46 protein-coding genes, 3 tRNA genes and 1 other RNA gene (1 of these 50 cut by a window edge) are annotated in these 57,671 nt (G+C 52.8%); 33 read left to right on the top strand and 17 right to left on the bottom strand.

Annotation, left to right across the window (positions count from 1 at the left end; all coding sequences use genetic code 11):
- On the top strand, positions 1–1,412 hold the 3' portion of the coding sequence (locus Q399_RS0111040) for a GGDEF domain-containing response regulator (RefSeq protein ID WP_031568437.1). Its footprint begins 259 nt before the window's first position; the window shows 1,412 of its 1,671 coding nt (coding positions 260–1,671); the start codon falls outside the window, past its left edge; its stop codon occupies positions 1,410–1,412.
- Positions 1,413–1,437: 25 nt separating this feature from the next.
- Here Q399_RS0111040 and Q399_RS0111035 read toward each other — a convergent pair whose 3' ends face one another.
- From Q399_RS0111035 to smpB, 10 genes are all read right to left on the bottom strand, one after another.
- Complete coding sequence (locus tag Q399_RS0111035; RefSeq protein WP_051685918.1) at positions 1,438–4,206, bottom strand: PAS domain S-box protein; 2,769 nt, start codon at positions 4,204–4,206, stop codon at positions 1,438–1,440.
- Positions 4,207–4,302: 96 nt separating this feature from the next.
- Positions 4,303–4,776, bottom strand: a complete 474-nt coding sequence (locus Q399_RS0111030) for a hypothetical protein (RefSeq protein WP_031568434.1) — start codon at positions 4,774–4,776, stop codon at positions 4,303–4,305.
- Positions 4,777–4,952: 176 nt separating this feature from the next.
- Positions 4,953–5,447, bottom strand: a complete 495-nt coding sequence (locus tag Q399_RS0111025) for a Dps family protein (protein ID WP_031568432.1) — start codon at positions 5,445–5,447, stop codon at positions 4,953–4,955.
- A 60-nt stretch (positions 5,448–5,507) separates the two neighbouring features.
- Complete coding sequence (locus Q399_RS0111020; protein ID WP_051685917.1) at positions 5,508–6,887, bottom strand: APC family permease; 1,380 nt, start codon at positions 6,885–6,887, stop codon at positions 5,508–5,510.
- A gap of 139 nt (positions 6,888–7,026) precedes the next feature.
- Positions 7,027–7,248 (bottom strand): hypothetical protein, encoded by a 222-nt coding sequence (locus Q399_RS0111015; protein ID WP_031568427.1) that lies wholly within the window; start codon positions 7,246–7,248, stop codon positions 7,027–7,029.
- 104 nt (positions 7,249–7,352) lie between these two features.
- Positions 7,353–8,165, bottom strand: a complete 813-nt coding sequence (locus tag Q399_RS21550; RefSeq protein ID WP_051685916.1) for a transglutaminase domain-containing protein — start codon at positions 8,163–8,165, stop codon at positions 7,353–7,355.
- A 1-nt stretch (position 8,166) separates the two neighbouring features.
- Positions 8,167–8,397 (bottom strand): DUF350 domain-containing protein, encoded by a 231-nt coding sequence (locus Q399_RS0111005; protein WP_031568424.1) that lies wholly within the window; start codon positions 8,395–8,397, stop codon positions 8,167–8,169.
- Between the two features lie 68 nt (positions 8,398–8,465).
- Positions 8,466–9,089: a DUF1294 domain-containing protein gene (locus Q399_RS0111000; RefSeq protein WP_051685915.1), complete on the bottom strand. Its 624-nt coding sequence runs from the start codon at positions 9,087–9,089 to the stop codon at positions 8,466–8,468.
- Positions 9,090–9,307: 218 nt separating this feature from the next.
- Positions 9,308–9,665, bottom strand: a transfer-messenger RNA (tmRNA) gene (gene ssrA / locus Q399_RS21915).
- Between the two features lie 154 nt (positions 9,666–9,819).
- A complete protein-coding gene (gene smpB / locus Q399_RS0110990; RefSeq protein ID WP_031568421.1) occupies positions 9,820–10,299 on the bottom strand; it encodes an SsrA-binding protein SmpB in 480 nt (159 codons plus the stop codon).
- Between the two features lie 114 nt (positions 10,300–10,413).
- Between smpB and Q399_RS0110985 the strand changes: the two genes are divergently transcribed.
- Together Q399_RS0110985 and Q399_RS0110980 are read left to right on the top strand one after the other, a co-directional pair.
- The gene (locus Q399_RS0110985) at positions 10,414–10,857 is read left to right on the top strand and encodes an SRPBCC family protein (protein ID WP_031568420.1); all 444 of its coding nucleotides are present in this window, start codon (positions 10,414–10,416) and stop codon (positions 10,855–10,857) included.
- Positions 10,850–11,224 (top strand): RnfH family protein, encoded by a 375-nt coding sequence (locus Q399_RS0110980; RefSeq protein ID WP_051685914.1) that lies wholly within the window; start codon positions 10,850–10,852, stop codon positions 11,222–11,224. Before Q399_RS0110985 ends, Q399_RS0110980 begins: the two co-directional genes overlap by 8 nt.
- Before the next feature lie 90 nt (positions 11,225–11,314).
- Here Q399_RS0110980 and Q399_RS0110975 read toward each other — a convergent pair whose 3' ends face one another.
- The 3 genes from Q399_RS0110975 to nadK form a co-directional block, all read right to left on the bottom strand.
- Positions 11,315–11,680 carry an outer membrane protein assembly factor BamE gene (locus tag Q399_RS0110975; RefSeq protein WP_051685913.1) on the bottom strand — a complete coding sequence of 122 codons (366 nt, stop codon included), beginning with the start codon at positions 11,678–11,680 and terminating at the stop codon, positions 11,315–11,317.
- A gap of 129 nt (positions 11,681–11,809) precedes the next feature.
- On the bottom strand, positions 11,810–13,477 hold the full coding sequence (recN, locus tag Q399_RS0110965; RefSeq protein WP_031568414.1) for a DNA repair protein RecN: 1,668 nt from the start codon (positions 13,475–13,477) through the stop codon (positions 11,810–11,812).
- A 93-nt stretch (positions 13,478–13,570) separates the two neighbouring features.
- Positions 13,571–14,452: an NAD(+) kinase gene (gene nadK, locus Q399_RS0110960; protein WP_031568412.1), complete on the bottom strand. Its 882-nt coding sequence runs from the start codon at positions 14,450–14,452 to the stop codon at positions 13,571–13,573.
- Between the two features lie 166 nt (positions 14,453–14,618).
- Here nadK and hrcA point away from each other — a divergent pair, with 166 nt between their 5' ends.
- From hrcA to Q399_RS0110935, 5 genes are all read left to right on the top strand, one after another.
- The gene (gene hrcA, locus Q399_RS0110955; RefSeq protein WP_031568411.1) at positions 14,619–15,626 is read left to right on the top strand and encodes a heat-inducible transcriptional repressor HrcA; all 1,008 of its coding nucleotides are present in this window, start codon (positions 14,619–14,621) and stop codon (positions 15,624–15,626) included.
- A gap of 42 nt (positions 15,627–15,668) precedes the next feature.
- Complete coding sequence (grpE, locus tag Q399_RS0110950; protein ID WP_031568410.1) at positions 15,669–16,229, top strand: nucleotide exchange factor GrpE; 561 nt, start codon at positions 15,669–15,671, stop codon at positions 16,227–16,229.
- A 192-nt stretch (positions 16,230–16,421) separates the two neighbouring features.
- Positions 16,422–17,879: an NAD-dependent succinate-semialdehyde dehydrogenase gene (locus tag Q399_RS0110945; RefSeq protein WP_051685912.1), complete on the top strand. Its 1,458-nt coding sequence runs from the start codon at positions 16,422–16,424 to the stop codon at positions 17,877–17,879.
- 18 nt (positions 17,880–17,897) lie between these two features.
- On the top strand, positions 17,898–20,849 hold the full coding sequence (locus Q399_RS0110940) for a ligand-binding sensor domain-containing diguanylate cyclase (protein WP_169739314.1): 2,952 nt from the start codon (positions 17,898–17,900) through the stop codon (positions 20,847–20,849).
- A gap of 47 nt (positions 20,850–20,896) precedes the next feature.
- A complete protein-coding gene (locus Q399_RS0110935; RefSeq protein WP_157836282.1) occupies positions 20,897–21,625 on the top strand; it encodes a substrate-binding periplasmic protein in 729 nt (242 codons plus the stop codon).
- Positions 21,626–21,655: 30 nt separating this feature from the next.
- On the opposite strand, the gene Q399_RS0110930 is transcribed toward Q399_RS0110935, so the two are convergent.
- Positions 21,656–25,270, bottom strand: a complete 3,615-nt coding sequence (locus Q399_RS0110930; RefSeq protein ID WP_031568403.1) for a hybrid sensor histidine kinase/response regulator — start codon at positions 25,268–25,270, stop codon at positions 21,656–21,658.
- An 81-nt stretch (positions 25,271–25,351) separates the two neighbouring features.
- Positions 25,352–25,846, bottom strand: a complete 495-nt coding sequence (locus Q399_RS0110925) for a TIGR00645 family protein (RefSeq protein ID WP_031568401.1) — start codon at positions 25,844–25,846, stop codon at positions 25,352–25,354.
- 195 nt (positions 25,847–26,041) lie between these two features.
- Between Q399_RS0110925 and Q399_RS0110920 the strand changes: the two genes are divergently transcribed.
- The 14 genes from Q399_RS0110920 to Q399_RS0110850 all read left to right on the top strand — a co-directional run bounded on the left by Q399_RS0110920 (position 26,042) and on the right by Q399_RS0110850 (position 41,119).
- Positions 26,042–28,204, top strand: coding sequence for a S46 family peptidase (locus Q399_RS0110920; protein ID WP_031568400.1), 2,163 nt, complete (start codon positions 26,042–26,044; stop codon positions 28,202–28,204).
- 128 nt (positions 28,205–28,332) lie between these two features.
- Positions 28,333–28,851: a WbuC family cupin fold metalloprotein gene (locus Q399_RS0110915; RefSeq protein ID WP_031568398.1), complete on the top strand. Its 519-nt coding sequence runs from the start codon at positions 28,333–28,335 to the stop codon at positions 28,849–28,851.
- Complete coding sequence (locus tag Q399_RS0110910; protein ID WP_051685911.1) at positions 28,848–29,558, top strand: hypothetical protein; 711 nt, start codon at positions 28,848–28,850, stop codon at positions 29,556–29,558. Before Q399_RS0110915 ends, Q399_RS0110910 begins: the two co-directional genes overlap by 4 nt.
- Positions 29,548–30,015: a regulatory protein RecX gene (locus Q399_RS0110905; RefSeq protein WP_051686107.1), complete on the top strand. Its 468-nt coding sequence runs from the start codon at positions 29,548–29,550 to the stop codon at positions 30,013–30,015. Before Q399_RS0110910 ends, Q399_RS0110905 begins: the two co-directional genes overlap by 11 nt.
- A gap of 16 nt (positions 30,016–30,031) precedes the next feature.
- The gene (alaS, locus tag Q399_RS0110900; RefSeq protein ID WP_422784851.1) at positions 30,032–32,650 is read left to right on the top strand and encodes an alanine--tRNA ligase; all 2,619 of its coding nucleotides are present in this window, start codon (positions 30,032–30,034) and stop codon (positions 32,648–32,650) included.
- Between the two features lie 3 nt (positions 32,651–32,653).
- Positions 32,654–33,856, top strand: a complete 1,203-nt coding sequence (locus Q399_RS0110895; RefSeq protein WP_031568393.1) for an aspartate kinase — start codon at positions 32,654–32,656, stop codon at positions 33,854–33,856.
- A 119-nt stretch (positions 33,857–33,975) separates the two neighbouring features.
- The gene (csrA, locus tag Q399_RS0110890; protein ID WP_031568392.1) at positions 33,976–34,179 is read left to right on the top strand and encodes a carbon storage regulator CsrA; all 204 of its coding nucleotides are present in this window, start codon (positions 33,976–33,978) and stop codon (positions 34,177–34,179) included.
- A gap of 167 nt (positions 34,180–34,346) precedes the next feature.
- Positions 34,347–34,436: transfer RNA gene (locus Q399_RS0110885), tRNA-Ser, on the top strand.
- Between the two features lie 18 nt (positions 34,437–34,454).
- Positions 34,455–34,531 (top strand) — tRNA-Arg (locus tag Q399_RS0110880).
- A gap of 64 nt (positions 34,532–34,595) precedes the next feature.
- Positions 34,596–34,672: transfer RNA gene (locus tag Q399_RS0110875), tRNA-Arg, on the top strand.
- Between the two features lie 375 nt (positions 34,673–35,047).
- The gene (locus Q399_RS0110870) at positions 35,048–37,084 is read left to right on the top strand and encodes a methyl-accepting chemotaxis protein (protein ID WP_031568391.1); all 2,037 of its coding nucleotides are present in this window, start codon (positions 35,048–35,050) and stop codon (positions 37,082–37,084) included.
- Between the two features lie 242 nt (positions 37,085–37,326).
- Complete coding sequence (locus Q399_RS0110860) at positions 37,327–38,469, top strand: hypothetical protein (RefSeq protein ID WP_031568390.1); 1,143 nt, start codon at positions 37,327–37,329, stop codon at positions 38,467–38,469.
- Entirely contained in the window at positions 38,463–38,999 is a 537-nt protein-coding gene (locus Q399_RS0110855) for a polysaccharide biosynthesis/export family protein (RefSeq protein WP_031568389.1), read from the top strand. Before Q399_RS0110860 ends, Q399_RS0110855 begins: the two co-directional genes overlap by 7 nt.
- Positions 38,999–41,119: a GumC family protein gene (locus tag Q399_RS0110850; protein ID WP_031568388.1), complete on the top strand. Its 2,121-nt coding sequence runs from the start codon at positions 38,999–39,001 to the stop codon at positions 41,117–41,119. Before Q399_RS0110855 ends, Q399_RS0110850 begins: the two co-directional genes overlap by 1 nt.
- Positions 41,120–41,169: 50 nt before the next feature.
- Here Q399_RS0110850 and luxS read toward each other — a convergent pair whose 3' ends face one another.
- Positions 41,170–41,676 (bottom strand): S-ribosylhomocysteine lyase, encoded by a 507-nt coding sequence (gene luxS / locus Q399_RS0110845; protein ID WP_031568387.1) that lies wholly within the window; start codon positions 41,674–41,676, stop codon positions 41,170–41,172.
- Between the two features lie 250 nt (positions 41,677–41,926).
- Here luxS and dnaK point away from each other — a divergent pair, with 250 nt between their 5' ends.
- From dnaK to Q399_RS0110830, 3 genes are all read left to right on the top strand, one after another.
- Entirely contained in the window at positions 41,927–43,828 is a 1,902-nt protein-coding gene (dnaK, locus tag Q399_RS0110840; RefSeq protein WP_031568386.1) for a molecular chaperone DnaK, read from the top strand.
- A 111-nt stretch (positions 43,829–43,939) separates the two neighbouring features.
- Positions 43,940–45,079, top strand: coding sequence for a molecular chaperone DnaJ (gene dnaJ, locus Q399_RS0110835; RefSeq protein WP_031568384.1), 1,140 nt, complete (start codon positions 43,940–43,942; stop codon positions 45,077–45,079).
- Between the two features lie 89 nt (positions 45,080–45,168).
- On the top strand, positions 45,169–45,975 hold the full coding sequence (locus tag Q399_RS0110830; protein WP_031568383.1) for a M48 family metallopeptidase: 807 nt from the start codon (positions 45,169–45,171) through the stop codon (positions 45,973–45,975).
- A gap of 66 nt (positions 45,976–46,041) precedes the next feature.
- On the opposite strand, the gene Q399_RS0110825 is transcribed toward Q399_RS0110830, so the two are convergent.
- A complete protein-coding gene (locus Q399_RS0110825; protein WP_031568382.1) occupies positions 46,042–47,352 on the bottom strand; it encodes a Na+/H+ antiporter NhaC family protein in 1,311 nt (436 codons plus the stop codon).
- Positions 47,353–47,608: 256 nt separating this feature from the next.
- On the opposite strand from Q399_RS0110825, the gene Q399_RS0110820 reads away from it, so the two are divergent.
- The 8 genes from Q399_RS0110820 (at position 47,609) to Q399_RS0110785 (ending at position 57,582) form a co-directional block, all read left to right on the top strand.
- Positions 47,609–48,763, top strand: coding sequence for an iron-containing alcohol dehydrogenase (locus tag Q399_RS0110820; protein ID WP_031568381.1), 1,155 nt, complete (start codon positions 47,609–47,611; stop codon positions 48,761–48,763).
- 143 nt (positions 48,764–48,906) lie between these two features.
- Positions 48,907–49,773: a nucleotidyltransferase family protein gene (locus Q399_RS0110815; protein WP_031568380.1), complete on the top strand. Its 867-nt coding sequence runs from the start codon at positions 48,907–48,909 to the stop codon at positions 49,771–49,773.
- 58 nt (positions 49,774–49,831) lie between these two features.
- Entirely contained in the window at positions 49,832–50,917 is a 1,086-nt protein-coding gene (locus Q399_RS0110810; RefSeq protein ID WP_031568379.1) for a phosphotransferase enzyme family protein, read from the top strand.
- A gap of 255 nt (positions 50,918–51,172) precedes the next feature.
- A complete protein-coding gene (dapB, locus tag Q399_RS0110805; protein WP_031568378.1) occupies positions 51,173–51,982 on the top strand; it encodes a 4-hydroxy-tetrahydrodipicolinate reductase in 810 nt (269 codons plus the stop codon).
- A gap of 197 nt (positions 51,983–52,179) precedes the next feature.
- On the top strand, positions 52,180–53,310 hold the full coding sequence (carA, locus tag Q399_RS0110800) for a glutamine-hydrolyzing carbamoyl-phosphate synthase small subunit (protein ID WP_031568377.1): 1,131 nt from the start codon (positions 52,180–52,182) through the stop codon (positions 53,308–53,310).
- Between the two features lie 18 nt (positions 53,311–53,328).
- The gene (carB, locus tag Q399_RS0110795) at positions 53,329–56,550 is read left to right on the top strand and encodes a carbamoyl-phosphate synthase large subunit (RefSeq protein WP_031568376.1); all 3,222 of its coding nucleotides are present in this window, start codon (positions 53,329–53,331) and stop codon (positions 56,548–56,550) included.
- Complete coding sequence (greA, locus tag Q399_RS0110790) at positions 56,547–57,023, top strand: transcription elongation factor GreA (RefSeq protein WP_031568375.1); 477 nt, start codon at positions 56,547–56,549, stop codon at positions 57,021–57,023. Before carB ends, greA begins: the two co-directional genes overlap by 4 nt.
- A 130-nt stretch (positions 57,024–57,153) precedes the next feature.
- Positions 57,154–57,582, top strand: coding sequence for a hypothetical protein (locus Q399_RS0110785; protein WP_031568374.1), 429 nt, complete (start codon positions 57,154–57,156; stop codon positions 57,580–57,582).
- Positions 57,583–57,671: the final 89 nt, after the last annotated feature.

The following is a 57,671-nucleotide window of genomic DNA, read 5'->3' as shown; positions in this document are numbered from 1 at the left end:
GCCAACAACAACTGCCCAGCCGCGAAGAACATGCCCTGTTGCAACAGCAGTTTGTTGAGATGCAACACGCTGCCGGACAGCCGACCGAACAGCAGCTCAGCAAAACTACACTGAAAAAGTCCGACAAACACGAAGCGCGGATTTTGTTGCTGTGTGACGACCCATTGATTTCAATGCCAATTGGGCAAACCCTGAAAACTTTTGGTCATCAGGTGGAACGTTTCAGTGATTTCAGCCAGTTACTGAGTTCAGCCACGCTGGATGCCCCGGATGTCATTATTGTTGATCTCGACGCGCTGGACGACAGGGCGCAAGGGCTTCTTGCATTGGGCAAGCTGCAATGTCCACAGGCCCAGCCAATTCCTATTTTTGTGCTGTCGTCGGATGAAGAGTTTGAGCATTATCTGCAAGCGGTGCGGGCCGGCGTACTGGGTTATTTTGTTAAACCTCTGAACCCGGCCATACTGGAAGCCCGTTTACAGCGCCTGTTGTCGGTGCGTGAGCGCGACGCCTTTCGCGTGTTGATTGTTGATGACGATATGTTACTGGCGCAGCATTATGCGCTGGTGTTACAAAATGCCGGCCTGCGCGCCGAGATCCTGACCAATCCGGCAGAAGTGTTTCAGGGCCTGCGCCGGTTTCATCCGGATGTGATTTTGCTCGACGTCAATATGCCGGAATGTTCTGGCCCCGAGCTGGCGCAGACCATCCGGCTGCAGGATGAATGGCTGGGTGTACCTATCATTTATCTATCTTCAGAAACCGACAGCGAACGGCAAATGGCGTCGCTGATCAAAGCCGGTGATGATTTTCTGACAAAACCAATCAGTGATAACGCTTTAGTAGTGGCGATTTTTGCCCGCGCCCAGCGCGCCCGCCAGCTGGCTGAAGTGATGACCAAAGACAGTCTGACCGGCCTGTTGCAGCATGCGCATATCAAAGAGCGGCTCGGCGCTGAACTGGAGCGGGCAGCACGCTTGCAACAAAATGTCAGTGTGGCGATGCTGGATATCGATCACTTCAAAAAAGTAAATGATTTATATGGCCATTTAACCGGCGACCAGGTGATCAGCAGCCTGGCGAATTTATTACGCCAGCAATTGCGCAAAACCGACCTGATTGGGCGCTACGGCGGCGAAGAATTTTTATTAGTGCTGCCGGAATGTCAGCTCGATAAAGCCTGTCAGGTGGTGAATCAATTGCGTGAAGCTTTCGCCCGTATTCCTTTTGTCAGTAACGGCCAGACCTTTCACTGCAGCTTCAGTGCCGGTATCACCAGCGGCAGCGATAGCCAGCAGGTTGATGTCGTGGTGGACCACGCTGATCAGGCGTTATATAAGGCCAAAGGTGCTGGCCGTAATCAGGTGATTTTGTATCAGGCGCCGCGGGAAGATATCCCGTCTCACTCCTGAACGCCGTTTTCGCAGGCGGCGGTCGCTACTCCATTAAAAAATCTAAATAAAAACAACTGCCTTTACCGGTTTCACTGTCAAAGCCAATCTGACCGCCCATCCGGTTGGTCAATTCTTTCACTATCGCCAAGCCGAGGCCAGTGCCGCCACGCTGGCGTGCATCCACCGCATCCGCCTGTGAGAATTTCTCGAAGATACGGTCACGGAAGTTATCCGGAATACCTGGGCCTTGATCGACGACACTGATGCGGAAAAGGTTGTTTTGTATCGCGGTACGCACAGACACGACAGAGCCGCTCGGTGAGAATTTGGCCGCGTTCGACAATAAGTTCGCCATGATTTGGTGAAAACGCATCGGGTCCAGCGCCAACACCGCATCCGGCCCTGCTGTCAGTTCTATCCGCGCGCCAAATTTATCAGCATACGGCTGATTGTGGCGAACACATTGCTCCAGCAGCTCACGCACTGCGTAGTCCTGCAGTTCAAACTGCATTTTGCCGGCAACCAGTTTGTCGATATCCAATAAATCATTGATGAGCTGTGTCAGCTTTTCGCTGTTGTCGCCGGCGATCTGTAACATCGGTTGCATCGGTTCGGGCAATGCGCCCAAGGCGCCACCGCTCAGTAAGCCTAAGGCACCGGAAATCGCCGTCAGCGGTGTGCGCAGTTCGTGGCTGACCATCGACACAAACTGGTTTTTCATCTGTTCAACCCGGCGCCGTTCAGTGATGTCCTGAATAATGGACCAGACCTGGGCGGTGCCACTGGCGTTTTGGATCAACACTTCACTGAGCACAACCGGAATTTGCTGGCCATCGGCATGCTGTAATTCCAGCTCAACCGGGCCAAAACTGGCATGTTCTGCCAGTGCTTGTTGGCGTTGCTCAAGCTGCTCGCTGCTGAACGATAACAATGCCGGCAACGGCAGGGCAGGTTCACCATGCAGGCCGGATAGTTCACACCATTGCGGATTGACACTCAGAATGTCGCCGCTGTCGAACTGACTTAATAAAATGGCCAGCGGTGCCAGCTGGTACAACGATGATAACTTCTGCTCACCGGCCCGTAGCGCGAGCTGGACTTCTTTTTGCGCCGTGACATCCCAGATAAAACCATCGATATATAACAGTTCACCGGTGGCGTCGTAGATCCCACGGCCCAGTTCCTGCACCCAGCGCACCGAGCCATTGGCGCGGCGAATGCGATATTCCACACTGAATCTGGCGTGATTATTCAGCTCACGGTCGACCACTTCACGCACTTGCGGCAAGTCTTCGGCCAGTTGCAGTTCAGCAAAGTTAATTTTCTGATTGCGGATAAAACTGCGAGCAGGATAACCGGTCAACTTTTCCACTTCGTCGCTGATAAACAACATTGTCCACTGCGCATCGTTGATACAGCGATAGACCACACCTGGCAGGTTTTCCAGCATGGAGCGGTGGCGCTGCTCGCTGAGTAACAGCGCATGGTGCAGCTGTTCTAATTGCGTAATATCGATAGCGACGCCGAGATAACCGCGGATCTCGCCTTGTTCGGTGCGGATCGCCGACACACTGAGCCGGACTTGTTTGCGTTCACCCTGTTTCCCGATATAAGTCCATTGCCGCGTCTCGCTGGCTCCATGGCGGGCTTTGTAAACAAACACATCAAAACCATCGATGGGCTGTTGGTACTCGTCACTGAGCTGCGCGGCCCGGGCGCGAATTTCTTCAGGGTCATGTAACAGGGCCGGCGTGGCGGTACCAACGAGTTCCTCCGCTCTGTAGCCGAGTAAACGTTCGGCTCCGGGATTAAACAACTGGATCACACCCTGCACATCGGTTGAAATGAGAGCAGCTTCAGTGGAAGAGTCGATAATGGCCTGCAGATGGGAACGGGTGCGTTGCATTTCCTGTTGCTGGGCGCGCTCCTGCGTGATGTCACGGTGGGTACCAAACATCAGCAATGGTTTGTGCTCATCGGTCCAGGCCATCACGCGGCCGACCGCATGGATCCAAACCCAGTGTCCTTGCTGGTGGCGCATGCGAAAGCGCGCATCAAAAAATGCCCGGGTGCCGGCAAAATGTTGTTCAAGAATTTCGCCGGTTACGGCTACATCTTCCGGATGTACCCGGCTTTGCCAGATACTGATATCGGAATGTTCGACCGGTGTCATGCCCAGCATGCTGTACCAATAGGTGTTGTAGACGGTCGTGCCGGTTTGCACATTCCATTCCCAGGTGCCCATATTGGTGCCGTCGATAATGGCGCCTATCCGGTCTTTTTCCTGTTGCAGGTGCAAATTCTGCTCAGCACTTTGTTGCTGCAGCAGGCGGCTGTTCATCAGCAACACCGCCTGGTCAGCCAGCTGCCGCAAGGTTTTTTGCTGTACTTCGTTTAATTGCAGCGGCTGAGTATCAAATACACATAAAGTGCCAAGTGCCAGTTCATTGTGCAGCACAAGCGGTGCGCCGGCGTAAAAACGGATGCCGTTGTCACAGGTTACCAACGGATTGTCTGCGGTGCGCTGGTCGGCGCGGGCGTCGGGAATATAGGTCAGCTGTTGCGGGGTTAAGATTGCGTGGGAGCAGAATGAATCATCGCGACTGTTTTCCTGCTCGCAGAAATTAAAGGTACTTTTGAACCATTGCCGCTTGCGGTCTATCAGCGTCAATGCCGCAAAGCTGGCACCACTGACATGGGCGGCAATCTCGGTCAGCGCATCGAAGGCCGCTTCGGCCGGTGTATCTAAAATTCTCAGTTGTTGCAGAGCCTGCAGGCGCGCAGTTTCGTTGTGCGGGGTTGGTGCCTTCATATCTGTCGCAAATCAGGAAATGCTGTTCCTAGTGTACGCAGAAAATCCGGCACTGCGATCTTTTTCTATGGCCTTTTTTGCTAGCCTTTTTTGCGTTTATTGGTCCGGATTAGCGGCGGGTTGTGCCTTCTGTTCGCTTAACCGCGCATCCAGCTGTTTACGTGCCTGCTGTTTTTCCTGCTGCTGTTTAATTCGTAAAAGCGCCGCGTATAACTGGGCAGCATTAAAAGGCCTGGCCGGGTCGACTAAATCACTGATATCGACTTGTGTGCTTTGTTGCAATTGTTGCAACAGTTCCAGGTGACGGCTTTGGATCAGCGCCTCGCGCATATCAGCATCTTCAGTGCCGGCAGTCACAGCATAGCTTTTCATCAGTAAATCAATAGTTTCAATATTTTGCGCGGCAGAAGGTTTTTGCTGTACGGCGCTGAGCTGGGCTTTTTGCTCCGCCAGCCATTGTTGCTGCAGCTGATAAACTGCCTCGGTGTGCCAGAAATAAAACAGCAGCGCAGCAGCGCCGATACCAAGACCAAGACCTTGTAAAAATGTTTGTTGGGGAGACGCTGACACAGACAACCTCAGGCAGAACGCGTATGAAAGGCAGACGCAGATGAAAACAGGCGGTTATCTTCTGTGCTGCGCCGTGCACTGTCAACCACCACACAACCACAGGGCGACAGTTCGCTGAAAATGTCGGCAAGAGACGCTGCCTTCACACGGCAGCAGCGTCTTCTACCGGATTTCGTTTATTCAGCCAGCAAGCTTCTGAGCATCCAGGCAGTTTTTTCATGCACGTTCAGCCGCTGCGTCAGCACGTCGGCGGTTGGCTGATCATTGGCTTCGCCAACGAGATCAAACAGGCTACGCGCGGTGCGGGCTGTGGTTTCCTGCGCGTTGACCAGATGCTGCACCATCTCATTGGCAGAAGGGACGCCTTCGACTTCTTTAATGGACGTCAGTTTGACGAACTCTTTGTAAGTGCCGGGTGCCGGAAAACCCAAAGCGCGGATACGTTCGGCGATGATATCCAGCGCATTCCATTGTTCGGTGTACTGCGCCATAAACATATTATGCAGGCTGTTGAACTGCGGGCCTGTGACGTTCCAATGGAAGTTATGCGTCATCAGGTACAAGGTGTAACTGTCGGCCAACAAGGCAGACAAGCCTTTGACGATTTTTTCGCGGTGTTCCAGTGAAATGCCAATATCCAGCTGGGCGGATTTCGGTTGTTTTTTCGCCATGATAAATCCTCAGGTACTTGCGTGGGAACTAAGAATGGATCTGGGGCCCATTCTTCAAATCTAAAGCCTTGCGCGCTGATTTTGTTGCTGCCAGCCCGCCGCGTGGTATAGCAACAGCCCGAGCGCCAGCAAAGCCAAGGTTAACCAGACCGATGCGGCGCTGACTTGCGACGCCAGCCACAGACAAACTGTCAGACCGAGCCAGGGCCATAACGCCGAGAGCGGCAGCCGTAGCTCGGACGGCTCGTGGCGGCGCAGCACGGGCAGGGCCAGACAACACAAACCATATAACAAAGCACGGATTAATACTGTCGCTGCCGCCAGATAGAAAAAACTGCCGGCACTGGCCAGCAACAACGTCAGCGCGCCAAAAAACCAGATAGCGTTGGCAGGTGTCAGAAACCGCGGATGCACCTTAGCAAACCAGGCCGGCAGCTGGCCTTGTGTCGCAAGGCTGTGGCTGAGACGTGGCGTTGAGAACATCGCTCCTAACAAATTCGCACTGACCGAGGCGATAATGCCAAACATCACCAACGCAGTAGCAACAGGCTGCCATTGCACATAACCCCAAAAAACTGTGGCTTGAGCTGCAGCTTCCAGAAGCGGCGTTTTGCTGTCCGCCAGGTTTGGCAGCAGTAACAGACAGGCGGCCTGCACTGCCATATATAACAGCGTAACGACAGCTAGCCCCAGCAACAAGGCACGAGGTAAATCGCGCTGCGGGTTTTTCGCTTCGCCAGCCGGGATCAGCGCAGATTCAAAACCGACAAAGGCATAGACCAATAACAGCAATGCCGCAGAGCCATCGCTGACGGCGGGGTAACTCCAGAATGGTTGCCATTCGATGTGATGCAAAGACGTCGCCGGCAGCAGCAACAAAGCGCAGCCACTGACTGCAAAACCGGCCAATACGCCGATTTTCGCCATGGTCAGCGTGCCCAGCCAGCGCATCGTCTGGCGCACGCCCCAGACATTTAGCAGCGTCAGGCTGCCAATGATGCTGAGCAATAGCAGCAGGCGCGGGCTGCCACTTTGCAGCGACGGCAAAAAATAACTGACAGAATCGACCAGCAACACACTGTTCGCGGCAACCGACACCAGCCGGGCCAGATAATACAACCAGCCGGCCTGAAAGCCGAACACCGGGCCAAAGGCTGCGCCGGCATATCGTGCCGGCCCGCCGCTACCGGCAAACCGGCTGGCGAGTTCGGCAAAACACAATAACACCGGCAGGATGAGCAAAGCGCAAAGCGGATATAGCCATAAGCTAAAATCACCGGCCAGCCTTGCTGCGCCCGCGGGCAAACCAAAAATGCCGGCACCAATCAGGCCATTAATCACTAAGAGCCATAAGCTCCAGAAGCCAAGCTGGCGCGGCAACTGCACCGTATTTGTTGGCGCTGCGTTTGTTGGTGCTGATGTGGGGGAGGATTGATGCATCTGCTGCTGTGATGAAAGAACACAAGCTTACATTAGCCAGAAAATACACAGCGCGGCAAGGTGGAATAAAGTCTGAATGCAACTCAGCGATGAAAATGCCGGCAGCCAAAAGGACAACACAGACTGCCAGCGGGGCAAATTAGTTCGTTGCGTGCACTGCTTGCTGGCATTGCTGCTGCAAAGCACCATCGCTGATTTGGTCGCAGCGGCTGACATCGAGCTGAGCTTTGGCCAGACACATGGCTTTGTCATTGGCGTGGGAGAGAGATAAACAACGGGCAGGTGCTGAGGATAACGCTGAAATTGAGAAGGTCAGAATACCGGTCAGGATCAAGGCTGTGCGTAAAATTGGCTTTTCCATAGCAGGCTCCATTGGTGCAGTTTCAGCAGGGATAACTTCACCATAACGGGCCAGGATGAATCTGATATTAACCGTATCCTGCAGATCCAGACAGAAAAAAGCTGTTACTCCGGATCTGGTGTATGAAAGCGCGCCGTTTCCAGCCAATGTTCACTTTGATAGTCCAACAGCGGTGCCTGCGCTTTGCGCACCCAGAACTGGTCGCGGTTAAACATAAATTCGGCGTGGTAATCCTTTGCCAGAGCTGCAAGTGGCAAGTGTTGCCAGCTCTTGCCGGCTTGTTTGTCTGTGGCTTCCAGCAGATAGACCTGTCCCTGTATAAAAGCCACCACCCAAGCGTGGCCTTCACCGCGGTAGCTGCCAAGCACTACCCGCGCATCAAAACCTTCGGCCAGCAGCCAGTCCGCCAGAATCATCGCGTGGTCTTCACAGTCGCCGCGTAAATGCACCCAGGCCTGGGCAGCGTTCTGCCAGACATCACCGCGCCGGTATTGCTGCTGGTCATATTGATAGACTTTGCGCTTCGACAGGAAATACAGCGGTAATGCCGGGTTATCAATCCGAAACGGATGGGCGCCAACCAGATAACTGTTGGCAAAATGATGTTCAGCGTCAATGCCTTGTGCACTGATAATCGCTGGTCGACCATTGGCGTCTTGCCACATAAATGGCCGCGCCTGGTCGTCTTTGCTGTTCAGTAACGCGGCAGCGATGTCCATTTCGCTGATGGTGTCACCGGTGGTACTCATAGTCAGCACACCGGCTCTGTTGTGTCGCAACAAATCTGCGGGTATGCGATCCGCGCTTTGTTGTAGCAGCAACATCAGTTGCTGGCTTTCTGACATTGACGTCGATGGACGGTCCAGCCAAAAAATACAGCCAATAGCCAGCAGCAACGGCAGCCAGAGCCAGCGCATCTTAGTGTTGCAAACCAAAACAGATGATCAGCGCGACAAAAATCATCAGCGCTGAGCAAAATATCGCAACCGCCAGATTGTTGTTGGCCAGTTCCTGCTGAATGTCGAGTTTTTTCAGCAGCACTTTATCAATCACCATTAACGCCGCCACTGCGACAAAGAGTGAAATCACGGTATAACTTAAGTTCAGCGCGAGGTTGATAAGACTGGCGTTGATGAAGGCCGTTTCCATGGGTTTTTCCTGAAAAATAAATGATTTAGCTACAGTAGGGCGCTGCGCTTTTACTGTCAATCACAGGGTTAGAAGTGATAGGGCAGGCCAAAAAAATGTTGGTCGTACGCCAGCAGCAATAAACAGCAATGCAGGCCGACAGTGGCCCAAAAGCGGGCGCGAAAACTGGTTTTGACGGTTTTATGCCGCAGCCAGTGCTGCGCCGCGACAGCGCCAGGCCAGCCGCCGAGTAAACCGGCCAGCAATAAAGTGGATTCCGCGGTGCGCCAATGGCCGGCACGCGCAGCTTTTTTGTCCCAGGCATATAAGCCAAAGGTCAATATCGACATCAGCAGGCAGATGCTGCCGACAAGCTGTGGCACCAGCTCGAGGCCGGTGGCTGCGCCCAACATCAGACAGAATGCAATCGTAAACAGTGGCGCAAGTTTGGATGGTCCGGAATTTGGCTTTTCTTGAGCTGTCAGCGGCTTGCCATCGAGCCGGCTTTGCACCACCGCGACAGCCCTTTGTTTGCCATCCGCAGAATTCGCCAGCTGATAGACCAACTGCAAGCCAGCTTCCGGTCTGGGAGTCTTACGGGCAAAATCACCGATATGCACAAAAACCCGCGGCCCCGGCAACCTCGGCTCAATAAAACCAAAACCCTTGGCATCATCCCATTGCACCAAAGTGCCTTTAAGCTTCGCGGCCATCCTATCTCTCCCTGATTTTTCGGGGCCGCGTTTATGAGTTGAAAGTTTAACAGCAGCCTTGCGCCATCATGATTGAAAACTGTGGTTAAAAAAAGCCCTGAAATGGACTGGAGCCTGGTCTAATCATTACAGATGGTCTACAAAAAGGGTCTACGAAACCCAAAAAAGAAAAACCCTAAGGTGTTGATCCTTAGGGTTTTTATTGCCTCTCGGCTTGTTGGTGGAGCTGGGGGGATTTGAACCCCCGTCCGAAAAACCTACGTCTTCAGTACTACATGCTTATCCATTCATTTGGTTAACCCTAGGAGCGCCGAATGGCAGGCTATCGTTGGGCGAGTCCGATTGGTTTTAGCATCTTGGCTCCGGACAAAGCCGCCATGCGATCCTGTTAGGGGTGATCTCCCAAAATCCCGGCTTACAGGCATGCGCGGGGGGGAGAGCATCTACTGCTTATTAGGCAGCGATTGCGTATGTTTCGTCGTTTGCGACTACTTTTTTGCGGCTTTTTACGAGGCCAACCGCCCCTCGGCATGCACTTAGGAGTTCGTGAATCCCGTCGAATCCAGTATCAGCCCCGAATTCTTCGTGAAGCGAACGCTTCAGTAACCAGGGCATTCTATGCCCTGCAGCATGTTGCGGCAAGCGTTGCTTTAGTGCTTTGCTGCCTTTCTGTGCTGCTTAACATCTAAGTGGTGATCAATTCGCCAGTTTCAAGCGCTGGCAGATTAAATCACCGCTTGGAATGCTTCATCATCCGTTCTTTTTCGCGTGACCAGTCGCGGTCTTTAATGTCGTCGCGCTTGTCGAATTCGCGTTTACCTTTGGCCAGATAGAACTCTAGTTTTACCCAGGGGCCTTTCCAGTACATGGCTGTCGCGACCATGGTGTAGCCGTCACGTTCTTTGGCGCCAATCAATTTGTTGATTTCGCGTTTATTCAACAGCAGCTTGCGTGAACGCTCCGGGTCACAAACCACATGACTGGACGCGCTGTTCAGCGGCTGAATGATGGCACCAAATAAATAAGCTTCGCCGTCTTTGATGATGACGTAGGAATCGGCGATATTGGCTTTACCCTGGCGAATACTTTTGATTTCCCAGCCTTGCAGCGCCATACCACCTTCGAAGCGGTCTTCGAGCGAGTATTCGTGGCGGGCTTTGCGGTTCAGGGCGATAGTGCCGCCCTCATTTTGGTTTTTTTTCTTAGTCATGCTAACTCAGAGAAGACTTGCGGGCCTAAACAACACAGCCTGTGTTGCTGCCGTGAAAACTTGTGACAGGGGCAGGATCTGTTACAATCGCCGACCTGATCCAGGGGAGTGAGTATGCCACAAATTGAGCGCAGCGCGCTGGTTTTTTACAGCTGCCAACAGATGTATCAACTGGTTAATGATGTTCCGTCATATCCGCAATTTTTACCGGGTTGCAGCCATGCGGTGGTGCTGAGCGCTACTGAACAGCAGCAAACGGCGCGGCTGGATATCAGTAAAGCCGGTATCACCCAAAGTTTCACCACCCGCAATACTTTAGAGCCGTTTCAGCGCATTGGTATGGAACTGGTTGATGGGCCTTTTAAATTTCTGCGTGGCGGCTGGCGTTTTGTCCCGCTGAACGATCAGGCCTGCAAAGTGGTGCTGGAACTGGAGTTTGAGTTCTCCAGCAAGCTCATCGAATTCGCATTTGGTAAGATTTTCAACGAGCTGACTGGCGTGATGGTGCAGGCATTCACCAACAGAGCCAAGCAGGTTTATGGAGTGTCTCATGGCTGATGTGATTTTGATTGAAGTGGCTTTTGCGCTGCCACAGCGCCAGACGCTGCTCAGTGTCAGTGTGCCAGTGGATGCCACAGTGCGTCAGGCGATTGAAAGTTCAGGGATTTTACGGATGTATCCGGAAATTGACCTGACGCAGAACAAAGTTGGGATCTGGAGTCGCACCGTGCGGTTGGAAGACAGCTTGACTGCCGGCGACCGGATTGAGATTTACCGGCCTCTGATTGCTGACCCGAAAGATATGCGTAAACGTCGCGCCGATAAAGCCAAAGAAGAAGGGCGTGCCGATAAAGTCACTGGCGGCCGGCCGCAGCAGCATCAAAGCCGCGATCACGACGACGCCGATACAGAGGCTTCGCACTGACAGGGCTAGTCAATAAGTCTGACCCACAAAAACAACAAACCCGCTGTTTCAGCGGGTTTGTTGTTTTAACAGCACCGGTCGCCGGCAATGTTATTGGTCAAGCGGTACATTAAATTCTTTTGGCACGTCAAAATCGCCGCTCATTTTCGCCAGCTTGCCGTTTTGGAAATTCAGCACCAGCTGCTTTTTGAAATTGTCACCGCGGCCGCCTTGCAGCGCGTAAAAATAATGCCAGGTATTGTCTTCGAAGCTGTTCTCCGCCACAGGGTTGCCAAGTACGTACTGCACTTGTTCTTTGCTCATCTGGATGCGCAGCTTGTCGATATCTTTTTGCTCCAGAAAGTTACCTTGTGGTACGTCGATCCGGTAAATCCAGCTGCTGCAAGCTGTCAAGGACAGCATCAGGCCAGAGGCGAACAGCCAGGCTCCGGCTTTTTTTAACGTCAACTCGCGCATAATTCTCTTCATTATCAGCTTTAGTTAGCAAAGTGACCGGCATCATACCGCAAGCGCCGGCCAAGATTAAAGTGCTGCGCTGCAGAACTTGTCAGAAGCTGCAGCCTTTTGCTGCAGCGCTGTTCTGACTTATGGCGTGCATAAAAGTTCGCGGGCGTTGGCAATTGCATGCGCGCTGACGTTTTCACCGGCCAGCAGTCTGGCGATCTCCTGTACCCGTTCATCATCGGTGAGTGCCCGCATACGAGTTTCGGTATGGATACCGTCGGTGTACTTCTCAACAAAGAGCTGCTGATGGCCTTGGCTCGCCACTTGCGGTAAGTGGGTGACACAAATGAGCTGGGTACTGCTGCCAAGCTGACGCAACATGCGTCCGACACCTGCGGCGACAGGCCCGCTGATACCGACGTCCACTTCATCGAAAATCAGCGTTGGCGTGGTGACTTTGTCTGCCAGAATGACCTGTACGGCCAGACTGATGCGCGACAATTCACCGCCCGATGCAACTTTGTCTAAGGGTTGTAACGGCTGGCCCGGGTTGGTGCTGACCAGAAATTCAATCTGATCCCAGCCGTAGCCGTTAGCCCGCTCCGGCGCCTGTGGCTGTACGTCTATATGGAAGCGGGCATTGTGCATACTTAAGTCAGCCATACTGCCGGCGATACGGGCGGAGAGCTCGAGCGCTGCCTGTTGCCGGCTTTTGCTTAACTGCTCAGCACTGCTGCTGAATTCACGAAGTGCTTGCTGAATATGCAGTTCCAGTTCAACCAGCCGCTCGTCGTCACCGGCCAGTTCCTGTAATTGCTGGCTGAGCAGCTGATGATGCAGTGGCAAGGTATCCGGCGCGATTTGGTGTTTGCGGCTCAGATTCAGCCATTGGCTCAGCCGCTGGTCAATCTCCATTAAACGTTCAGGATCCACTTCAACCCGCTCGGCATATCGACGCAGTTCGCGGCTGGCTTCTTCAATCTGCACCAGTGCTTCCTGCAGCATTTGTTCAACCGGGCACAGCTGACTGTCGATGGCAGCGCTGTGGCTGACTTCAAAGCTCGCCTGACGCAGCATGGCATAGCTGTTCGATTCATCATTGTCGTACAGCAACTGCAATGCCAGCTGGCTGCTCTGGATCAGGCCAGAACTGTGGCTGAGTCGCTGATGTTCTGCTTCTAAAGCAACGAATTCGTCTGGCTGTGGCGCGAATTGATCAAGCTCAGCCACCTGATACTCCAGCAATTGCCGCTGCGCTTCGCGTTGCTGCTGGTTTTGCTGCAATGCCTGATATTCGGCTTTTAACTGCTGGGCCTGTTTCCATTGTTGTTTGCAGGCAGCCAGTAAATCCGGATGTGCGGCAAAGGCGTCCAGTAACTGGCGCTGATAATCATTTTTCAGTAGTTGCTGATGGGCATGCTGACCATGAATGCTGAGCAGATGCTGCCCGAGCGCTTTGAGTTGCTGTGCCGGCACCTGTACGCCGTTGATATAACCCCGCGAGCGACCTTCCTGACCAATGACCCGCCGGACTATACATTCTTGCCCCATCGCAAGGTCTTGTTCCTGCAACCATTGTTGCGCAGAAGGTAAGCTGCTGATATCAAAGGTAGCGACTAAATCGGCTTTATCAGCGCCAGGTCGTACAGCCATGCCGTCCGCGCGTTCACCGAGGCACAGTGCTAAAGCATCGAGTGAGATCGATTTACCGGCGCCGGTTTCGCCGGTGATGGTGGTCATCCCGGCTTGCCATTCGATTTCCAGCGCGCGCACTATCGCGAAGTTACTGATGTGAAGATGGGTCAGCATGTCAGTTCCAGTCATAGTGAATAATGACTGTTAATTTATACAGTGTTTTTCTGACTGACAAGCTGTGTAGCGAAATAATTTATAACATGTTGATTAATAGAGCTTAGATCCCCAGCCCAGCTTATTACGCAACACATGGAAATAACTGTAGCCCGGTGGATGCACCAGGATCAGTGGTTTTGGATGTTTGCGGATCACAATTTGGTCACCCGGCATCACCGCAAGGATCACATGGCTGTCGCAGCTGATTTGCAGGTGAGCGTCGTTACTCGGCGCCACTTTCAACCTAATTTCACTAGTGCCGGCGACGACCAGCGGTCGGCTGCTGAGCGTGTGCGGAAACATCGGCACCAGGCTCATCGCGTCCAGCTCCGGCGTTAAAATCGGTCCGCCGCCGGACAATGAATAAGCCGTAGAGCCGGTGGGGGTGCTGACAATCAGGCCGTCGCTGCGTTGACTGAACACAAACTCGTTGTTGATATAGGCTTCAAATTCAATCATATGCGCGACTTTGTCGGCATGTAGCACCGCTTCGTTGACCGCGCTGTTGCTGCTTTTAATCGTATCGTTACGGTGCACCTCGATTTCGAGCAGATTACGTTTTTCCGTGACAAACTGGCCGGCCAGCACTTCGGCCAAAGGCACCTGAAAACTCTCCGGCGATAGGTCAGTTAAAAAACCGAGATTGCCGCGGTTGACACCAAGCACCGCCACGCCAAAGCGAGCCAGCACCCGCGCAGCGCCCAGCATATTACCGTCGCCACCGACCACAATGGCCAGATCACATTGTTTGCCCAAATCCACCAAATCAGCCGCTTCTGCGTCCGGCAGCCCTAAGGTTGCAGCAACCCGTTCTTCAACCAGGACCCGTACATCATATTTACTGAGAAAATGGTACAGGCTAACCAGCGTGTGATTTGCGCCCTGATGATTGGGTTTGCCGATAAGGCCAATGGTGCGAAAACTGGGGGTCATGCAGCGCGTTCCGCTTAGAGTATTTGCGCCGAGTATACAAAGCATGTTCTTCAGCTGCCAGCCTTTCCTTAGCCCTATTGCCGCGGTATTACTGTTCGGGTCATTGATTTTTCCGCTGATATCCCCACTATAGACAGGTCTTTTAATTGCATGAGCAAATACCCTGATGCTAAGCCGGCCCGAGCTGATTCTGAAACTCATTGTTGAGCAGTACCTGAGTGATGGTGCCCCGGTTTCGTCGAAATTTATTTCTGAGCAGGGCGGGTTACAGGTTAGCTCTGCGACTGTACGCAATACCATGGTGCAGTTGGAGCAGATGGGGCTGATCCGCTCACCGCACACCTCGGCTGGTCGTATTCCGACCACACAGGGTATCCGGCTGTTTATCGACAAAATGCTACAACTTGAACCAGTGCCACAGCGCTGGCTCAATGAAATTCAGCAGACTTTGTTGCCGCAGTTGCCACCTTCTGTGCTGATCCAGCGCGCCGGGCAGTTGCTGGCCAACTTAACCGGTCTGGTCAGCCTGTTAAGCCCGCCGAAGGCCGGGGGAAGGGTGATTCGGCAAGCCGAACTGGTGCGCCTGGCGATGGATAAGCTCTTGCTGGTGGTGATTGACGCCGAAGGTGATGTGCTGCACCGGGTGCTGGCACAACAGTCAGATATCACGCAACAAACCTTAAGCCGCAGTCTTTGTGTGCTCAATGCTGCCTTATGCGGCCAGTGCTGGCCGGATGCGATAGGGCGACTGGCTATTATGGCCCGCGCCGAGGGGGGCGATGTCGAGCCGCTTCTGCTGGATGTGATGGCGCAGCTCAGCCTTGATGAAATGCAACAAAACCAGCCGCTGGTTTACGGTCAGCACCATTTACTGCAGGAAGCTGAATATCAGCCCGACGCTGCGTTGCAACAAGTGGTGCAGTTGCTGGAGCAGCCAGCTTGTTTGCTGCAAATGTTATCGCCAGTGCTGCAGGACCAGTGCACCAAACTGATTTTGGGCCGCGAGTCTGGCCTCAGTGAATTACACAACGTCAGTATCATCGCATTGCGATATCAGGCGCAGCCGCACCGGGTGCTGGCGCTGCTTGGACCCAGCCGGATGCATTATGCCCATCTCATCCCGTTGGTCGAAGCGGTTGGTTTACAGCTATCAAAGCACTTGAATCAGCCGTGACAATCCCCATAATAGCCGCATTCATTTCGGAGTAAGTAAGCAATGAACGAGCAAGACAAGGTACAAAGCGCAGAACAGGAACAGCAGGTTGAGCAAGAGCAAGTGCAACTGTCTGATGAACAACAGATTATTGCTAAGCTCGAAGCTGAGCTGGAAAAAGCCCGTGCGACAGCCGCCGAGCAGACTGATTTAGCGCTGCGGGTGCGGGCAGAAGCCGAGAATATGAAACGTCGTGCTGCGCAGGACGTGGAGAAAGCGCATAAATTTGCGCTGGAAAAATTTGCCGGTGATTTATTACCGGCGCTGGACAACCTGGAACGTTCTTTAGGTTTCATCGACCCGGCTAACGAAGCAGTCAAAGCTTTAGCTGAAGGTGTCGAGCTGACGTTAAAAGGTCTGCTGGACACAGTGGCTAAATACGGTGTGCAGCAAATCGATCCGCAGGGTCAGCCGTTTAACCCGGATTTCCATCAGGCGATGTCGATCCAGCCAAATGCCGAACTGGCGCCAAACACCGTGATGTTTGTGATGCAAAAAGGCTACGAACTAAATGGCCGTCTGTTGCGCCCGGCGATGGTCGGTGTGTCGAAAAAGCCAGATTAATTCAAGGCTTTGTCAGAAAAAACCAGCTGTGGCTGGTTTTTTTTCGCTTGCGATTTGGCCTCCTCAGCGTTTGGAACCGCCAGGGGGAAAACGATGAGATCTGGTGGTCAGCGTTGGTTTTTTCGGCGTTTTTTCTATATTTGCCAGCCGGTTAGAGTTATGATTCGCGCTGTCGTATAACAGGAGTTTCTGATGCATCCCGTTCAGTCCGCACTGCGCTTACCACCCTGTTCGCTGTTGATCGCCGGCCGGTGGCAGTCAGCCGACAGCAGCTTCACAGTGACAGATCCGGCAACGGGCCAGCCGTTAGCACAGGTGGGCAGCGCCACTATCGCTGACGCTGAGCAGGCACTGGACGCAGCAGTTGCAGCCCTACCGCTGTGGCGGCGTAGTACCGCAACCGAGCGGGCAAGCTTACTGATGAAGTGGCATGCGCTTTTGCTGGAGCAGCGTGAATGGCTGGCGCAATTACTGACTGCAGAGCAAGGCAAACCCCTTGCCGAAGCGCGGGCGGAAATTGACTATGCCGCTTCTTATATCAACTGGTACGCCGGTGAAGCGCTGCGCCTGGCAGGCGACTGGCAGCATCCGAGTGTCGCCGGGCGCACGCTGCTGAATATTCCGGAACCTGTGGGCGTCGTGCTGGTGCTGACGCCGTGGAATTTCCCGGCGGCGATGATCACCCGCAAATTAGGCGCTGCGCTGGCTGCCGGTTGCCCGGTGATTGTCAAGCCGTCCGAATACACGCCACTGACAGCACTGGCGCTGGCAGAACTGGCACAGCAGGCTGGTTTTCCGGCCGGGGTGATCCAGGTACTGCCTTGTGCCACGCCAGATCCGGTTGCAGCTCACCTCATTGCTTCGCCGCAAGTGGCCAAGGTCAGTTTTACCGGTTCCACCGCAGTCGGACGTCTGCTGATGCAACAAAGTGCCGCGACGCTGAAGCGCCTGTCGCTGGAACTTGGCGGCAATGCGCCGGTGCTGGTATTTGCCGACGCTGATCTGGATGCGGCTGTTGCCGGTATTATGGCGGCGAAGTTTCGCAATGCCGGCCAGACCTGCGTCTGTATCAACCGGGTGCTGGTCGATTCCCGCATCGCTAAGGTTCTGGAGCAAAAGCTCGCGGCTGCAGTCATGGCACTTCGCCTTGGTGTTGGCACTGCGGCGGATACCCAAATTGGCCCACTGATTAACCAACGCGCCGTCGACAAAGTAAAGCAGCTCGTTACCGATGCCTTGGCTGCTGGCGCTCGGCTGGTATGCGGGCAAACGCTTGTGCCTGATATCGGGCATTTTGTCGCGCCGCAGCTACTCTCTGACGTACACATGGGCATGACGATTTGTCAGCAGGAGATCTTTGGACCAGTGTTGACGCTACAGACCTTTGCGGATGAGCAGACGGCGCTGCAGCTGGCCAACCAGACAGACGGTGGCCTGGCGGCATACCTGTTTGGCGCCGATGAAAAACGCAATTACCGGGTGGCTAACGCGCTGAAAGCCGGCATGGTCGGGATTAACGTCACAGCTATTTCGGACGCCCGCATTCCATTTGGTGGTGTCGGTACCGCCGGATTTGGCCGCGAAGGCTCCCGTTATGGCATTAACGATTATCTGCAATTAAAACATTTGTGCTGGGAATTAGCTGACTGAGATCAGCCGGAGATGGACATGCTGTGGATTAAAATCATCCTGTGGTGCAGCCTGAGTTTACTGCTGGCATGGCCAGCGTTGGCTGTCACGCCGCTGCATGATTATTTCCGCGAAAGCTGGACCACGCGCGACGGCTTGCCACATAACACCATCAACAATATCCAGCAAAGCGGTGATGGCTATTTGTGGCTCGCCACCTGGGAAGGGGCGGCACGATATGACGGTAGGGACTTTACCGTATTTGGCCGCGATGCTTTCACAGGATTACCGGATGCCGGCGTGCGGACATTATTCCGTGAACAGGACGGTAGTTTATTAGTCGCCGGTGCACGCGGCGGTATTAGCCGGGTGGGTACCGGCCGCTGGCAAAGCTTGCCACCGCTCGGGCAGCTCATCAATGATCTGGTCCGCGACCAGCAAGGCCAGCTCTGGTTTGCCATCGAAGGTGGTGGCGTGGCGCGTCAGCGTGCAGATGGGCAATATCAGCGTTTTGGCATTGAAGCGGGTTTGCCGGTGCGGGTGGCCTATCAGTTACAGCAAGACCGGCAGGGAATGATGTGGATTGCAACGCAGCAAGGCCTGTATCGCGTCGACCCTGCTGCGCCCGAGATCCGTTTTGAGCAAGTGGCATTATTGCCCGCCAAACCAGATGTAAATGTATTCGCGCTGGCCCTTGATCAACAAGGCCGGCTGCTGGTTGGTTCAGAGCAGGGCTTGTTTCGCTTTGACGGCCAGACATTCGGCTTAGTAGCCCCAGGGCTGAGTAATGTTGCCGTGACGGCATTGTATGTTGATGCAGAGGATCAGATCTGGATTGGCACCTTGAATCAAGGTCTGCAGCGGTTTAGTTCCTTGGGTATCGAGCAGCTGAGTGTGCAAGATGGGCTGCCGAATAACAGGGTACTGAGTATTTTTCAGGACAGTGAGCAAAGTATCTGGGTCGGTACCAATGCTGGTTTATACCGCCTGCGTGAAACGCCTTTTACCAATCTGACGCTGCAGCAGGGCCTCGCCGACAATTATGTCCGTACAGTACTGGAACATTCTGATGGCAGTGTCTGGATTGGCAGTGCCGGTGGTCTTGACCGTTGGTCGGCTGGTCAGGTCAGCAAAATCCGCCTGAGTGAAAGTGTATCGGTACTGAGTCTGGCAGAAGGGGAGCAAGGCGATGTCTGGGTTGGGACTTATGGCGATGGCGTCTACCAGCTACATCAGGGGCAAGTCGTAGCGCATTATCATCGTGGCAATGGCTTAGCCGCAAATGAAGTCCGGGCTATTGCAGTTGTTGCTGATCAGGTCTTTATTGGCACCACGGCCGGCCTGAATCTACTGCATCAGCAGCAGCTCAGGTTATTCACCGTCGCAGAAGGGCTGCCTGCAAATTTTGTTTCGGCACTGCATTATCAGGCCGCAGACCATCAGCAAAAGGGGCAGCTTTGGATTGGCACCGGGGCCGGGGCCGCGGTTTGGACTGATGGTCATCTGCGCCCGCTGAGTCTGGTCAGTCAGGAACAGGCTGAATATGTGTTTGGTTTTCATCATGACAAAGACAGCCCGTATATCTGGTTGGCGACGGACCGAGGTCTCATTCGTTATGATTTTACCCGCAATATCTTGAGACTGGTTGGCCGCAGTGCAGGAGTGCCAGTGGAAAAAATCTTTGCTTTGCTCGCAGATAACAAAGGTGATTTCTGGTTGAGCAGCAATAGAGGTATTGTGCGGATCAGTCAACAGGACGCCCATGCTGTGGCAGACGGCAAGCTAAAACGGCTATCCGGCTCTGATATGTTTGGCGAAGCCGACGGCATGCTGAGCGCCCAGTGTAATGGCGGCTCGGTGCCTGCGGCCACGGTGCGTCGTGACGGCACTTTATGGTTTGCTACATCGATGGGCGTGGCCAGCGTCGACCCGGACCGGCTGGCGCAATTCAGTTTGAAACCGCCGCCGGTGGTCGTGCAGCAAATTAGTGCTGACGGCCGGGAAGTGTCGCTGCAGCGTCCGGAGTTGCCAGCGGGTACCTTTCGGGTTCGCTTTGAATTTGCCGGGCTTAGTTATGTGATGCCATCGCGGATTTTATACCGTACCCAGTTGCAGGGCGTGGAGTCGGATTGGGTGGCGCGGGGGACCGCCAATCACGCCGAATATACCAATCTGCCACCGGGCGATTACCGGCTTGTGGTCAGTGCCGCTTATCCGGAGAGTGACTGGAACAACGATGTGGCCCGGATTGAATTCAGAGTGCTGCCGCTTTTCTGGCAAAAAGGCTGGGTTCAGCTGGTTGCCGGTGTTGTGGTTTTGTTTGCGTTGTTCGGCTTTGTGCGCTGGCGGCTGTACCGGCTTAGTCAGTCGGAACTGAAACTAAAACTGCAGGTTGCCGGCAAAACCACGGAATTACTGGCACAAGCGCAAAGTTTGCGGCAAGCGGTAGCGGAGAAAACCCAGCTGGCGGAGCAACTACAGCAACAAGCGGCCGCTTTTGCTGCGCAGGCGAGGGAGGATGGTTTAACTGGTCTTGCCAACCGGCGGGCTTTTGATGAACAACTGGCGTTCGAATTCAGCCGAGCGCAGCGGCTTGGGCAACCACTGTGTCTGGTCATGCTGGATATCGATCATTTCAAAACCATCAATGACAACTGGTCGCATCAAGCGGGTGATCTGGTGCTGCAGCGTCTTGCTGCACTGCTGCGCGAGGAAGTGCGTGAAATTGACCGGATTGCGCGCTGGGGCGGCGAAGAATTCGCATTATTGCTGCCACAAACAGCGCTGCCCCAGGCGGTTGAGATCAGCGAACGCATCCGTCTGGCTATCACAGCGTTGGATTTGTCCGCGGAGGTGCCCGGTTTGCGGGTTACAGCCAGTTTTGGTGTGGCACAACAAGACGCAGTTGGAAGTTACGAAAAATTGCTGAGCCGTGCTGACCAGCTGCTCTATCAGGCCAAAGCGCAGGGACGGAACTGCGTATGCAGCTGATCACAGCTATGCTATCAGGCAGAAGGGTAGCCAGAGGGCGACTGCTGTTGAAACAAATCATAAACGGCTTTATCCGGGCGCAATGGTTGTTGTGGCCTTGCACTGTGCTGGCCATTGAAGCACCGTTACGGGTACCGCATATCGCCGACGCTCCACCATTTGTGTTGACTGACGCGCAGCAGGTGCCCAATGGCGGCATTTTATTTGATATTTATCAGCAGATTAGTGTCGCGATGCAGCGCCCGTTGCAAATTGAAGCTATTCCACGCAAAAGGGTGACAGACATGCTGCTGCGCGGGCAGCTGGATTTGTATTGCAATGGCACACCGGATTGGTTCACCGAACCAGATCTGCGCTGGAGCCCGCCGTTGTTTGTCCATCGCGATCTGTATATATCTAACCAGCCTTATCGCGATTTTGCCGATTTTAAGCAGCGCGTCACGGGCAAAGTCGGCACCACGTTTGGATATGTCTATCCAACTTTAACTGAGTTATTTGCCAAAGGTCAGTTGCAACGGGTCGACAGTTATTCGCCGGCGGAAAGCTTGCGGCATCTGCAGAAACGCCATTTGAATGCGGTGGTGGTGTCTGAGTTTGAATTCGGTTATCTGCTTGCGCAAAAACAGGACTTGCATGTGGTGGAGATCGAACGGAATCAAATCCGTTGTATGTATTCGCCCCTACTGGCCGAGCAGACTATTGCGCTGCTGAATCAAACCATCACAAAGCTTACCCAACAAGGAAAAATCGAGCAGATCCTGGCCGCATACCGCTAGCGGTATGCCAACTGTGTTGTTCCCCGAAGTTCAGACCCATTCCTGCACTTTGCTCAGTAATGTTCTGGCATCAAATGGCTTGGCGATAAAATCATTCATGCCAGCTTCCAGGCACTCGCGGCGAAACTCTTCTGTGGCGTGCGCTGTCAGCGCAATCACTGGCAATTTGGCGTAAACCGGCTGCTGGCGTAGTAATTTAGTCGCGGTGTAGCCATCCATCGTCGGCATATGCACGTCCATCAGCACCAGCGCATACTGTTGTAGTTTCAGTTGTGACAAAGCCTGTTCACCGTGGTCGGCAACGTCGACAGCAAAACCGGCATGTTGCAGGATGATCCGTGCCAGTGTCTGGTTGTAGCTGTTATCTTCGACCAGCAAAATACGGTTGGCTGCGCCAGAGGCGGGTTCAGTGGGGAATGCCTGGGCTAGTCCTGACTCTGGTGGCAGATTCGCTGGCGGAGTGCTCAGGTCTGAGCGCGGTGCAGCTTTACCCTCAGCACCGGATTCTGCCCGGTAACTGCGGATGTTAAAGCTGAAAGTACTGCCGATGCCGGCCTGGCTTTGCACATCAATGCGGCCGCCCATCAGTTGTACCAGACGCTGTGCGATACTCAGGCCAAGCCCGGTGCCACCATATTTGCGGCTGGTTGAGCTGTCAGCCTGGCTAAATGCCTGAAACAGATTGCTGCATTGCTCCGGGCTCAGGCCAATACCGGTATCCTGCACGGCAAAATGCAACCAGACTTCGGCCGGGGTTTCCGGCGCTTTGACCTGCAATGCTAAATCAACGCGCAGCACCACTTTCCCCTGACCGGTAAATTTGACCGCATTGCTGAGCAGGTTAATCAGCACCTGACTGAGCCGCAGCGGATCACCAATCAACCAGGCCGGCACTTGTGGATCGACACTGAACTGCAGTTCCAGCCGCTTTTGCCGCGCTTGTTCTATAAACAAATCGCGGATTTGCTGCAGCATATCCTGCAGCCGGAAGCGCACTTGTTCCAACTCCAGCTTGCCGGCCTCGACTTTGGAGAAATCGAGAATGTCATTGATAATGCTTAATAAAATTTTGCTGGATGCGGTGATCTTACTTAAATAAAGCTGTTGGTCGGCGAAGGACTCACTGTTCTGTGCGAGCTGGGCGAAACCGATAATCGCATTCATCGGTGTGCGGATCTCATGGCTCATATTGGCGAGAAATTCGCTTTTGGCAACAGCTGCAGCTTCGGCTTTTTGCTTGGCGCCTTCCAGCATCAGCATCGTATCTTCCAGATGCTGAGTACGCTGGCGGACTAAGTCTTCCAGTTTGCTGTTTTCCTGTAACACGGGGCGCACACGCCAGCCAATCAGGCTTTTCAACAATAACAGCGACAGCAGCGCATACACCAGATAGGCCCACCAGCTTTGATACCAGGGCGCTGCTATTTGCAGGTGTAGTGGTGTGGCTTCACTGACTTCGCCAAAGGCATTTTTGTAGCGCAATTTAAACTGATAACTGCCGGGCGCCAGATTGGTATAGTCACGATAGGTTTCGTTATGCCAATCTGACCAGGCGGTATCGTTGCCAACCAACTGTACCTGAAACAGGTTAGTGTCCAGATGGCCGTAACGCGGTACTGTGTATTCTATTCGCAAAGAATTCTGGTCGGCGCCAAGCTGTAGTTTGGACAAATGGCCGCCGGCAAAATGCGTCTGGTTGTCGCGACTGACCACTCGACGGATCAAAGGGGGGTGAGCGACCTGCGCTTTGCTGATGCGGTTGGCATCAAACCGGAAGATCCCTTCAGCGCCACCAAACCAGGTGACCGCGGCATCTTCTGCCAGAATCACGTCCAGTGGCGTGTCGGCCAGTGGAAACAATGGCGCGGCCGACCAATGATAAGGTTGGTCTGCCGCCAGTTTTTCCGCAGCCCCGGCCTGACGTTCGCCGGTCTGGTTGTCCCAGTTGATCATCCAGATGCGGCCGGCACTGTCTTGCGTTGGTGAACGGACCCAGGGCTGCTCGGGGAACAAATCACGAAACACGGGATGGAGCTGAAAACTCTGCGTGCTTTGGTTAAATTGATACAAACCTGCGACTGTCGCGAACAACAAACCACCGGACCAGCGATGCACCGAATTGCGATTCAGGCTGGGCAATCCGGCTGTTTCAGTAAATTTGTCAATTAATGCCGGATCACCATTTTGCAGGCGGTAAATGCCGTGTGCCAGGCTGCCGATCCATAAGGTGCCGTCATTTTCTTCGACCAGACTGTTGAGATTGCCTTCAATGCCGGCAACAGAGCCCAATTCACGCCATTGCTGACCGTCAAACTGCAGGCGGGTCAGGCCGTTTTGCAGACCGACCCAAACCAGATTCGGTTGACGACGTGACACCAGCAACACTTTGGCTGGTAGCGGGGCGCTGTAAATCTGGCTGACATTGCCATTTTTATACTGAAATACGCCTTTGTTGTTGGCGATCAGCATCGAGTCGTCAAAATCGGCGAAATCCCAGGTCTGATTGGTAAAGCTGTCGATGGCGGTAAAGTGCGCCGCTTTGATGCCGTCCGCCTGCAGCCGGAATAAACCCTGACTTGTGCCGGCAAACAGCTGGCCGGCATAGCGGTGTAACGACAGCACATTGCCTTTGAGGCCCATCACATGATTAAACATCGAAATCGCAGACGACGCTTCCACCCGGGCCAGGCCATGGTCCATCGCTACCCACAGACCCTGTTGCCTGTCTTCCATCAAGGCGCGGACATTGTCATCAAGCATGCCGGAAAACTTATTGATATGGCTGTGGATATTGCCTTTGTCGTCTAACAGGTAAATGCCGTTGCGAACAGTACCGACGGCCAGCAGGCCGTTGCGCAGGCGCTGACTGGTATAAATCATCGCTTCATTCAGTTCGGTGCTGGCGGGCAGCGTGAAGGAGGTCATGCCAAGCGGACCCAGCAGAAAAAAACCAGCGTCGCGGGTGCCAATCAGCACCTGATTTTCATCCCATTGCTCGGCAATAAACACCGCTTTGTCAGCCAGCGGCTGGGCGGCGGGCAAAGGTTCCAGCCGGCCGTTGCTCAGTTCCAGCAGGCCAGTGTCCTGTTCCTTGATCAGAATGCGGTCGTTGAGCTGAAACGCCTTCATAAAAGCCGACTCGCTGGTCCAGCTGCGGACTTCCTGATCGTTGATTAAAAACAGGTAAGAGCGGGCGACAAATAACACGCCCTGGTCGGTAACAAAGGTCTGACGGATATCCTGAAAGTTACGGTACGCGGCCGGAATGCGTTCGCGCCAGGACACAAACTGCGCGCCCTGTGGCTGGCTTTTATTGATGTAGCCTAAATCGCCTTTGGCGCCAACATAGATGCGGCCATCAGTGCCAAGCGCCAGCGAGCGCACCACGGACTGGTTGGTAGTCGCCAGCGTACGCCAGTGCACACCGTCGAATTCGAGCACGCCGACATTATTGCCGGCGTAAATCAGACCGTCGGAATCTTGCAGCAAAGCCCAGTTCTGGGTGCCGGCATTATAGTCTTTAGGTTTAAAGTTCTTTAACAGGGGTAGACCGGCTTCCATAGCCGGCGCCAGCGTGCTGAGCAGCAGCAGACAAGCTGTCAGCAACCTGGTGAACGATAAAAAAACTGACGCAAATCCCTGCACAGCAAAACCTCGTGGTCTGAACGCGGCTCCTGATGGAGCGCAGACCTGATAAATTAACCCAGCCCTTGGTCCGGGTCAATTTCAGACTTTTTCTTTGGTCAGCTTGTCCAGATAACCCATCACAAAAGCAGACAGGACAAAAGTGATATGGATCAACAAGTACCACTTAATTTTGTCGTTAGCGATGTTGGGTGTATCCATAAAAACTTTTAGCAGATGGATAGAAGAAATGGCCACAATAGAGGCAGCCACTTTGTTTTTCAGTGAGCCGGAATCAACTTTCCCCAACCAGTTCAGTTTTTCGGCGGACTCATCTATGTCCAGTCTGGAAACAAAATTTTCGTAGCCTGAAAACATCACCATCACAATCAGCCCGCCAACCAGCGCGATATCAATCATCGATAACACGACTAAAATCAGGTCCGCTTCTTTGGTCTGCAGAATATTGGGCAGCAGGTGAAAAATTTCCTGAAAAAATTTAATGCCAAGTGCGATCAGCACCAGACTGAGGCCGAGATAAATAGGGGCCATCAGCCAGCGGCTGGCATACATCAGGGTTTCCAGGTGTTTTTCCATACATTTCGCTCTGCTTGCGGATAGTTACAGCTGCAGGATTTGGGGTTCCGGCGGCTTTTTTTCAAGGTCTGACGATTTTCTGCGACAGGGACTGTATTTTCGCGGCGGATTTATCGCACAATGCTGACCATCACTGCCCACTCATGGAGACTGACCGCGTTGCCTGCGAGTCAGCGTCAGCAAGGAAAATTACCGATGAAAAAAACTGTGCTTGTGTTGTCTGTCGGATTGGCTCTGGCAGCAAACGCAGAAGAAGGCATGTGGCAACCGCATCAGTTGCCGGAACTGGAAAGCGTTTTAAAAGCTAAAGGCCTGCAGATTGACGCCAAAGCAATCGCCGAATTAACCGCTTTTCCGATGAACGCGGTGATTAGCCTTGGTGGCTGTACCGCGTCTTTTGTATCAAAACAGGGTCTGGCGCTGACCAACCATCATTGCGCCTACAGCAGTATTCAGTACAACAGCACAGCGCAAAATAACCGCATCGAACGTGGCTTTTTGGCCAAAACTCAGACTGAAGAGTTACCGGCAGCACCCGGCAGTAAAATTCTGGTGACGGAAGCCGTCAGTAATGTCACGCAGCAAATCAAGCAGGAATTAACCCCGCAACTGCAGGGCAAAGACCGTTTCGACAAAATTGACCAGCTGCGTAAAGAGCTGGTGGCGGAATGTGAAACCGCGCCGGGCTATCGCTGTGAGGTGTACAGCTTCCATGGTGGCCTGGAATATTATCTGATTAAACAGCTCGAAATCCGCGATGTGCGACTGGTCTATGCACCGGCTGATGGTGTCGGCCGTTTTGGCGGCGATATCGACAACTGGATGTGGCCGCGTCATACCGGTGATTATTCGTTTTATCGCGCTTATGTCGGCAAAGACGGCAAACCGGCAGACTACAATCTAGAAAACGTGCCTTTTGTACCACCAAGTTCATTAAAAGTTTCTGCCAAAGGCGTGCAGGCCGGTGATTTTGTCATGGTGCTGGGTTATCCGGGCCGCACCAACCGTTATAACACGGCGTTTGAAGTGAAAAACCAGTTCACCACAGTGCTGCCTGCGGCAAAACAGTATCGTGAAGAAGCTATTGCATTAATTAAACAACATGCCGCTGAAGGTTCTGAGGCCCGCATCAAGTACGAGTCGATTTTGGCCGGGCTTGCCAATTACGCGAAGAACTATGATGGCATGATCCAGACCTATCAAAAAGGCGCTACCCAGCAACAAAAAGACGAATTTGAAGCTGTGCTCAATCGCTGGATTGATGCCGATCCTGCGCGTAAAGCCAAATACAAACCGGCGCTGCTGAGCCTGCAGCAATTGCTCGAAGCGGAGACTGCAACGCAGCAACGCGATTTGGTGCTGAATTATTTTGGTTATGCCCAGTTGTTCAGTACCGGCCGTAAACTGTACCGGCTGGCGCTGGAACAACAAAAACCGGATGAAGAGCGCGAGACCGGTTATCAGCAACGCGATTTGGACCGCTTCAAAGCCGGTCTGAAACGGATGTCGCGCAGTTTTGATGGTGCCATCGATTTAGAAATTGCGTTCCATTTCCTGAAACATTATGCCGCGTTGCCAAAACCGCAGCGACTGGCGGCGTTTGACCAGTATTTTGGGATTGCCGAGGCTTTTGACGAGGCCGCAGTACGCACCAAACTGACGCAAATTTACCAGACTTCGCTGCTTGGCGATGAAATCGAGCGGCTGGCGTTGGTTGGCAAAACACCTGACGAACTGAAAGCCAGTACAGATCCGGCCATTCAGTTTGCGGTGGCGATGGCTGAAACTGATTTAGCGCTGGAAAATGAACAGAAGAACCAGGCCGGTAAACTGGCGGTGGCGCGGCCAAAAGTGATGGAAGCAGTCATCGCCTTTAACAAAGCCAGTCAAAAACCAGTCTATGCCGATGCCAACGGCACCTTGCGGGTGACTTTTGGTGAAGTCAAAGGTTATGAGCCGCGTGATGGTGTGGCTTATCAGCCATTCACTTCTCTCAAAGGCATCAGCGAAAAACACACGGGCCAAAGCCCGTTTAACGCACCGGCGCCACAGCTTGCTGCGATTGCTTCGGGTGACTTCAGCGCTTATGCCCATCCTGAGCTGAAAACAGTACCGGTAAACTTCTTAAGTACTGTGGATACCACAGGCGGTAATTCAGGTTCACCAACGCTGAACGGCAAAGCCGAATTGGTCGGCCTGCTGTTTGACGGTGTGATTGAGGGCATTATCGGCAATTACGCTTATGATCCGGCGCTTAACCGCTCTATCCATGTCGACAGCCGTTATTTGCTGTGGCAGATGGAAAAAGTTGATGGAGCCACCAATCTGACCGCAGAAATGGAAATAGTCCGCGACTAATCTGTGCTTGTGGTCAAAATTGCGGGAAAAGGTGCCATTGGCACCTTTTTTGTGTAAAGACCGGCCGATTTACGCTATGGGATGCCGGCGCAATTGCAGTATGATAGAGCGCTTTTCAACTGGCCTTAATGTTAGAATTTGCTGGCATGTTATTAGATCATTCCTTATTTAGCGCACTGCTGGATGCGGCTGCGCAAAGCCCGCGCCGGCGTGCTTTTAAAAATCTGCATCAGGATTTTGCAGAAGCTGTGCAGCGTGTGGTCATTGCCATTCAACCTGACAGCTATGTGCCGCCGCATCGTCATGTTGAGGCCCATCAGTGGGAATTGTTTGTGGTGTTAGCCGGCAGTATTGATTTTTGTCAGTTTGACGATGCCGGCCAGCTGATCTCCCGCAGCACTATAGTCGCGGGGTCGACGCTTGCGGGCCTGGAGCTAGCGCCCGGAATCTGGCACAGCATCGTTGCTGCTCCTGGCGGCGCAGTGTTTCTCGAAGTAAAACAAGGCCCGTTTGACCCGGCACAGCCGCGCTATTTTGCGCCATTTGCCCCAACTGAACAGGATTTACAGGCCGGAGCTTATCTGGCCTGGTTACGCACAGCACTGCCAGGGGATCAAAGTCCGGCATGGCAGGAGATGAAGCAATGAAATTACAACTGGTGATCCGCCGGGCGCCGGCGAAAGCGGCGTTAGAATGGTTGAAACAAGGCTGGTTGCTGATGCGCGCCCAACTGCAGTTACTGCTGATGTTCTGGCTGATGTTGTCAGTCTCATTGCTGGGCATGGTGCATCCGCTGTTGGCGGTGGTTTCGACCCTGCTGAACCCATTTTTAATGGCCGGTTTTTACGACGGCATAGTCCGGGCCCAACAACAAAAGCCGCTGACGCTGTCCACTTTGTGGCAACCATTAAAAGACAGCCAGCATCGCGCTGCTTTTATCCGGCTGGCCGCGCTCAATATCCTGTTTTCAATTCCCAGTCAGTTATTAATCCAGCAGCAGCTGCCCCTGTGGCAAGCCGGTCAGGCGGATTTGCTGGCCTTGTTTGCGCTGGTCGCCCTCGCGGCTATCAATGCAATGTTATTTGCTTATGCGGTGCCGGTGATTTATTTTCTGCGCGAGCAACGCTTATGGCCGGTGCTGCAGGCCAGTTTTATGGCGTGCTGGCGCAACGTACCGGCGCTGACGGTCTATGGCGTTTTGTCGGTGCTGCTGGTTTGCACTGGCCCTTTTACCATGATGATTTCACTAATTTTGGTACTGCCTTGGCTGGCGATTAGTTTTTTCCTGTCGTTCCGCGAGTTTTTTGTGCTGACGCCGGCGCGGCCGGATGAGGCGGCAGTGTTTGAAGTCTGACGCTGAAGTACTGACACCGCAGCAAGCCTGGCAACTCGCCATCGGCTTGTTGAGCCGGCGCGACCACAGCAGTCATGAGCTGCTGGAAAAACTGCAGCAACGCGGCGTGACCGCTGAGCTGGCGCAGGCAACATTAACGCGTTGTCAGCAGGAACAATATCAGTCTGACCAGCGTTTTGCTGAGATGTTATTGCGCTATTGCATCAGCAAAGGCCAGGGGCTGGCGGTATTACGCCAGCTGAGCCGACAACACCGGCTTGGCAATGACCTATTACAACAGGCGTTGGATGACGCCGAACCCGATTGGTTTGAACTGGCACGCAGCTGTGCACAGAAGAAATTCGGTGAGCTGCCGGCCGGTTCAGACAAAGAAAAATTAAAACGGATGGCGTTTTTGCAGCGCCGGGGCTTCAGTTCAGAGCAGATCCGTTACGCATTACAACATTCAGATAGTTAGGACAGCAATTATGTACATGACCTCTGCGCAACTGCGCCGTGCTTTTCTGGACTTTTTTGCCAGTAAAGGCCACCAAATTGTCTCCAGCAGCTCGTTAATCCCGGGCAACGACCCGACGCTGCTGTTCACTAACGCCGGCATGGTGCAATTTAAAGACGTGTTCCTTGGCCAGGACAAACGCAGCTACAGCCGCGCCGTAACTGCGCAGCGTTGTGTGCGTGCCGGTGGTAAACACAACGACCTTGAAAACGTCGGTTACACCGCCCGTCACCACACTTTCTTTGAAATGCTGGGTAACTTCAGCTTCGGTGATTATTTCAAGGAAGATGCGATCAAATACGCCTGGGAATTTCTGACCGAAGTGGTCAAATTACCAAAAGAAAAGCTGTGGATCACCGTCTACGCCACCGACGACGAAGCTTTTGATATCTGGACACAACAAATCGGCGTGCCGAAGGAACGGGCTATTCGCATCGGCGACAACAAAGGCGCGCCTTATGCGTCGGACAATTTCTGGGCCATGGGCGATACCGGCCCTTGTGGTCCTTGTACTGAGATTTTCTACGACCACGGTGACCATATCTGGGGCGGCCCACCGGGCTCACCGGAAGAAGATGGCGACCGGTTTATCGAGATCTGGAACAACGTCTTTATGCAGTTCAACCGCCACGCTGACGGCCGGATGGAACCGCTGCCAAAACCAAGCGTCGACACCGGTATGGGCTTAGAGCGCATTGCGGCGATTTTGCAGCACGTGCACAGCAACTACGAAATCGACACTTTCCAGGGCCTGATTAAAGCCGCAGCTGCAGTCACCGGCACCACAGATCTGGACAATAAATCGTTGCGCGTGATTGCCGACCATATCCGTTCTTGTTCTTTCCTGGTTGCCGATGGTGTGATGCCATCAAACGAAGGCCGCGGTTATGTGCTGCGCCGCATTATCCGCCGCGCGGTGCGCCACGGGAATCAACTCGGCGCCAAAGGTGTGTTCTTCAGCAAATTAGTGGCAGAACTTGCCGTGCAGATGGGCGAAGCCTATCCAGAGCTGATTGAAAAACAAGCCATTATCGAAAAAGTGCTGCGGATGGAAGAAGAACAGTTTGGCAAGACGCTGGAACGCGGTCTGTTACTGCTCAAAGACGCTTTGGCGGCACTGGGTGACAGCAAAGAAATTCCGGGTGAAGTGGTCTTTAAGCTGTACGACACTTATGGCTTCCCGGTCGATTTGACCAGCGACGTGGCGCGTGAACAAGGTTATACCGTTGATCAGGCCGGTTTTGAAGCGGCGATGGAAGCGCAGCGTAAACGCGCACAGGCTGCTTCAAGCTTTGGCCAAGATTACAATCAAACGGTAACTTCTGAACAAGTGACTGATTTCACTGGTTATACCGAGCAGCACGGTAATGCTGTGGTGCTGGAAATCGTCCGTGATGGCGACAAAGTCGACACTATTATCGATGGTCAGCAGGCACTGGTGATCCTCGACCAAACGCCATTTTATGCTGAATCCGGCGGCCAGATGGGCGATACCGGTACTTTAACATTAGCTTCTGGTGCAGTGTTCACAGTCGCGGATACGGTCAAAATCGGTAAAGCCTTCGCGCATCGCGGCACTATCACCGGTACTTTAACCGTCGGTGAGCGTGTCGATGCGCAGATTGACAACGAACGGCGCAGCGCCATTCGGAAAAACCACTCAGCGACACACTTATTACATGCTGCCTTGCAGCAGGTGTTAGGTGCGCACGTGGTACAAAAAGGCTCGCAAGTAGGCCCGGACCGTTTACGTTTTGACTTCGCCCATTTTGAAGCGGTTAAAGCCGATGAAGTGCGTACCATCGAACAGCTGGTCAACGCACAAATCCAGGCCAACCATGAAGTTGTCACCCGGCTGATGCAGCTGGATGCCGCCAAAGCCGCCGGCGCTATGGCGTTGTTTGGCGAAAAATATGACGACGACGTGCGCGTGTTGTCGATGGGCGACTTCTCGATTGAACTCTGCGGTGGTACTCACGTCGCCCGCACCGGTGATATTGGACTGTTTAAGATTGTTGTCGAAAGCGGTATCGCCGCCGGTGTGCGTCGGATTGAAGCAGTGACAGGTGCTGGTGCGCTGGCATATCTGCATAAGTTAGAGCAACAAGCGCAGCAAGTCGCAGCGTTGCTGAAAGGCGACGTGCTGTCGATTGGCGAACGTGTCGTGCAGACTTTAGACCGCAGCAAACAGCTGGAAAAAGAGCTGGAGCAATTAAAAGCGAAAATGGCCAGTGCAGCTGGTGCCTCATTGCTGGAAAAAGCAGTGGCTATCAATGGCACTAAAGTGCTGATTGCTGAGCTTGCCGGCGTCGATCCAAAAGGTTTCCGCACTATGGTTGACGAGCTGAAAAACAACATCGGCTCTGGCGTCATTCTGCTGGGCACAGGCAGTGAGGGGAAAGTCAGCCTGATCGCGGGCGTGACCAAAGACCTGACCGATAAAGTCAATGCGGGTCAGTTGGTCGGCTGGGCGGCAGAACAGCTGGGCGGCAAAGGTGGCGGCAAGCCAGATCTGGCACAAGCCGGTGGTACTGACGTTGCAGGCCTTGGCAAAGTATTGGCAGCTGCCACTGATTATCTGGCAGCGAAGCTGTAACAGGTGGCATTACTGGTCCAGAAGTTCGGTGGTACCTCAGTCGGCACCACCGAACGTATTGAAGCGGTGGCGGAGCTGATTATCCGCACAGTACAGGCTGGGCACAAAGTCGTGGCTGTGGTTTCTGCAATGGCGGGGGATACCAACCGGCTGTTGGGCCTGGCGCAACAGATTGATGCCAAAGCAGCACCGCGTGAGCTTGATGTGCTGGCGGCAGCCGGCGAGCAAGTCTCAGTGGCGTTGCTGGCTATCGCGCTGATTAAACGCGGTTATCCGGCGGTGTCATTGCTGGCCGACCAGGTTTGTATTCGCACCGATAACAAATTTGGCCGCGCCCGGATTGAAGAGGTTGAAACCCACCGGCTGCAACAGGAGCTGGAGCAGGGCCATATCGTGGTCGTGGCCGGTTTTCAGGGCCGCGACTTTGAAGGCAACCTGACCACACTGGGCCGCGGTGGCTCTGATACCTCTGCTGTAGCGCTTGCTGCTGCATTGCAGGCCGATGAGTGTCAGATTTATACCGATGTTGATGGTGTTTATACGATAGACCCACGCATTTGTCCGGCGGCACAGCGCTTAGCCTATATCCCATACAGCGATATGCTGGAACTGGCCAGTGTTGGCGCTAAAGTGCTGCATTCGCGCTCGGTGGAATATGCCGGCCGTTTTCAGGTGTTACTTCGGGTGCTGTCTACCTTCAGGCCGGATGCCGGCACGCTGATGGTGTATGGTGAAGCCCCGCAGCAGCCGCTGCTGTCTGGCATTGCCTGTCAGCATGGCCTGACCCGCATCCATCTGGAGCAGGCCAGTCCTGAGCTGACGTCCTCCATGCTGGAATTGTTGAGTAGCAGGAACATTGACGTTGACATGGTCCGGACTGACACGGACTCCGTACAACAGGCAGAATGGGCGCTGGCGAATACTGATTGGCAGCAAGTTGCTGAGGAGGCTCGGGAATTGCTGAAAATTTGTCAGGGGGCGACGCTCCGTAGTCAGGCAAATCTTGCTAAACTGTCGGTGGTTGGCTGCGGCATCGGTACACAAGCTGATATAGTGACCCGTGTGCATCAGTTGTTCGATTCGCTGAATATAGAGCTTTGGGCTGTTTATCAAACGCAGACCCGGTTGTCAGTGCTGATGGCCGCTGAACAGGTAGACGCCACCGCAGCAAAATTGCATCAGGTTTTGTTCGGCAGCGATAATTAATCGCTGGATTTTCATAAATTTGAATGCTGAGTTATCATTGAGACAAGGACGCGTTGGCACAATACCAAGCGTCGTAGTTATCGCTGGGAAATCTGGGATTAAAGGATAGGAGCAAACGAATGCTTATTTTGACCCGTCGCGTTGGTGAGACATTAATGATTGGTGACGAAGTGACAGTCACAGTGTTAGGCGTTAAAGGGAATCAGGTACGGATTGGGGTGAATGCGCCAAAAGAAGTCTCTGTGCACCGCGAAGAAATCTACATGCGAATTCAGGCTGAAAAGGGCACTCCAGGCAGTTACAGCCAGGATGATGATCAATAAATCTGTTTTGGTAAATCATTGTTTTTATTGTTTTGTTGCGTGAAAAATGGCCAGTTTAGTGAATAATTGCGCAGATTGTCTAAAAGGTCGGCAATCGCACAATCCGGCTCAAAATATTGTTTGACTTATTTTCCTGAAACATTAATATACGCACCGCAACGTAGCGCGGAGAGATGGCCGAGTGGCTGAAGGCGCACCCCTGCTAAGGGTGTATAGGGGAAACTCTATCGAGGGTTCGAATCCCTCTCCCTCCGCCAGTTGTTTTTAGATTAGATGGACGCATAGCTCAGCTGGATAGAGTACTCGGCTACGAACCGAGCGGTCGGAGGTTCGAATCCTCCTGCGTCCGCCATCTGAAACACTGGCACTGCAAGCAACACTGTAAAATGTAAGACCTGTCGCAAGACATACTCACCGGACGCATAGCTCAGCTGGATAGAGTACTCGGCTACGAACCGAGCGGTCGGAGGTTCGAATCCTCCTGCGTCCGCCATTAAACCTGCTTAATGCAGGTTTTTTTGTTTTTGCCATCCTGGTAAAAATCCCTGCGGGACCAGCTGAAGCTGTCTTCACTTCACTCCCCAAACTTTTTAGGTCGTCGGTGATCGCGTCTGATGCCAAGGCGCTTGCGCTCATTCAGTTCAACAGACCTCAACGATGCTCCCCTGTGGTGCACCAGACTCGGCTTGGCCGCAATCAACGTGCGGTTTGGCGCATGGTTCGCTTTATTTTGCACGCAAATAGCGCAAATCAGCAGTAACTTAATTAGATAAACTCTTTAATATCATTAATTTAGCCGAATCTGGTGACTGACTGGATTTAATTGTGATGTTGTGATTTGATGGTTCCGCACATGTTTGGGGGAATTATGTTGTATCAAAAAATAACATCAATAAAAAAGAAAATTCTGTTAGCGGTGGGCGGTTCTACCGCAGTGTTACTGGCGATTGCAGCACTGCTGGTGATCCAGCAAATTGCTGCGCAAACCAGGGCCCAGGTTCAGGCCGAAGCGCAGAGTCTGATGCAAAAAGAAGCGGTGTCAGTTGGCCAGTTTTTTGCGGAGTATGCTCAGGTTGCCAAAACCTTTTTACATAATCCGCAGTTCCAGCAGTGGTTTGTAAGTTATCCCGGCCGTGGTACTGATCTGGCGACTGCTGCCGGCTATCCACAAATCAACGCGACTTTTAAAACTATCAGTGGCAGCGACGCCAACATCCTGTCGGCCTTTTTTGCGCTGACCCGTTCGGACGAATATTTTCGCGAAGATTCCAGAACCGGTGTCGATGTCGAAGGGCCAGACAAAGGTGTGGTAGACAAAGGTTATTTTGCCAGCCAACGCCCCTGGTATATCGAAACGATGAAACACAATAAGTTTTTCGTTGGGTCACCGTCGGCGGATTTTACCACCGGGATTGTTTCTGCCGTAGTCGAAGGGCCGGTCTACTTACCAGACGGCACTTTGCTAGGGGTTGGTGGGCTGGACCTGCACATTAACAAAGTTGGCGATAAAGTAGAAACCATTCGTTATCAGGGGGAAGGCTTCCCCTTTCTGTTAGATGGTAAAGGCCAAATCGTGCATTTCTCAGAGCGGGCTGGTATCACCACTAAAGCCAATGATCCAATCGCAGCGTTTGACAGCAACATCGAAGACAGTAAAGGCTTTGCGGAGCTCAGCAAGGCAGCTATACAAAGCCGTGCCGGGTTTGCGCCGATGCGCCTCAATGGTGCTGACTATTATGTGGCATATCAGCCGGTTAGCCGCGACTTTCCACAGATGAACTGGCTGGTAGGGATTTTGATCCCGGCGGCGTTAATCGACGCGCCGATTGAGAGCGCCGTGCAGTGGTCTATTGCCGGTGCCTTGCTGATCCTCGTTTTAATAACCAGCAGTATTATGCTGACAACCAGTGTGATCACCAAGCCACTGCAGCAGCTGACCGCGGCCATGCAAGACATCGCCAGTGGGGATGGTGATTTAACCCGACGTATTGATATCGCAGCACAAGACGAAGTCGGGGCTTTGGCACGACACTTTAATACCTTTGTCAGTAAGTTGCGCCAGTCGTTGGCGCAAACACAGCTGCAGGCCGAACAGGTTAAACAATCCAGTGAACACCTCAATCAGGTGGTAGGGCTGACTAACCAGGAAATTCAACACGAAAAATTACAGATTGATTCTGTGTCTGCCGCAGTGACTGAAATGGCGGCCACTGTGCAGGAAATCAGCCGTAACGCTCAGTCCACCAGCCAGGCGGCTGCAGATGCCGATGAGCGTGGCCAGCAGGGCGCTACGTTGTCCCAACTGGCGGTTGCCGATATGGAGTCGTTGAATCAGACCATGCGGTCGGCGGTCGATGTGGTCGTTGGCCTCGCCAAAGAGTCTGAGAATATCGGTACTGTGGTGGATGTGATCAAAGGCATCGCGGAACAGACCAATCTGTTGGCACTGAATGCCGCGATTGAAGCGGCGCGTGCCGGTGAACAGGGCCGTGGTTTTGCTGTGGTTGCCGATGAAGTGCGTTCACTGGCCGGTCGCACCAGGGAAAGTACCGACGATATCCGTCGCATGGTTGAAAAACTACAGTCAATAGCGAAACAGGCAGAAGACGCGATGCAGCAAGGCCGCAGTCAGACCGAAACCAGTGCTGAGCGGGCGAGAGCGATGCAGCAATCGTTACACGCCATCAGTGCTGCTATCGTGGTGGTTCAGCAGCAAAGCACGCAAATCGCGGTGGCGACTGAGCAGCAGACCATTGTCGCTGATGATATCAACCGCAGTCTGACTTCTATTACTGCGCTAGTGGATAATACCGCCGGACACGCGCAGGAACTGACCGGTGAAGCACTGCAGCTCGATAATTCAGCATCGGCACTGAACCAGGTTGTGGCACAATTTCGGATTTAAGTGCTGCAGCAGACCGAACGAACCGGAACGGCCACAGGCAGCTTACTGTGGCCGTTTTTACTGGTGCAGGTGCCGGGTTCAATCAGCTGTAGCTAAGTCGTAAAGTGGATCATTATGTTTACACAGATTTCGGCGGAGGAACCGGCATAAAGGCTTTGTTTTTTATGCGTTCTCCATTACCATGCAGTGAAGGGAAAAATAAAAGGAAGATAGGGATATTTTATTTTTCAAGAGCATTTTGCATGAACAGGTCGTATTTAACCGGATTTATACCTCTTTTTATCGTCACTTCAGCGCAGATATCTGCAGCAGACTGGGAACAGGCCCATCACGAAGTCAGCACCGTTGCCGGGGTGCAAAGCAGCAACAATTTATTTAACACTGCAGTACAGCAATTGCAGGACCAACATCTATATGCCGGCCTGAATTGGGACTGGCTGGGGTTATTTGAAGGTTTTGGCGTGCAGTGGCCGCTACAGGTCCGGCGCAGGCAATATCTTGACCAAACCAACCTGAATGCGACCCTGTACCAGTTGCAGCCTGAATTGCGCTTATTTTTGACGCCACAAACAGACCTGGCACTGCAAGCCACATTGAACAAACAGCAATTCTTAGCGGGTGATGATGCCGCAGAATTTCTCAGTCCTGAGGCCGGTGCGCTGGATGAAACCCAGCAGGGTATGCAGGCGGCGCTGAGCTTTGGCCGGGCGCCGGATACGCAAAATCTGCAGGTTAAACTTGCCACTGAACAGCGCCGGCAGAAAGTACAGGACCACCTGTATTCGCAGCTGGACAGCGATCTGGCTGAGCTGAATTACAGTCATAAATGGAATGAAAATGTCGCGCTGGTGCTGGATATCGCCCGTCGACAGGAACAGCAAAATCAACGTGATTCCGATGTAAATCAATATGGTGCCGGTATCGCCGTGCAATGGACAGGTCAGCAGTATTTCCGCCTGACAGGCGGCCGGTTTGTGCGCAGTTTTGCCGGCCAGCAACTGGACGACGCCACTGGGAGCTATTGGCAGCTGAATAATCTCTGGCAGCTGGACAGCCGCTGGCAGTTAGAACTGCAAAGTGGCCGGCGTTCCGTGTTGTCTTATGCCAGTCAGAGTATTTCGCAGCTCGATACTGAACATCTGGCTGCTGTGCGCTGGCAATATGATCAATCGCATCAGTTTGCGGCACAAGTCAATCGTTTGGTCAGCCGCCTGGATCAAAGCAATTATCGCCGGACCCGCGATGCGATCGGTGCCAGCTGGCAATGGCAGTGGGCCCAGCAATGGCGCAGCGTGCTGCAGGTCAGCCAGGTACAGCAAAGCCGTGAGCAGCAACCAGACCGTAACAGGCTGGAAGTCGCCGCAGAAGTGAGTTGGGCATGGTGATCCCGCGTTTGCTGCTGTTATGCCTGTTACTGGTGCCGGGCGTTGTGCTGGCTGAGTCCGGGCAAACAACCGGTTTACAGAGCTATAAGTTTGGCCCTGGTGATGCACTGAAAATCAGCGTGTACCAGGAGCCGGATTTATCGGTGACAGCTGAGATCTCTCAGCAGGGTTATATTGATATGCCTTTACTGGGCAGCATCAAAATGACCGGTCACACCCAGCAAAGTGCCAAAGAATATCTGGAGCAGCGGTTGAAAGACGGTTATCTGGTCTCGCCGAGCGTATCCATCACCATCGACAGCTACCGGCCGTTTTTTATCTACGGCGAAGTCCGTAATCCCGGCAGCTACGATTATCAGCCAGACATCACGCTGGAGCAGGCGATTGCTTTATCCGGTGGTCTGTTAGATCGCGCCTCGCGCAGCGCCTGGCATATCCAGCGCGGCGCAGATAAAGCGACCTTTAAAGCTGCAGCTGATACCATCATCCTGCCAGGCGATGTGATCAAGATTGATAAGAGTTTCTTCTGATGCAAGCTGAACCGCAACGCAGTGCCCCCCCAGCCAGTGACGTGATTGAACTTGGCGTCATACTGGCTATTTTATCGGCCAGGCGTTGGTTGATTGTGCTGATAAGCTCAGTAATTTTTGCCTTAGTGACCGCATTTGTCGCCCAGTTACCTTCCATGTATCGGGCAGAAACTACGCTGATGATTAAAAGCGTGCTGGCGGCAAATCCGTTACAGTCGCTTATTCCCGGAATGAGTGGTGGCAATGAAGAGCTGGACACCCAGATTAAACTGCTGACGTCGACCCAGTTTGCCCAGGATGTGGTCAAGGGGCTGCCCGCGGACCTGGAACTTGGTATTCCTGATGACCGGCGCCGTGACGATGTTGCCGCATTATTAGCCGGGCTTTCAGTACAGGCGGTGCCAAAAACCACGCTGCTGCAAATTTCATTCAACCACCACAATCCTTATATCGCAGCCGAAATTGTTAATCAGGTTGCCAGCCATTTTATGAATTACCAGTCCGGACTGATGCAGCAGCATAATCATCAGGCCAGTGACTGGATCAAACAACGGGTGGACGAAGTCAAAGCCAAGCTGACCGATTCAGAGCTGAAACTGCAGCAGTTCCGCCAGGAGCGCAATATCATCGACATCGGCAGCGATATTGAGCTGAGCAAGCAGGAAATTGCGCAACTGTTCAGTGAACGCCGTCAGCTGCAGAAACAATCCGACGAGCTGGCAGTGTTACTCAGTAAAATTCAGCAAGCGGGGCAAAATTACGAGGTGCTGATCACCATCCCTGAAGTGGCTTCTGTGCCGGTGATTGCCTCGCTGCAACAACAATTGGCGATGTTACAGGCGGACTTCGCTCAGCTGCGGCTCAGTTACCTGGAAAAACATCCGCGTTACATTGCTGCTAATCGCAAAATTGAAGTGGCCAGTCAGCAGCTCAACAGCGAAGTGAACAAGCTGGCTGGCAATCTGCAAATTCGCCAGCGCGACCTGCAGCGTAATTTACAGGAAACCAGCGTGAAAGCCGACGCGGCGACGGCGCGTCTGGAACAGCTGGTTGCTGTGGGGCAGAGCCACAAAAAGCTGGAAGCAGAAATTCAGGCCAATCTGCATTTACTGACCACTTTGTCCGACAAAATGAAAGAAACCGAGCTGATGAAGGACATCAATAAGACCTCGAGTATCTTTGTGGTTGACCCGGCGGTAGTGCCGGTCAAACCCATTGGGCCCAAGCGTTTACTGTTATCGGTGGCGGCATTGGTGCTTGGCCTGATCAGTGCGGTGTTTTTAGTGCTTTGTCTGCATTTCTTTGCCGATGTCACCTCGAAATACCGGCATATCGCCAGCCGCTACGGCTATAAATTACTCGGCGTCGTGCCACAAATCCGTATCAAAGGCATTGACCGTAATCTGCCGGTGATCCAACAGTCTGGCAAGCAATACACCTTGTATCAGGAATATATCCGTTCGCTGCGCACCAATATCCTGCTGGATAAACAACTGAGCACGCAGCGTTTGCTGGCCTTGACCTCAATTTCACCAAATGAAGGTAAATCCAGTATCTGTTTGCAGCTGGCCAAATCGTTTTCCGAGCTGGAACGGGTCATTATCATTGACGCTGATTTACGTTTTCCGGCACTCGCCGAAGCGCTTGGCGAAAACCCGCACCGACCGGGTTTAACTAACTTACTGGCCAAAACCCATACTTTTGAGCAATGCGTGTTTTACAGCAAAGAACTCAATGCCGACGTGTTGCCATCCGGCATCCGGCCAATGAACCCGTTGCTGTTTTTGTCAATGCCGCGTTTTGACGCAGTGCTCAAAGTGCTGGCGAAGAAATACGACCGCGTCATTATCGAATGTCCGCCGATTTTGTCGGTGTCAGATGCGATGGTCGTGGCCAAATGTGTCGGCAAGCTGGAACTGGTGGTGGATGTGAAAAAAACACCGCTGGTGGATTTTGCCGCCAAAATGGATTTGTTGTCGCAGTCCGGTGTCAATATCGGTGGCGTGATCCTGAACCGGGTGAAAAACGACACGTCGAACTACTATGCTACTTCGGCTACGCGCGCCAAGCAGCCGTCAGCACTGCGCCAGCTACTGCACGACAATCTGCGCCGTGCCTGAAAACAAAAAACGCCACTTTCGCGGCGTTTTTTCAGACTTTACCTGCTGAATTAGTGATTTAAAAATTCCGGTGCCAGCGTAAGCTCGTCGTTGCGGTTAATCCCGACGCCACGGTCGATAATGTTTTGTGCGATTTGGCGTGCTTCCTCCAGTGAATGCATCTCATAAGTACCACACTGGTATACATTCAACTCCGGGATTTTATTCTGGTCCTGTACTTGCAGCACGTCATTCATTGCCGCCTGCCAGGCTTTGGCAACGCGATCTTCGTCCGGTGTTCCAATCAGGCTCATGTAAAAACCGGTGCGACAGCCCATCGGTGAAATATCGATGATCTCCACGCCGTTGCCATTTAAGTGGTCACGCATAAAACCGGCGAACAAGTGCTCGAGTGTGTGGATACCTTTTTCTGACAGAATTTCCTGGTTCGGTACGCAAAAACGCAGGTCAAACACAGTGATGTCGTCGCCTTTTGGCGTAGTCATTTTTTTCGCCACGCGCACGGCGGGGGCTTTCATAATGGTGTGGTCAACGGTAAAGCTGTCGAGTAATGGCATGCTGGGTTTCTCCGTAAGAACAATGCGCCGATTATAGCGGTGCCGGTTGGCCTTGGGTACGAAAATTCCGCGGTGGCAGATTAGGCGACTGCGTGGATTGGCCGAAGTTCCCGCTTTTACCCGCTGTTTTGCCCCATTAAACGCAGAAAAATGAAAATTTTTGTTGGAATAACCTTGAATCGATCAGGGGTAAACCCCATTAACCGGTCAACACAATGAAATTGTTCCAAATTATAGAGCGGAGTAAATTATGGGCAGAATTATTGGTATTGACTTAGGTACAACTAACAGCTGTGTGGCTATCCTCGACGGCGACCAGCCTCGCGTTATTGAAAACGCTGAAGGCGCCCGCACCACACCATCGATCATCGCTTATGCCGAAGATGGCGAAGTTCTGGTCGGTCAGCCGGCAAAACGTCAGGCAGTCACTAACCCGAAAAATACTTTGTTTGCTATCAAACGTCTGATCGGCCGTCGTTTTGAAGACGCCGAAGTACAGCGTGATATCAAAATCATGCCATACCAAATCACCCGTGCTGACAATGGCGACGCCTGGGTTGAAGTCAAAGGCAAAAAATTAGCTGCACCGCAAATTTCTGCTGAAGTGCTGAAAAAAATGAAGAAAACTGCTGAAGATTATCTGGGCGAGCCAGTGACAGAAGCGGTGATCACAGTGCCGGCTTACTTCAACGACGCGCAGCGTCAGGCAACCAAAGACGCCGGCCGTATCGCGGGTCTGGAAGTGAAACGGATTATCAACGAGCCAACAGCTGCGGCGCTGGCTTATGGTATGGACAAGAAAAAAGGCGACACCAAAATTGCGGTGTACGACTTAGGTGGTGGTACTTTTGATATCTCGATCATCGAAATCGACGATGTTGATGGCGAGCAAACGTTCGAAGTACTGTCGACCAACGGTGACACCCACTTAGGTGGTGAAGACTTCGACTCACGCCTGATCAACTATCTGGTAGATGAGTTCAAAAAAGAACAAGGCATTGACCTGCGCAACGACCCGCTGGCGATGCAACGTCTGAAAGAATCAGCAGAAAAGGCCAAAATCGAGCTGTCTTCTGCATCTCAGACTGAAGTGAATCTGCCGTATATCACTGCTGATGCGACAGGTCCAAAACACCTGAACATCAAAGTGACGCGCGCCAAACTGGAAGCATTGGTGGAAGATCTGATCAGCCGCACTATCGAGCCGCTGAAACAAGCGCTGAAAGACGCAGATCTGTCAGTTGGTGAAATCGACGACATCATTCTGGTTGGCGGTCAAACCCGGATGCCTAAAGTACAGGAAGCTGTGACAGCGTTCTTCGGCAAAGAACCACGCAAAGACGTCAACCCGGACGAAGCGGTTGCCGTTGGTGCTGCTATCCAGGGCGCGGTGTTGTCTGGTGACGTGACTGACGTATTACTGCTGGACGTAACCCCACTGTCTTTAGGTATCGAGACTATGGGTAGCGTGATGACGGCGCTGATTGAGAAGAACACGACTATTCCAACCAAGAAGTCGCAAACGTTCTCAACTGCCGAAGATAACCAGTCTGCTGTGACTATTCACGTCCTGCAGGGTGAGCGTAAACAAGCGTCTGCCAACAAGTCGCTGGGTCAGTTTAACTTAGAAGGCATTCGTCCGGCGCGTCGTGGCGAGCCGCAAATCGAAGTAACTTTCGATTTAGACGCCGATGGTATCCTGCACGTGTCAGCGAAAGACAAAGACACTGGTAAAGAGCAGAAGATCACCATCAAGTCGTCTTCAGGTCTGACTGACGATGAAATCCAGCGCATGGTTCGCGACGCCGAGCTGAACGCCGAAGAAGACAAGAAGTTCGAAGAGCTGGTGCAAACCCGTAACCAGGCCGACGCGCTGGTGCACGCCACCCGTAAACAGGTGGAAGAAGCGGGTGCAAACCTTGCAACTAACGACAAACAAGAGATTGAAGCCGCTATCAGCGCGTTGGAAAGCGTGATTAAAGGTAGCGACAAAGCGGAAATCGAAGCCAAGACTCAGGCGCTGGTTCAGGCTGCACAAAAACTGCAGGCTGCTGCGCAGCAACATAGTCCTGGCGCTGAGGCAGGCAATGCCAAAAACGCCAACGACGACGTGGTCGACGCTGAGTTTGAAGAAGTTAAAGACAACAAGTAAGCGTTGTCTTGGTAAGACCAAAGCATTAAGCTGCGGTCTTCTGAACAGTGAAAGCGACCGCCCCGGCGGTCGCTTGTTTATCCGCTGACCCTGAACAGTTGAAGCAGCATTATGTCAAAGCGTGATTATTACGAAGTGTTGGGCGTCAGCAAAGGCGCCGACGAAAAAGAGATTAAAAAGGCTTATAAGCGCCTGGCGATGAAATATCACCCTGATAGAACGCAGGGCGATAAAGCCATGGAAGAGAAATTCAAAGAAGTTCAGGAAGCCTATGAGATCCTGAACGACGAGCAGAAACGTGCCGCTTACGACCAGTATGGTCATGCCGGTGTGGACCCAAACCGTGGTGCCGGTGGTTTTGGCGGCGGTGGCGCAGATTTTGGTGACATCTTCGGCGATGTGTTCGGCGACATCTTCGGCGGTGGCCGTCGTGGTGGCGGTAGCCAGCGTGCCCAGCGAGGCTCTGACCTACGCTATAACCTCGAACTGAGTCTGGAAGAAGCGGTCAAAGGCAAAGAGCTGGAGATCAAAGTGCCGACGCTGGTGTCCTGTGATACCTGTGACGGCTCAGGTGCTAAAAAAGGCACTTCAGCCAAGACTTGTGGCACCTGTCAGGGCCATGGTCAGGTCACGATGCGCCAGGGCTTTTTCGCCGTGCAACAAACTTGTCCGACCTGTAACGGCCGTGGCAAGATCATCCCGGAACCGTGTCCGAAATGCCATGGCGAAGGCCGCGTCGAAAAGACCAAGATGCTGAAAGTGAAGATCCCGGCAGGTGTCGACACGGGCGACCGCATCCGGTTGACCGGCGAAGGCGAGGCGGGCATGCATGGCGCGCCGGCAGGTGACTTGTATGTGCAGGTGCATGTGAAAGATCACCCGATTTTTGTCCGTGATGGCAATAATCTAGCCTGTGAAGTGCCAATCAGCTTCTCGATTGCAGCCCTTGGTGGTGAAATTGATGTGCCGACGCTTGATGGCCGCGTCAAACTGAAGATCCCGGCCGAAACCCAGACCGATAAAATGTTCCGTCTACGCGGCAAAGGCGTGCAGTCGGTGCGCGGTGGCGGTGTTGGTGATTTAGTCTGTAAAGTGGTGGTGGAAACGCCAGTCAATTTGTCTGACAAGCAAAAAGACTTGCTGCGTCAACTGGATGAAAGCTGGGCCGGTGACAGCGAAGCCACACATAGACCGAAGTCCAAAGGGTTCTTCGATGGTGTGAAGAAATTCTTCGATGATTTAACCGGTTAACTGCCAGCTCGAAAATCACCGCCAGCCTCGCTGGCGGTGTTGTTTTGCCAGGCTGTAATTTTGAAGTTTTTTTACGAACAGGATTTCTGATGAAAAAACCAACCATGCTCTGGACCGCGGTGTCATTCGCGCTCGGTTTAACCGCCTGTGCCGAGTCACCGACCGGCCGGCCGCAACTGATGTTATTTGACCAAACACAGGTCAATAAAATGGGTATTCAGACGTTTGAAGATCTGAAAGCCAAAACACCGGTCAGTAAAGACAAAAAAACTAATCAATACGTGCAGTGCGTGGCGAAGCAGGTGCTGAGTGTCACACCAGCGAAATATCAGCAGAATCCCTGGGAAATCGTGGTGTTTGAAAGCGATCAGGTCAATGCCTTTGCATTACCGGGTGGCAAAATCGGTGTGTACACCGGTCTGCTGCTGGTCGCTGAGAACCAGCATCAGCTGGCGGCCGTCATCGGCCATGAAATCGCCCACGTCATGTCCGGTCATTCCAATGAGCGTTTATCCAGCAATCAGGCAGTGCAGGCCACTTTAGGTGTCGCTGATGTGGCACTTAGCGCAATGGATACCCGCTTTAAAACCGAGCTGTCAACTGCTTTTGGTCTCGGCGCCCAGGTTGGCGTGATTTTGCCTTTTAGCCGGGTACATGAATCCGAAGCCGATTTAATTGGCCTGGAGCTGATGGCCAAGGCGGGTTTTAAGCCGGAAGAGTCAGTGAAGCTGTGGCAAAACATGGCGAAACAAGGCAGCGGTGGCACACCACAGATTTTGTCGAGCCACCCGGTACCAGAGAATCGCATCAAGGCACTGCAAAAAAATATGCCGAAAGCGGATGCTGAATATCAGCAGCGTAAAGCCAGTGGCGGTTTACCGGCCTGTAATAAATAAGTCCTGGTGTTCAGGCATAGAAAATCCCGCAACTGCGGGATTTTTACTTTATACGCAACGACACTATCAGCGGCCGCGTGCCGGCCGCAACAGGATCACGCCAACCGCGACTAGCAGTAGAATCAAACAGTAATAACTCTGCGTCACCACATCCCAGGGCGATAAGCTGAAGCTGGCACCCAGCAACAACGCCTGAGCACCATAAGGCACTAACCCCTGACTGATACAAGAGAAGATATCGAGCAAGCTGGCGCTGCGTCTTGGGCTGATATCATGATGCTGTGCTAAGTCACGGCTGACATCAGCAGCCAGCACAATGGCCACCGTATTGTTGGCAATACAAAGGTTACTGATAAACACCAGCGCAGCAATCGCAAGCTGCTGGGCTTTATTGCCAGCCAGCCGCAGTTGTTTTGCCAGACCATCAATGAGGCCTGCTATCCAGGCGAGGCCGCCCTGCGCCTTCACAAATTCGCCCAAAGCACCAACAAACATCGACAGCAGGAAAATCTCCTGCATGCTGCCAAAGCCTTTAAAAATATCTTTGCCAAGGTTTGCCAATGCATAATCGGCAAATAACACACCTTGCAATGCCGCCAGTACGATGCCGAGTAACAACACGGCAAAAACATTCATGCCGGCGATCGCCAGGATTAAAATGGCGGCATAAGGCAACACGCCGCTCCAGCTGAAGGCTTTGGCTTCAATCACCTGATCTGTGGTTGCAAGGCCGGCAAATAACAGCACAGTCAAAACAGCGGCAGGCGTGGCAATTTTCAGGTTTTCACGGAATTTATCTTTCATTTCCGCGCCTTGGGTGCGGGTCGACGCAATCGTTGTATCGGAGATAATTGATAAATTATCGCCAAACATGGCGCCACTTAACAAAGCGCCCGCCATTAAGGCTGGTTCAATTTGTGCTTGTTGTGACAGGCCTACTGCTATAGGTGCCAAAGCGCCGATAGTGCCCATTGAGGTGCCCATGGCGGTGGCGACGACTGCAGAAATGACAAACAAACCGGGTAAAATCAGGCTGGCCGGTACCAGGCTTAAACCGGCATTGACCACTGCATCCACACCGCCGGTCGCCTGAGCGACAGTGGCAAAAGCACCAGCCAGCAAATAGATGATACACATGGTGATGATGTTGCTGTTGCCGGCACCTTTGACCAGCAAATCAATCGATTCGGTCAGTGGCGCGCGGTGCAACCAGACAGCCAGCACCAAGGCTGGCAGTATCGCCACGGGCCCGGGCAGCTGATAAAACGCATAAGCCACGCCCTGACTTTGCAGGTAGAGGCCAGTGCCTAAAAATAATGAAACAAACAGCAACAACGGCAATAAAGACCGTTTGGCGCCGACGGCAGATCCGGACATGCTAAACCTCGGTATTCAAATGCCGGCGTCAAGCTGACACCGGAACAATCTTGGTTAATTTAATTACTTTTATGTTTTTAATAATTTTGCGGAATATAAGGACGTCCAGAAGGCCTGTCAATATGAATTAGGACTTGCTTATAACGATGTTTTACCGCAATTTGCCGCAAATGCCGAATTTTTTCCCTTGAAATCCATCACGGGGTGGCCATATCAGCTGAATACTGAGTTCATCTCACCATTGCCGGAGCCCGTTATGCTGAATTTTACCTTCCAGAATCCGACCCGTATTGTGTTTGGCGAAGGCCAAATCATCCAATTGCGCCAGCTGGTCCCTGCCGGTGCCCGGGTGTTGCTGACTTATGGCGGCGGCTCGATCAAACACAATGGCGTGTATGACCAGGTGAAAACGGCGCTGAAGGATTTTACGGTATTTGAATTTGGCGGTATTGAGCCGAACCCAAGCTATGAGACGTTAAGCAAAGCAGTGGCCCTGGTACATGCCGAGCAAATCGATTTCCTGCTGGCGGTCGGCGGTGGCAGCGTGGTTGATGGTACTAAATATATCGCTGCGGCGGCGCGTTATGACGGAGAAGGCTGGGACATCCTCAGTAAACAGGTGAAGTTAAAAGCAGCTGTGGCTTTAGGCTGCGTACTGACATTGCCGGCCACTGGCTCTGAGAGCAATGGTTTTGCCGTCATCACCAAACAAGCTACGCAGCAAAAATTGTCCTTTGGCAGCCCGCTGGTGTATCCGCAGTTTGCCGTATTGGACCCGACTGTGACTTATTCGCTGCCGGCCAAACAGCTGGCGAACGGTGTTGTCGACGCATATATCCACGTGATGGAGCAGTATCTGACTTATCCGGTTGGGGCGGCGGTACAGGACCGTTTTGCTGAAGGCTTATTATTGACCTTGCTGGAGTTTGGCCCTAAAGCCATTGCAGCGCCGCAGGATTACAATATCCGCGCCAATCTGATGTGGACTGCGACAATGGCGCTCAATGGCCTGATTGGCGTTGGGGTGCCGCAGGACTGGTCAACGCATATGATTGGCCATCAGCTGACCGCTTTATACGGATTGGATCACGCCCAGACACTGGCGATAGTACTGCCTGCCGTGATGCAGCAACAGCGTGAGCAAAAGCGCGAGAAGTTATTACAATACGGCCGCCGTGTATTTAACCTGCAACATCAGGATGAAGAGCGGCTGATTGATGAAACCATTAGCCATACCCGGGCATTTTTTGAGCAAATGGGCGTGCCGACCCGACTGGCCGATTACGGTATCAATGCGGATCCCAAAGCGGCTGTTGTCGCTAAACTGACCGAGTTAAAAGCAGAGCGGTTAGGTGAACATGGCGATATCACGCCTGACGTGGTCGCGCAAATTCTGCAGCGGGCACTCTGAGCATTTACCTGCTGATGGCGCATGGCATTTGCGCGCACCTGGTCAGCTGACGATGGCATAGTAACTGTGGTACATTGTTGTTAAAGTGTTAATAAGCGCCGGCTCTGCCGGCGCTGTTTTATTCAGGCAGGAGAAAACCAGTCATGACTGCAGCGGTTTCATTATTAGTACTCGCGGGTGGCATGGGCAGTCGTTTTGGTGGTGACAAACAGCTGGCGACTGTTGGTAATACCGGCCGGCCACTGTTGTATTTCAGCGTGATGGACGCTTATCGCGCCGGTATCCGCCATTTGGTGCTGGTGATCCGGCAGAACTTACAGGCATTGTTTATCGAGCAGGTTTTACCGACCTTACCGGCTGATTTGAAAGTTGATTTTGTTGTGCAGCACCTTCACGACATCCCTGCAGATTGTGTTTTGCCAACTGTGGCCAGAACTAAACCCTGGGGTACGGCTCATGCGGTCTGGTCAGCGCGCCGGCAGCTGACACAACCTTTTATTGTCATTAACGCCGATGATTATTACGGCGCCGACGCGATGCTTCAGTTAGTAGATCATTTTTCTACGCCAGCCAGCAGCTGGGCTATGGTGGCTTATCCACTGGCGCTGACTTTGTCGGAGCATGGCGGGGTGAACCGCGGTTGTTGTCAGGTTGAAAATGGGCAGTTGTTAAAGGTCGCTGAATGGACTGAGATCCATGCCGGCACTGATGGCGTGTTAAGTGGGCTGGACGAACAAGGCGTGCGCCGGCCATTGTCCGGACAACAGCTGGTATCGATGAATATCTGGGGCTTTACCCCAAATTTGCTGACGCGGCTGGAAACACAGCTCCGGCAATTTTTTCAGGCAGGCCCGGGTGAAAAAGCGGAATCTTATTTGCCGGTGGCGGTAGACGATGCCTTGCAGCACGGCCAGCAGCTGGCTGTGATGGTCTCAACCGACGCATGGCGCGGGATCACTTATCCGGCCGATTTGGCAGCGCTCGGCAGTTTTTTTGACAATAAAATCTAATCAAGCACAATAGTCGGCTTGCTCAAACTCTGTGTGGGCCGTCAATCAGGTAAGTTCTATGTCAGTTGAATCAGCCGCAGCTGCGGTGTCGTCGTTATTGCCAGCCGATGTGCTGGCGGCTTATCAGTTTTCGCCGGACGCTTCAGTCCGTTTATTTGGCAATGGCCATATCAATCGGACTTATCTGATTGAAAATTCAACGCAAAAGCTCATTCTGCAGCAAATCAATACGCAGATTTTCCCGTCGCCGCAGCAACTGGTCGACAATGCGCTGCGGATTGAACAGCATCTGGAACAAAAACAAGCACAAGGCCAATATCCATTACAGATCCTGCGTCAGCAGCCTCGCCAGGATGGTGGTTATTTAAGTGGTGAACAGGCAGATTTACGCGCCTTGGCCTTTATTGACGGCGGCCGCAGTATCGAAGTGGTCGACACCGCAGAGCAGGCATTTGCCGCTGCACTGACTTTTGGCCAATTTGCCGCGGCACTGGCCGACTTTCCGGCCGACGAGCTGCATACCGTTATTCCGGATTTTCACAATCTGGCGTTTCGCTTCCGGCAGCTTGATGAGGCGGCTTCGCAAAACAAAGCCGGCCGGCTTAGTGGTTGTCAGGATTTACTGAATTATTGTCTGTCGCAGCGCACTCTGGTGGCAGAACTCGAAGCTGTATGTGCTGAGCTGCCACGACGGGTGTGTCACAACGATACCAAAATCAACAACATGCTGTATTCGGACGCAGAGGGTCGCGGTATTGCTGCTATCGATTTGGATACCTGTATGCCAGGGTACTGGTTATTTGATTTTGGCGATATGGTGCGCACCTGCTGCTCGCCGGAACCGGAAGATTCGTTAAATCCGGCAGCAGTGCGTATTCGTCCGGAGATTTTCACTGCGTTAGCGCAAGGTTATCTGCAAGGTCTTGCCGGTATTATCACGCCTGCAGAGCGGCAAAGCCTGTGGCTTGGTGCCAAAGTGATGTGTCTGATGATTGGCATCCGCTTTTTGGCTGACCATTTAAACGGCGATTGTTATTTCGCCGTGCACAGGCCAAATCACAATTTACAGCGTGCCGAAAACCAACTGCGTTTGTATCTGGATTTATTGGCGCAACAGGCCCAATTGCAGCCTCTGCTGAAATAAATTGCGCTTTTGGCGAATTCGTTACAACTAAACAGACCGATACACCGACTGAGTGGATGTTGTTGTCTGACTTACGCACCCTTCGGGGTGCGTTTTTTTTGAAAATGACAGAGGTCGTAGTTAAAGCGTCTGCGCAGCTTTTACAGAACAAGGCAGCAAATTTGATTAGAGCCGCCGGCAATTTTTTGCTTTAATAAGCCACTTTTTTAAATATGGCGGTCTGGACTGCCATTTTGGCGATACAGGAATTCACAAATGACCTCGATTGGCATCTTTGGCGCCAATGGCCGCATGGGCCGCGCTTTAGTGACAGTGGCAAAAGAACAACAGTTAAACCTGACTGCCGCTACAGTGCGTGCTGGCTCTGAGCTTATCGGCACAGATGCCGGCGAACTGGCAGGTTGCGGTAAATTACAGCTGGCGCTAACGGAAACCAGCCTCGCAGCAGTAGAAACAGCCGATGTTTGGGTTGATTTCACCATGCCGGAAGCGATGCTGGCCCATCTGAAACTGGCGGTCGCGGCGAAAAAAGCCATGGTGATTGGCGTGACGGGGCTGACGGATGCACAGTATGCCGAGGTTCAGGCTGCGAGTAAGGTTATCCCGATCGTCTGGGCGCCGAATATGAGCGTTGGCGTCAATTTGCTGCTGCATCTGGTGCAAACCGCCGCAAGAGTGATGGGGCAGAGTGCTGATATTGAAATCATTGAAGCCCACCATAGGTTTAAAAAGGACGCGCCGAGCGGTACAGCGCTTGCCATCGGCAACAGCATTGCCAAAGCCATAGGCCGGGACTTAAAAGAATGCGCTGTGTATGGCCGCGAAGGCATCACTGGCGAGCGCGATCAACAGACTATCGGCTTTGCCACAGTGCGTGGCGGCGACATCATTGGCGACCATACCGCACTCTTTGCGGACCTGGGGGAACGTCTGGAAATCACTCACAAAGCATCCAGCCGTAACACTTTTGCCCAAGGTGCGTTGCGCGCGGCCTTGTGGTTGAAAAATCAACAGCTTGGACTTTATTCTATGCAACAAGTGTTGGGTTTGGCTGACTTAACATAGATTTTTGGCTTTTTTAGCGCAAATTTGTGATAAAGCCGTTATTTTCGCAAAAATCCAAAAAATAGTTAGACCAAAGAGCGCAAATAGCCTAGAATAAGCAGGTTTGCCTAGGCAGAACTGAGTACACAATTTCTGGGTCAAAACGGGTGGTAAAACAGCAGCATTTTACGCCCGTTTTTTGCTGTTTGGAGGTTATCTTGACTAAGTCCGCCCTGCTCGTACTGGAAGACGGCACCGTATTTCGTGGTACAGCCATTGGCGCTGAAGGTGTGTCGGTTGGTGAAGTGGTATTTAATACTTCTATGACCGGGTATCAGGAGATCCTGACCGACCCTTCGTATGCAGAACAAATGGTCACTTTGACCTATCCCCACATTGGTAATACCGGCACCAATGATGAAGATGAGGAATCCGGCAGAGTATGGGCTAAAGGCCTGATTATTCGTGACCTTCCGCTTCTCGCTTCTAATTTCCGCAATCAACGTTCCCTTAGTCAATACCTCAAAGATCACAACGTCCTCGGCATCGCCGATATTGATACCCGTAAACTGACCCGCATCCTGCGTGAAAAAGGCGCACAAAACGGCTGTCTGATGGCTGGTGATATTGATGAAGCGAAGGCACTGGAACTGGCGCGTAGCTTCCCTGGTTTGTCCGGCATGGATCTGGCCAAAGAAGTGACGGTTAAAGCGCCGTACAGCTTCAGTGAAGGCAGCTGGGCGCTTGGACAAGGTCACCGTGCTGCACCTGAGTCAGTATTTCACGTCGTTGCTTATGATTTTGGTGTGAAACGCAATATTCTACGTATGTTGGTTGACCGCGGCTGTCGTTTAACTGTGGTTCCGGCGCAAACTCCTGCTGCAGAAGTGTTAGCGCTGAATCCAGATGGTATCTTTCTGTCCAACGGCCCTGGCGACCCGGCACCTTGTACATATGCCATTGAAGCTATTAAATCTTTCCTCGAAACCGATATTCCGGTGTTTGGTATTTGCCTCGGTCACCAACTGCTGGCACTCGCCAGTGGGGCAAAAACCCTGAAGATGAAGTTTGGTCACCATGGTGGTAACCATCCGGTGCAAAACCTCGACAGCAAAAAAGTGCTGATCACGGCGCAAAACCACGGCTTCGCCGTTGATGAAGCGACACTGCCGGCCAATTTACGCGCCACGCACAAGTCACTGTTTGATGGTTCACTGCAGGGCATTCACCGTACGGATAAGCCGGCGTTCAGTTTTCAGGGGCACCCGGAAGCTAGTCCGGGCCCGCATGAGGCCAGTGAATTATTTGACCACTTCATCACACTGATGCAACAGCGTAACGCCAAATAAGCCAGGATTGACAGAGCTATGCCAAAACGTACCGACCTTAAAAGTATTTTAATCCTGGGCGCAGGCCCAATCGTTATCGGTCAGGCTTGTGAGTTTGACTATTCAGGTGCCCAGGCTTGTAAAGCGCTGAAGGAAGAGGGTTACCGGGTCATTCTGGTGAACTCAAACCCGGCGACTATCATGACCGACCCGGAAATGGCCGATGCAACTTACATTGAGCCTATCCACTGGCAAGTGGTAGAAAAAATCATCGAAAAAGAGCGGCCATGTGCGGTGTTACCGACTATGGGTGGCCAGACGGCACTGAACTGTGCGCTGGATCTGGAACGTCATGGTGTGCTGGCGAAATATAACGTCGAGATGATTGGTGCTACTGCTGACGCCATCGACAAAGCCGAAGACCGTGGTCGTTTTGACAAAGCCATGCGCTCTATTGGTTTGTCTTGCCCACGCGCCGGTTTTGCGCATTCGATGGAAGAGGCCTATCAGGTGCTGGAAACCATTGGTTTCCCATGTATTATCCGTCCGTCGTTCACCATGGGCGGCTCCGGTGGCGGTATCGCGTACAACCGCGAAGAATTCGACGAAATCTGTACCCGCGGTCTCGATTTATCGCCGACCAAAGAGCTGCTGATTGATGAATCGCTGATCGGCTGGAAAGAATACGAAATGGAAGTGGTGCGGGATAAAAACGACAACTGCATCATTGTCTGTTCAATTGAAAACTTCGACCCGATGGGCGTGCACACCGGTGACTCTATCACTGTGGCACCAGCTCAGACGCTGACCGACAAAGAATACCAAATCATGCGCAACGCCTCTCTGGCAGTGCTGCGTGAAATCGGTGTAGAAACCGGCGGCTCAAACGTGCAGTTTGGTATCAACCCGGTTGATGGCCGCATGGTGATCATCGAGATGAACCCGCGGGTATCACGCTCTTCAGCGCTTGCATCTAAAGCAACCGGTTTCCCAATTGCCAAAGTTGCGGCCAAGCTGGCGATTGGTTACACGCTTGACGAGCTGGCCAATGACATCACCGGCGGCCGTACGCCTGCGTCATTCGAGCCGAGTATCGATTATGTTGTGACCAAAGTGCCACGCTTTAACTTCGAGAAATTTGCCGGTGCGAATGACCGTCTGACCACACAGATGAAATCGGTTGGTGAAGTGATGGCGATTGGCCGTAACCAGCAGGAATCGCTGCAAAAAGCGTTGCGTGGCCTTGAAATTGGCGTTTGTGGTTTAGATCCAATCATCGATATCAATGCGCCGGAAGCGAAAGAAAAAATCACCCGTGAACTGCGTGAACCGGGCTCACACCGCATTTGGTACATCGCCGATGCCTTCCGCTTTGGCATGAGCATGGATGAGATCTTTAAGCTGACCAATATCGACCCATGGTTCCTGGTTCAGCTGGAAGATTTAGTAAAAGAAGAAGCAGCTATCAAAGCGGCTGGCTTCGCCGGTCTGGATCAGGCACGCCTGACAGTACTGAAACGCAAAGGTTTTGCCGACAAACGCATCGCTGACATTCTGGGCGTGGCGGAAGCGGAAGTGCGGAAAAAACGTCATGGTTTTGGCCTGCACCCGGTGTACAAACGTGTGGATACCTGTGCGGCAGAGTTCGCGTCCGACACCGCGTACATGTACAGCACCTACGATGAAGAGTGTGAAGCGGCACCAAGCAACCGCGACAAAATCATGATCATCGGTGGTGGCCCGAACCGTATCGGCCAGGGGATCGAGTTTGACTATTGCTGTGTGCACGCGGCACTGGCACTGCGCGAAGATGGTTATGAGACCATTATGGTCAACTGTAACCCGGAAACAGTATCGACCGATTACGACACTTCAGATCGCCTGTACTTCGAGCCGATCACACTGGAAGACGTGCTGGAAATCGTCAAGAAAGAACAGCCTAAAGGCGTGATCGTGCAATATGGTGGCCAAACGCCACTGAAATTGGCGCGTGCGTTAGAAGCCAACGGCGTGCCAATTATCGGCACTTCGCCGGACGCGATTGACCGCGCCGAAGACCGCGAACGTTTCCAGCAGGCGGTAGAACGTCTTGGCCTGAAACAGCCGAAAAACGCCACAGTCACCAGCCTCGAAGAAGCACTGACCAAAGCGCCTGATATCGGTTATCCGATGGTGGTGCGTCCTTCTTATGTACTGGGTGGCCGTGCCATGGAAATCGTTTATGACGACATCGACTTACGGCGTTATATGACCGAAGCGGTGTCGGTATCAAACGACTCGCCGGTGTTGCTGGACCGTTTCCTGGACGATGCGATTGAAGTCGATATCGATGCGATTTGTGACGGCAAAGAAGTCGTCATCGGCGGTATCATGGAACACATCGAACAAGCTGGTGTGCACTCAGGTGACTCGGCCTGTTCATTGCCACCACACAGCCTGAATCAACAAATTCAGGATGTGATGCGTGACCAGGTGCGTAAACTGGCGCTTGAATTAGGCGTTGTTGGTCTGATGAATACCCAGTTTGCTGTCAAAGACGGTGAAGTGTACCTGATTGAAGTGAACCCGCGTGCCGCGCGCACAGTGCCATTTGTGTCTAAAGCCACCGGCGTTGCAGTGGCTAAAGTCGGCGCCCGCTGTATGGCCGGCCGTTCACTGCAGGAACAAGGCGTGACCAAAGAGATCATCCCACCGTATTTCTCAGTGAAAGAAGTGGTGATCCCATTTAACAAGTTCCCAGGTGTTGACCCTATCCTTGGCCCAGAAATGCGCTCGACCGGCGAAGTGATGGGCGTTGGCGAAACCTTCGCCGAAGCTTTTGCCAAGAGTGAACTGGGGGCAGGAACGCTGATCCCAACGGGTGGCCGTGCTTTACTTTCGGTCCGTGATAGCGATAAAGTGCGCGTCGTTGAACTGGCAAAAACCATGGTTAGCCTCGGTTTTGAGCTGGATGCCACCGGCGGTACCGCAAAAGCGTTGCAGGCTGCAGGTATTCCATGTCGCGAAGTCAGCAAAGTATTTGAAGGCCGCCCGCACATTTTGGATCGGATTAAAAACGGTGAGTACAGCTATATCGTGAATACCACCGAAGGCCGTCAGGCGATTGAAGATTCAAAAGTGTTACGTCGTGGCGCCCTGCAACACAAAGCCAATTACACCACGACCCTGAATGCCGCATTCGCGACCTGTAAAGCTAACGCCGCCAATGCGTTTGGTACAGTGAATTCGGTGCAGGAGTTACATAAGAGAGTTAACGGATGAGTCAAATCCCGATGACAGTTCAAGGCGCGCAGCGTCTGCGTGATGAACTGCATGAACTGAAAACAGTGAAGCGGCCGGCGATTATCGAAGCCATTGCCGAAGCGCGTGAGCATGGTGATCTGAAAGAAAATGCGGAATACCATGCCGCCCGTGAAGCACAAGGGTTTTGTGAAGGCCGTATTCAGGATATTGAAGGCAAACTGTCGAACGCACAGATCATCGATATCAGTAAGCTGACCAACAACGGCAAAGTGATTTTCGGCTCGACTGTGACCATTCTGAATCTGGATTCAGAGGAAGAAGTCACCTACAAAATCGTTGGCGATGATGAAGCTGATATCAAGAACAATCTGATTTCAGTCAATTCGCCGATTGCCCGTGGCCTGATAGGCAAGAACCAGGATGATGTGGTGAATATCACCACACCCTCTGGCGTGGTTGAGTTTGAAATCACTGACGTGCAATATCTCTGAATAAGACTTTGGTCTTAAATTCAGTTGAAAAAAGCGGCTTCGGCCGCTTTTGTTATTTTTATCGAATGGGACTGTGGTTTAATAACAGCTTAACAGCCATTGCACCTGCTGATGTCCCTCGGAGCCTCAGATGAGAAGTAATCATCCCGCGTTTGAATTGGTACTTGAAGATCAGACCTTGTGGGTACGGGCCTTTGGCGTGTGGACTATCCGTGATGTGGAAGATTATGTCCGGGCATTCCGTCTGGTGGTTGCGCCAGTGATTGATAAGCCCTGGGCGTTGGTATTGGACGTCCGGCAATGGCAGGCTAGCCCTTCGGAGATTTTTGCGGCGGCGTTGGATAACAGCGAATGGTGTCTGGCTCATCAACTGGCGCATGTGATTGCATTGGTGCCAGCCGATCATCTGGTAGGCTGGCAGTTCGTCAAAGCAACGTCGGTCGACCTGCCTGGTTCACTGGTGCGTCAACGCGCAGGTACTGATGAAGAAGCCCGGCAGAATTTAATGGTTGCGGGTTTTGTTCAGCCTACGAAACCACAAGCCATTTCGCAGGCATAAAAAACTGCAGGAGCAGTTTTTAACAACGCCAAGCGTTGGCCTGAAAGGTGAGCGCCATGGATGGCAGCGCATAAAAAACTGCAGGAGCA

Source organism: Rheinheimera texasensis DSM 17496 (assembly GCF_000711985.1).
Lineage (GTDB): Bacteria > Pseudomonadota > Gammaproteobacteria > Enterobacterales > Alteromonadaceae > Pararheinheimera > Pararheinheimera texasensis.
The sequence above is the reverse complement of the archived record's forward strand: the minus strand, read 5'-3'. Positions and strand labels throughout refer to the sequence as shown.

What these genes read in the sequence shown, in the direction of transcription:
- Q399_RS0111035 (WP_051685918.1), bottom strand. Translation starts at nt 4,206, where the DNA reads ATGAAGGCACCAACCCCGCACAACGAAACTGCGCGCCTGCAGGCTCTG.
- Q399_RS0111025 (WP_031568432.1), bottom strand. Translation starts at nt 5,447, where the DNA reads ATGGCGAAAAAACAACCGAAATCCGCCCAGCTGGATATTGGCATTTCA.
- Q399_RS0111020 (WP_051685917.1), bottom strand. Translation starts at nt 6,887, where the DNA reads ATGCATCAATCCTCCCCCACATCAGCACCAACAAACGCAGCGCCAACA.
- Q399_RS0111015 (WP_031568427.1), bottom strand. Translation starts at nt 7,248, where the DNA reads ATGGAAAAGCCAATTTTACGCACAGCCTTGATCCTGACCGGTATTCTG.
- Q399_RS21550 (WP_051685916.1), bottom strand. Translation starts at nt 8,165, where the DNA reads ATGCGCTGGCTCTGGCTGCCGTTGCTGCTGGCTATTGGCTGTATTTTT.
- Q399_RS0111005 (WP_031568424.1), bottom strand. Translation starts at nt 8,397, where the DNA reads ATGGAAACGGCCTTCATCAACGCCAGTCTTATCAACCTCGCGCTGAAC.
- Q399_RS0111000 (WP_051685915.1), bottom strand. Translation starts at nt 9,089, where the DNA reads ATGGCCGCGAAGCTTAAAGGCACTTTGGTGCAATGGGATGATGCCAAG.
- smpB (WP_031568421.1), bottom strand. Translation starts at nt 10,299, where the DNA reads ATGACTAAGAAAAAAAACCAAAATGAGGGCGGCACTATCGCCCTGAAC.
- Q399_RS0110985 (WP_031568420.1), top strand. Translation starts at nt 10,414, where the DNA reads ATGCCACAAATTGAGCGCAGCGCGCTGGTTTTTTACAGCTGCCAACAG.
- Q399_RS0110980 (WP_051685914.1), top strand. Translation starts at nt 10,850, where the DNA reads ATGGCTGATGTGATTTTGATTGAAGTGGCTTTTGCGCTGCCACAGCGC.
- Q399_RS0110975 (WP_051685913.1), bottom strand. Translation starts at nt 11,680, where the DNA reads ATGCGCGAGTTGACGTTAAAAAAAGCCGGAGCCTGGCTGTTCGCCTCT.
- recN (WP_031568414.1), bottom strand. Translation starts at nt 13,477, where the DNA reads ATGCTGACCCATCTTCACATCAGTAACTTCGCGATAGTGCGCGCGCTG.
- nadK (WP_031568412.1), bottom strand. Translation starts at nt 14,452, where the DNA reads ATGACCCCCAGTTTTCGCACCATTGGCCTTATCGGCAAACCCAATCAT.
- hrcA (WP_031568411.1), top strand. Translation starts at nt 14,619, where the DNA reads ATGCTAAGCCGGCCCGAGCTGATTCTGAAACTCATTGTTGAGCAGTAC.
- grpE (WP_031568410.1), top strand. Translation starts at nt 15,669, where the DNA reads ATGAACGAGCAAGACAAGGTACAAAGCGCAGAACAGGAACAGCAGGTT.
- Q399_RS0110945 (WP_051685912.1), top strand. Translation starts at nt 16,422, where the DNA reads ATGCATCCCGTTCAGTCCGCACTGCGCTTACCACCCTGTTCGCTGTTG.
- Q399_RS0110940 (WP_169739314.1), top strand. Translation starts at nt 17,898, where the DNA reads ATGCTGTGGATTAAAATCATCCTGTGGTGCAGCCTGAGTTTACTGCTG.
- Q399_RS0110925 (WP_031568401.1), bottom strand. Translation starts at nt 25,846, where the DNA reads ATGGAAAAACACCTGGAAACCCTGATGTATGCCAGCCGCTGGCTGATG.
- Q399_RS0110920 (WP_031568400.1), top strand. Translation starts at nt 26,042, where the DNA reads ATGAAAAAAACTGTGCTTGTGTTGTCTGTCGGATTGGCTCTGGCAGCA.
- Q399_RS0110915 (WP_031568398.1), top strand. Translation starts at nt 28,333, where the DNA reads ATGTTAGAATTTGCTGGCATGTTATTAGATCATTCCTTATTTAGCGCA.
- Q399_RS0110910 (WP_051685911.1), top strand. Translation starts at nt 28,848, where the DNA reads ATGAAATTACAACTGGTGATCCGCCGGGCGCCGGCGAAAGCGGCGTTA.
- alaS (WP_422784851.1), top strand. Translation starts at nt 30,032, where the DNA reads ATGACCTCTGCGCAACTGCGCCGTGCTTTTCTGGACTTTTTTGCCAGT.
- csrA (WP_031568392.1), top strand. Translation starts at nt 33,976, where the DNA reads ATGCTTATTTTGACCCGTCGCGTTGGTGAGACATTAATGATTGGTGAC.
- Q399_RS0110870 (WP_031568391.1), top strand. Translation starts at nt 35,048, where the DNA reads ATGTTGTATCAAAAAATAACATCAATAAAAAAGAAAATTCTGTTAGCG.
- Q399_RS0110860 (WP_031568390.1), top strand. Translation starts at nt 37,327, where the DNA reads ATGAACAGGTCGTATTTAACCGGATTTATACCTCTTTTTATCGTCACT.
- Q399_RS0110855 (WP_031568389.1), top strand. Translation starts at nt 38,463, where the DNA reads ATGGTGATCCCGCGTTTGCTGCTGTTATGCCTGTTACTGGTGCCGGGC.
- Q399_RS0110850 (WP_031568388.1), top strand. Translation starts at nt 38,999, where the DNA reads ATGCAAGCTGAACCGCAACGCAGTGCCCCCCCAGCCAGTGACGTGATT.
- luxS (WP_031568387.1), bottom strand. Translation starts at nt 41,676, where the DNA reads ATGCCATTACTCGACAGCTTTACCGTTGACCACACCATTATGAAAGCC.
- dnaK (WP_031568386.1), top strand. Translation starts at nt 41,927, where the DNA reads ATGGGCAGAATTATTGGTATTGACTTAGGTACAACTAACAGCTGTGTG.
- dnaJ (WP_031568384.1), top strand. Translation starts at nt 43,940, where the DNA reads ATGTCAAAGCGTGATTATTACGAAGTGTTGGGCGTCAGCAAAGGCGCC.
- Q399_RS0110830 (WP_031568383.1), top strand. Translation starts at nt 45,169, where the DNA reads ATGAAAAAACCAACCATGCTCTGGACCGCGGTGTCATTCGCGCTCGGT.
- Q399_RS0110825 (WP_031568382.1), bottom strand. Translation starts at nt 47,352, where the DNA reads ATGTCCGGATCTGCCGTCGGCGCCAAACGGTCTTTATTGCCGTTGTTG.
- Q399_RS0110820 (WP_031568381.1), top strand. Translation starts at nt 47,609, where the DNA reads ATGCTGAATTTTACCTTCCAGAATCCGACCCGTATTGTGTTTGGCGAA.
- Q399_RS0110815 (WP_031568380.1), top strand. Translation starts at nt 48,907, where the DNA reads ATGACTGCAGCGGTTTCATTATTAGTACTCGCGGGTGGCATGGGCAGT.
- Q399_RS0110810 (WP_031568379.1), top strand. Translation starts at nt 49,832, where the DNA reads ATGTCAGTTGAATCAGCCGCAGCTGCGGTGTCGTCGTTATTGCCAGCC.
- dapB (WP_031568378.1), top strand. Translation starts at nt 51,173, where the DNA reads ATGACCTCGATTGGCATCTTTGGCGCCAATGGCCGCATGGGCCGCGCT.
- carB (WP_031568376.1), top strand. Translation starts at nt 53,329, where the DNA reads ATGCCAAAACGTACCGACCTTAAAAGTATTTTAATCCTGGGCGCAGGC.
- greA (WP_031568375.1), top strand. Translation starts at nt 56,547, where the DNA reads ATGAGTCAAATCCCGATGACAGTTCAAGGCGCGCAGCGTCTGCGTGAT.
- Q399_RS0110785 (WP_031568374.1), top strand. Translation starts at nt 57,154, where the DNA reads ATGAGAAGTAATCATCCCGCGTTTGAATTGGTACTTGAAGATCAGACC.